This is a genomic window from Marinobacter segnicrescens, assembly GCF_900111555.1.
Lineage (GTDB): Bacteria > Pseudomonadota > Gammaproteobacteria > Pseudomonadales > Oleiphilaceae > Marinobacter > Marinobacter segnicrescens.
Genome location: NZ_FOHZ01000017.1, coordinates 1 through 57,671 on the forward strand (window position 1 = coordinate 1; position 57,671 = coordinate 57,671).

General features: G+C 58.7%; 48 protein-coding genes (1 of these 48 running past the window's edge). 22 read left to right on the top strand and 26 right to left on the bottom strand.

Going from position 1 to position 57,671, the window contains the following annotated elements:
* The 4 genes from BM036_RS19925 to BM036_RS14495 form a co-directional block, all read right to left on the bottom strand.
* On the bottom strand, window positions 1–121 hold a 121-nt coding region (locus tag BM036_RS19925), incomplete at its 3' end, for a transposase (RefSeq protein WP_425434101.1).
* A gap of 521 nt (window positions 122–642) precedes the next feature.
* A complete protein-coding gene (locus BM036_RS14480) occupies window positions 643–1,584 on the bottom strand; it encodes a hypothetical protein (protein WP_143066617.1) in 942 nt (313 codons plus the stop codon).
* 45 nt (window positions 1,585–1,629) lie between these two features.
* A complete protein-coding gene (locus BM036_RS19930; protein WP_143066618.1) occupies window positions 1,630–3,333 on the bottom strand; it encodes a hypothetical protein in 1,704 nt (567 codons plus the stop codon).
* A 497-nt stretch (window positions 3,334–3,830) separates the two neighbouring features.
* Window positions 3,831–5,546: a protein adenylyltransferase SelO gene (locus BM036_RS14495; RefSeq protein ID WP_091853637.1), complete on the bottom strand. Its 1,716-nt coding sequence runs from the start codon at window positions 5,544–5,546 to the stop codon at window positions 3,831–3,833.
* A 239-nt stretch (window positions 5,547–5,785) separates the two neighbouring features.
* Between BM036_RS14495 and BM036_RS14500 the strand changes: the two genes are divergently transcribed.
* Together BM036_RS14500 and BM036_RS14505 are read left to right on the top strand one after the other, a co-directional pair.
* Complete coding sequence (locus tag BM036_RS14500; RefSeq protein WP_177186069.1) at window positions 5,786–6,901, top strand: HlyD family secretion protein; 1,116 nt, start codon at window positions 5,786–5,788, stop codon at window positions 6,899–6,901.
* Window positions 6,885–8,453, top strand: a complete 1,569-nt coding sequence (locus BM036_RS14505; protein ID WP_091853641.1) for a DHA2 family efflux MFS transporter permease subunit — start codon at window positions 6,885–6,887, stop codon at window positions 8,451–8,453. The genes BM036_RS14500 and BM036_RS14505 overlap by 17 nt, the downstream gene beginning before the upstream one ends.
* A 91-nt stretch (window positions 8,454–8,544) precedes the next feature.
* Here BM036_RS14505 and BM036_RS14510 read toward each other — a convergent pair whose 3' ends face one another.
* Genes BM036_RS14510 through egtB form a run of 3 tightly spaced genes read right to left on the bottom strand, consistent with a single transcriptional unit; the run spans window position 8,545 to window position 12,347 of the window.
* Window positions 8,545–10,008 carry a malate:quinone oxidoreductase gene (locus BM036_RS14510; RefSeq protein WP_091853643.1) on the bottom strand — a complete coding sequence of 488 codons (1,464 nt, stop codon included), beginning with the start codon at window positions 10,006–10,008 and terminating at the stop codon, window positions 8,545–8,547.
* A gap of 42 nt (window positions 10,009–10,050) precedes the next feature.
* Complete coding sequence (gene egtD, locus BM036_RS14515) at window positions 10,051–10,968, bottom strand: L-histidine N(alpha)-methyltransferase (RefSeq protein ID WP_091853728.1); 918 nt, start codon at window positions 10,966–10,968, stop codon at window positions 10,051–10,053.
* 53 nt (window positions 10,969–11,021) lie between these two features.
* Window positions 11,022–12,347: an ergothioneine biosynthesis protein EgtB gene (gene egtB, locus BM036_RS14520; protein ID WP_091853645.1), complete on the bottom strand. Its 1,326-nt coding sequence runs from the start codon at window positions 12,345–12,347 to the stop codon at window positions 11,022–11,024.
* A gap of 329 nt (window positions 12,348–12,676) precedes the next feature.
* Here egtB and BM036_RS14525 point away from each other — a divergent pair, with 329 nt between their 5' ends.
* Window positions 12,677–13,645, top strand: a complete 969-nt coding sequence (locus BM036_RS14525; protein WP_091853647.1) for a beta-ketoacyl-ACP synthase III — start codon at window positions 12,677–12,679, stop codon at window positions 13,643–13,645.
* Window positions 13,646–13,681: 36 nt separating this feature from the next.
* On the opposite strand, the gene BM036_RS14530 is transcribed toward BM036_RS14525, so the two are convergent.
* Window positions 13,682–13,912: a DUF2789 domain-containing protein gene (locus BM036_RS14530; RefSeq protein ID WP_091853649.1), complete on the bottom strand. Its 231-nt coding sequence runs from the start codon at window positions 13,910–13,912 to the stop codon at window positions 13,682–13,684.
* Between the two features lie 138 nt (window positions 13,913–14,050).
* Here BM036_RS14530 and BM036_RS14535 point away from each other — a divergent pair, with 138 nt between their 5' ends.
* Complete coding sequence (locus tag BM036_RS14535; protein ID WP_091853651.1) at window positions 14,051–14,734, top strand: FadR/GntR family transcriptional regulator; 684 nt, start codon at window positions 14,051–14,053, stop codon at window positions 14,732–14,734.
* On the top strand, window positions 14,731–15,735 hold the full coding sequence (locus BM036_RS14540) for a bile acid:sodium symporter family protein (protein WP_091853653.1): 1,005 nt from the start codon (window positions 14,731–14,733) through the stop codon (window positions 15,733–15,735). The genes BM036_RS14535 and BM036_RS14540 overlap by 4 nt, the downstream gene beginning before the upstream one ends.
* Before the next feature lie 21 nt (window positions 15,736–15,756).
* On the opposite strand, the gene BM036_RS14545 is transcribed toward BM036_RS14540, so the two are convergent.
* Window positions 15,757–16,482 (bottom strand): hypothetical protein, encoded by a 726-nt coding sequence (locus BM036_RS14545; RefSeq protein ID WP_091853655.1) that lies wholly within the window; start codon window positions 16,480–16,482, stop codon window positions 15,757–15,759.
* Window positions 16,483–16,630: 148 nt separating this feature from the next.
* On the opposite strand from BM036_RS14545, the gene BM036_RS14550 reads away from it, so the two are divergent.
* From BM036_RS14550 to BM036_RS14560, 3 genes are all read left to right on the top strand, one after another.
* Window positions 16,631–18,736: a TonB-dependent receptor plug domain-containing protein gene (locus BM036_RS14550; RefSeq protein WP_091853657.1), complete on the top strand. Its 2,106-nt coding sequence runs from the start codon at window positions 16,631–16,633 to the stop codon at window positions 18,734–18,736.
* A gap of 70 nt (window positions 18,737–18,806) precedes the next feature.
* The gene (locus BM036_RS14555; protein ID WP_091853659.1) at window positions 18,807–19,751 is read left to right on the top strand and encodes a hypothetical protein; all 945 of its coding nucleotides are present in this window, start codon (window positions 18,807–18,809) and stop codon (window positions 19,749–19,751) included.
* On the top strand, window positions 19,748–21,721 hold the full coding sequence (locus BM036_RS14560; protein WP_091853661.1) for a hybrid sensor histidine kinase/response regulator: 1,974 nt from the start codon (window positions 19,748–19,750) through the stop codon (window positions 21,719–21,721). Before BM036_RS14555 ends, BM036_RS14560 begins: the two co-directional genes overlap by 4 nt.
* A gap of 36 nt (window positions 21,722–21,757) precedes the next feature.
* Here the strand turns inward: BM036_RS14560 and gorA are convergent, their stop codons facing one another.
* From gorA to gspE, 11 genes are all read right to left on the bottom strand, one after another.
* Window positions 21,758–23,119 (bottom strand): glutathione-disulfide reductase, encoded by a 1,362-nt coding sequence (gorA, locus tag BM036_RS14565; protein ID WP_091853663.1) that lies wholly within the window; start codon window positions 23,117–23,119, stop codon window positions 21,758–21,760.
* A 64-nt stretch (window positions 23,120–23,183) separates the two neighbouring features.
* On the bottom strand, window positions 23,184–23,870 hold the full coding sequence (locus BM036_RS14570; protein ID WP_091853666.1) for a GNAT family N-acetyltransferase: 687 nt from the start codon (window positions 23,868–23,870) through the stop codon (window positions 23,184–23,186).
* Window positions 23,871–23,943: 73 nt separating this feature from the next.
* Window positions 23,944–24,471: a type II secretion system protein GspM gene (gene gspM / locus BM036_RS14575; protein ID WP_091853668.1), complete on the bottom strand. Its 528-nt coding sequence runs from the start codon at window positions 24,469–24,471 to the stop codon at window positions 23,944–23,946.
* A gap of 2 nt (window positions 24,472–24,473) precedes the next feature.
* Window positions 24,474–25,772 (bottom strand): type II secretion system protein GspL, encoded by a 1,299-nt coding sequence (gspL, locus tag BM036_RS14580; protein ID WP_091853670.1) that lies wholly within the window; start codon window positions 25,770–25,772, stop codon window positions 24,474–24,476.
* Window positions 25,773–25,788: 16 nt separating this feature from the next.
* Window positions 25,789–26,817, bottom strand: a complete 1,029-nt coding sequence (gspK, locus tag BM036_RS14585; protein ID WP_177186070.1) for a type II secretion system minor pseudopilin GspK — start codon at window positions 26,815–26,817, stop codon at window positions 25,789–25,791.
* Window positions 26,814–27,632 (bottom strand): type II secretion system minor pseudopilin GspJ, encoded by an 819-nt coding sequence (gspJ, locus tag BM036_RS14590; protein ID WP_245742656.1) that lies wholly within the window; start codon window positions 27,630–27,632, stop codon window positions 26,814–26,816. The genes gspK and gspJ overlap by 4 nt, the downstream gene beginning before the upstream one ends.
* Window positions 27,629–28,009: a type II secretion system minor pseudopilin GspI gene (gene gspI / locus BM036_RS14595; RefSeq protein ID WP_245742657.1), complete on the bottom strand. Its 381-nt coding sequence runs from the start codon at window positions 28,007–28,009 to the stop codon at window positions 27,629–27,631. Before gspI ends, gspJ begins: the two co-directional genes overlap by 4 nt.
* A complete protein-coding gene (gene gspH, locus BM036_RS14600; RefSeq protein WP_245742659.1) occupies window positions 28,009–28,605 on the bottom strand; it encodes a type II secretion system minor pseudopilin GspH in 597 nt (198 codons plus the stop codon). Before gspH ends, gspI begins: the two co-directional genes overlap by 1 nt.
* Window positions 28,568–28,999 carry a type II secretion system major pseudopilin GspG gene (gspG, locus tag BM036_RS14605; RefSeq protein ID WP_281247030.1) on the bottom strand — a complete coding sequence of 144 codons (432 nt, stop codon included), beginning with the start codon at window positions 28,997–28,999 and terminating at the stop codon, window positions 28,568–28,570. The genes gspH and gspG overlap by 38 nt, the downstream gene beginning before the upstream one ends.
* Before the next feature lie 107 nt (window positions 29,000–29,106).
* Window positions 29,107–30,318 carry a type II secretion system inner membrane protein GspF gene (gene gspF, locus BM036_RS14610; protein ID WP_091853680.1) on the bottom strand — a complete coding sequence of 404 codons (1,212 nt, stop codon included), beginning with the start codon at window positions 30,316–30,318 and terminating at the stop codon, window positions 29,107–29,109.
* Window positions 30,318–31,826 (bottom strand): type II secretion system ATPase GspE, encoded by a 1,509-nt coding sequence (gspE, locus tag BM036_RS14615; RefSeq protein ID WP_091853683.1) that lies wholly within the window; start codon window positions 31,824–31,826, stop codon window positions 30,318–30,320. Before gspE ends, gspF begins: the two co-directional genes overlap by 1 nt.
* A 361-nt stretch (window positions 31,827–32,187) precedes the next feature.
* Here gspE and BM036_RS14620 point away from each other — a divergent pair, with 361 nt between their 5' ends.
* From BM036_RS14620 to sodC, 9 genes are all read left to right on the top strand, one after another.
* Entirely contained in the window at window positions 32,188–32,847 is a 660-nt protein-coding gene (locus tag BM036_RS14620; protein WP_091853685.1) for a type II secretion system protein N, read from the top strand.
* A 15-nt stretch (window positions 32,848–32,862) separates the two neighbouring features.
* The gene (locus BM036_RS14625) at window positions 32,863–33,513 is read left to right on the top strand and encodes a transglutaminase-like cysteine peptidase (RefSeq protein WP_091853687.1); all 651 of its coding nucleotides are present in this window, start codon (window positions 32,863–32,865) and stop codon (window positions 33,511–33,513) included.
* Window positions 33,514–33,593: 80 nt separating this feature from the next.
* Entirely contained in the window at window positions 33,594–33,974 is a 381-nt protein-coding gene (locus BM036_RS14630; protein WP_091853689.1) for a MerR family transcriptional regulator, read from the top strand.
* A gap of 40 nt (window positions 33,975–34,014) precedes the next feature.
* Window positions 34,015–35,181 carry an isovaleryl-CoA dehydrogenase gene (locus BM036_RS14635; RefSeq protein WP_091853691.1) on the top strand — a complete coding sequence of 389 codons (1,167 nt, stop codon included), beginning with the start codon at window positions 34,015–34,017 and terminating at the stop codon, window positions 35,179–35,181.
* A gap of 7 nt (window positions 35,182–35,188) precedes the next feature.
* The gene (locus tag BM036_RS14640; protein WP_091853693.1) at window positions 35,189–36,796 is read left to right on the top strand and encodes a carboxyl transferase domain-containing protein; all 1,608 of its coding nucleotides are present in this window, start codon (window positions 35,189–35,191) and stop codon (window positions 36,794–36,796) included.
* A gap of 11 nt (window positions 36,797–36,807) precedes the next feature.
* Window positions 36,808–37,602 (top strand): enoyl-CoA hydratase-related protein, encoded by a 795-nt coding sequence (locus BM036_RS14645; protein WP_091853695.1) that lies wholly within the window; start codon window positions 36,808–36,810, stop codon window positions 37,600–37,602.
* Window positions 37,599–39,605 (top strand): acetyl/propionyl/methylcrotonyl-CoA carboxylase subunit alpha, encoded by a 2,007-nt coding sequence (locus BM036_RS14650; RefSeq protein ID WP_091853697.1) that lies wholly within the window; start codon window positions 37,599–37,601, stop codon window positions 39,603–39,605. Before BM036_RS14645 ends, BM036_RS14650 begins: the two co-directional genes overlap by 4 nt.
* Window positions 39,606–39,607: 2 nt before the next feature.
* Window positions 39,608–40,501 (top strand): hydroxymethylglutaryl-CoA lyase, encoded by an 894-nt coding sequence (locus tag BM036_RS14655; protein ID WP_091853699.1) that lies wholly within the window; start codon window positions 39,608–39,610, stop codon window positions 40,499–40,501.
* Between the two features lie 240 nt (window positions 40,502–40,741).
* Window positions 40,742–41,293 (top strand): superoxide dismutase family protein, encoded by a 552-nt coding sequence (gene sodC, locus BM036_RS14660; RefSeq protein WP_091853701.1) that lies wholly within the window; start codon window positions 40,742–40,744, stop codon window positions 41,291–41,293.
* A 177-nt stretch (window positions 41,294–41,470) separates the two neighbouring features.
* On the opposite strand, the gene BM036_RS20345 is transcribed toward sodC, so the two are convergent.
* Window positions 41,471–41,815 carry a hypothetical protein gene (locus BM036_RS20345; protein ID WP_245742661.1) on the bottom strand — a complete coding sequence of 115 codons (345 nt, stop codon included), beginning with the start codon at window positions 41,813–41,815 and terminating at the stop codon, window positions 41,471–41,473.
* Window positions 41,816–42,022: 207 nt separating this feature from the next.
* A complete protein-coding gene (locus BM036_RS14670; protein WP_091853703.1) occupies window positions 42,023–42,436 on the bottom strand; it encodes a TA system antitoxin ParD family protein in 414 nt (137 codons plus the stop codon).
* Window positions 42,437–42,678: 242 nt separating this feature from the next.
* Between BM036_RS14670 and BM036_RS14675 the strand changes: the two genes are divergently transcribed.
* Window positions 42,679–43,533 (top strand): PA4780 family RIO1-like protein kinase, encoded by an 855-nt coding sequence (locus tag BM036_RS14675; protein WP_091853705.1) that lies wholly within the window; start codon window positions 42,679–42,681, stop codon window positions 43,531–43,533.
* A gap of 18 nt (window positions 43,534–43,551) precedes the next feature.
* Here BM036_RS14675 and BM036_RS14680 read toward each other — a convergent pair whose 3' ends face one another.
* Complete coding sequence (locus BM036_RS14680; protein ID WP_091853708.1) at window positions 43,552–44,226, bottom strand: spermidine synthase; 675 nt, start codon at window positions 44,224–44,226, stop codon at window positions 43,552–43,554.
* A gap of 198 nt (window positions 44,227–44,424) precedes the next feature.
* On the opposite strand from BM036_RS14680, the gene BM036_RS14685 reads away from it, so the two are divergent.
* The 4 genes from BM036_RS14685 to BM036_RS14700 all read left to right on the top strand — a co-directional run bounded on the left by BM036_RS14685 (window position 44,425) and on the right by BM036_RS14700 (window position 52,149).
* Window positions 44,425–46,059 carry an FAD-binding oxidoreductase gene (locus BM036_RS14685; RefSeq protein WP_091853710.1) on the top strand — a complete coding sequence of 545 codons (1,635 nt, stop codon included), beginning with the start codon at window positions 44,425–44,427 and terminating at the stop codon, window positions 46,057–46,059.
* Window positions 46,056–47,618 carry a glycerol-3-phosphate dehydrogenase/oxidase gene (locus tag BM036_RS14690; RefSeq protein WP_091853713.1) on the top strand — a complete coding sequence of 521 codons (1,563 nt, stop codon included), beginning with the start codon at window positions 46,056–46,058 and terminating at the stop codon, window positions 47,616–47,618. The genes BM036_RS14685 and BM036_RS14690 overlap by 4 nt, the downstream gene beginning before the upstream one ends.
* Window positions 47,615–49,186 (top strand): FGGY-family carbohydrate kinase, encoded by a 1,572-nt coding sequence (locus tag BM036_RS14695; RefSeq protein ID WP_091853715.1) that lies wholly within the window; start codon window positions 47,615–47,617, stop codon window positions 49,184–49,186. The genes BM036_RS14690 and BM036_RS14695 overlap by 4 nt, the downstream gene beginning before the upstream one ends.
* Before the next feature lie 92 nt (window positions 49,187–49,278).
* Window positions 49,279–52,149, top strand: a complete 2,871-nt coding sequence (locus BM036_RS14700; protein ID WP_091853717.1) for a bifunctional diguanylate cyclase/phosphodiesterase — start codon at window positions 49,279–49,281, stop codon at window positions 52,147–52,149.
* A 323-nt stretch (window positions 52,150–52,472) separates the two neighbouring features.
* Here the strand turns inward: BM036_RS14700 and BM036_RS14710 are convergent, their stop codons facing one another.
* The 3 genes from BM036_RS14710 to BM036_RS14720 form a co-directional block, all read right to left on the bottom strand.
* Window positions 52,473–54,245 carry a PAS domain-containing protein gene (locus tag BM036_RS14710; protein ID WP_091853718.1) on the bottom strand — a complete coding sequence of 591 codons (1,773 nt, stop codon included), beginning with the start codon at window positions 54,243–54,245 and terminating at the stop codon, window positions 52,473–52,475.
* A gap of 173 nt (window positions 54,246–54,418) precedes the next feature.
* Window positions 54,419–56,875 (bottom strand): YbcC family protein, encoded by a 2,457-nt coding sequence (locus BM036_RS14715; RefSeq protein WP_091853720.1) that lies wholly within the window; start codon window positions 56,873–56,875, stop codon window positions 54,419–54,421.
* Window positions 56,872–57,671, bottom strand: the 3' end of a protein-coding gene (locus tag BM036_RS14720) for an NADH-quinone oxidoreductase subunit L (RefSeq protein WP_091853722.1). Its footprint extends 814 nt past the window's final position; the window shows 800 of its 1,614 coding nt (coding positions 815–1,614); the start codon falls outside the window, past its right edge; it ends in the stop codon at window positions 56,872–56,874. Before BM036_RS14720 ends, BM036_RS14715 begins: the two co-directional genes overlap by 4 nt.

The window sequence follows — 57,671 nt, forward strand, 5'->3', positions numbered from 1 at the left end:
CGCTTACAACCTCATCACCGGATTCAATCGCGGACATGCCACCGTCTTTCATCAGCTTCTTCCAACGGAACAACAGACTTGCTGATATACCATGATCCTCGCACCGGTGAACCACATTAATTCGACAATCAGCCGGTGCTTGGGGTGCGACTCGCTTTCAAAAGACCTGGCACTTCGGGTTTGCGCAGATACTTGGGCACGGTGTCCAGGCTTTCGACCAGCATCTGGCGCTTGGAGATGAGCCGGTCCCAGTCGATCTCCACCCGCTGGATCGCGCTCTGTGAAATGACGATGCGCTGATGATAGATTTTGACATTTTCCGTCCATGGAACTGTCGATTAACAGATGGCCTTAAGGGCACGGCGAAGCGCCCTCTTCCGACCCTGTCAGTATGGCAAGTGTTTGGCAAACAGCAAGAAATGGCGCTTGGTTGACGAACTATGGGGAAGCGTCAAAGTAAATTCCTAAGGCAATTAGAAATCAAAGACAACCGAGATCATTGACGCTTGCGAGCTCGTGTCTGGGCTTGTCTGAAAGCGCATCTCAAAGAATGGACTTGTCTAGCAACCAACGGTTTCAAACACTGGCTCTCGTTCTCCAGCAGTTCCAAGCGGCGGAGAAGCAACTGCGGGCAGGTTAAGGTTAGTTGGTCAGTGCCTCATAGATTGCCTTGCTCGCCTCTCTGGCTTTGAGATGGGGTCGAACATCGTGTCTTTCGTCACCATCTTGGTATTCAACAGTGCTGTAGTTCGCAATACCTGAGAAACCGATAGTTCGTTCTGTTAACGAGTCACCCAATGTAACCACATCTTCAACGTCGTGTATGTTGATCCATCTTTCGACGGGGGGCTGAGTGAACTCGAGATTCTTCCGATCAAGGCTTTTTTGCATAAATTTCAGGCTCAGCGGAGAGCCTAACGTAATAAAGAGCGGAACCTTCGCGCTCTGCGCCGTAGGGTTCAAAAGCATACGATAGCCAATGACAGTTCCAAGGGAATGAGTAATTAATATAATCGGTTCATCACTGAGGTTTTCGATGGGCTCCATTGGGTCTGAAATACCACTGATCAACTCCATAATCTGTCGCTCGATCCCATTTCGCAAACCTCGATGATCGCAATAAACGGCGGCTTGCTCGAGGTATTTGCGAGTCAGATTTTTTGAAACCTCCGGCGGTAACATACGTTCCAGCATACCACCTAACTTTATCAAATTACGGCGGATTAGCCCCTGAACTAGAACCTCGTCGGGCGGGAGCGTGATTCCTTGGCCTGACGCATACTCTTGCAATAAGCCGATTCCATTACCAGAACTCTCCAATTCCCCATGCGCTAGCGTGACTAGATTGTCGAGATCGAATTTAGGCAGCTCTTGATTAAGAACTTCCTTAAGATAAGTAGTACCATAACATGCAGCGTAAAGCCTTTGTGCATAGTAGCCTACTGTTATTTTCGGTGGATTGGGTATTGCTCCAAAATTGTGTTGACGCCATCCCTCCACTAAAAAGCTCCACCAGCTCGCTTCAATATTACTTGGGAAATAATTGTGGTTATTTACCCCGTGAATGAATACGATATGCGCCATGACTATGCTCCACAGTTTAATCATTCGAGACTATATTTCTGTGCACTATTGCTGAGTTTTTGGGGCTTCCTCATATAACTCTGGAAAATTACCAAAATATTCTAACATCCACTTACTTATAATACGTATACCATATTCTTCCCTGAGAACAGTATGTGCGTCAGTTCCCGGTAAATACTTTATTTGTTGTAATGGCGAAAAAACTGGGTCAATCGGTTCGGTGAACAGAATTGACCAACCACGATTTAATATCGGAAGCTGTGTGGAAAGGGGAATATCGTGAGCCAAAAGCTTTTGGTTTTTGGCATCATACCTGATCGGAATCCGTGCCAAAAGAGCGAGGTCTATCGCTACCTTGTCAGTCCTAGCGGCGAGATCGAGGAAAAGTTCTTTAATTGTTCTTCTTTTACCACTTGCTTCGTAAAGATAGGCAAGCGACAAGGGAGCCAAAGGATCTTCATAAAGACGATCCCTGGCTTGCTCAACTAAAACTTTCAGTGTGTCGAAATCACTATTACCAGCGGTAAGCTCGTGGAGGAGCAAGCCCCCACTTTCCTGAATCCGTGTTATGTTTAAGTGATTTGAAGGGAGCAGCTTCAAGGAGAACTCACTATGAAAGTCGTCAATTCGGCCGGCGGAAACCATGGTTTCGAATCCCGAAAATTCGGGTACCAGAACAGCACCACTCTCATACTGGACAAATTTTATTCCTGGCCGATTGACATCGTGGAATACCTCGACTTGATAGCGAGTCTTGAAGGGGTTAGGGAGCCCGGAGGACACATTCTTGAGAATTGTCTCTAAGTCAGATGATATCTGATCGATGCTGCTATCTAGTAGCGAAAAATGCCCTACATCGCTTGTTTCTGGCGCTATAGGGCGAGATGGTTGCTCGGCTTTAGCAGTGGGACCGGGAGTTGTCTGGGAGCCAATTGGGGTTTTCTCTTTAGCCCTTGTCAAAGGATCAGTCTCTTGACGATAGATGCATCCTGGATGATCTACGTCAGGGATCATCCAGGGTACAGCATTCCCGTTTAATTTAGAGACTAAATTATCGAACCTAGGTTCAATATATGTTCTTAGAGATCGATTGGTAACGGTTGGCTGGCCTTCATAGATTGATACCATTTTATCCAATGCCTCCTGAGGGATTGGCGAATCCAGAATCGCCCTCCTGACGACCTGTGAGAAAACTGGGCCGTCACCATTGGCCAACGTGGTTGAACCTCTTGAAGATGCAAAAAACATATCGGTGCGGATGTTTCGAGGAGGTGTCGAATTCAATGGGTCAGGGAATACTGGGGAACTCCCACCTTGAATGTCCCTTGGTTCGGCACAAGCATCCCCAAACAACCTAATATGTTCAGGTTGATATTTTTCTACGATTTCTTTCATGGACATGACATCAAGTCGATCTTGCCATGTATTTTCGCCATTATTCAGTATCCAGAATTGCTCGTATCGTCCCCTGCTATATCCGTGGCCACAGAAATATATAAAAATACATCTTCGGTTATGTAGCCCATTACTTTCGTTGGGGAAGGTTTTATTCCTAAAATTCTTTTTCTCAATATATTTCGTGATTCCGGGGCCGCTTAAAGGCTTATTCTTGTCGGAAAAAAGCCATGTTTCAAAATTCTGGCGCCGTGCCCACACTACCAAGTCTTGCATGTACCGATAGGTTTTGTCCGGTAGTTCTGGAAGGTCTCTTGGCTTTGCTGCGACGATGCCGATAAAGAGATCTCGCATGATATGACCTCGAATTAAGAGGACAGATCTAAAGCTCAAAAATTCTCTGTCCCATGACCGATTTAGTCAAAGGTGAACTCGGCTTGTAATTAGGCGTTAGACGCCCCCTTACGAATTTTATATCAACGTGTTAGTTAAGCACGAACTAGGCCGAAAATAAATTATCCTTTTATTTCAGCTTTTTATCCTGTTGATCTAGATGGATCATGTTCTGTCTGTAAAATATACTGACAACCTTGAGCTTAATTCTTGACCCCTTGAGCACCCGAATGGACTTCGCCCGGTGTAGCCGACACGCCTAGCCTATGATTACAGCATAGGAGGAAGTGCCATGAGCAACCAACGCTACACCCCAGAATTCAAGGACGAAGCGGTCCGACAAGTGTAACTATCCCTGTTTCAGTTGCACCGTTAATTAGAGTTTTCTTGACCCTGAGCCCGTATTAGGTCCATCCAGAATTGGGAGAATTCGGCTGCTGCCCGGGTGCCGGTAATGGTCACGACGAGCAGCTATAGTGTGACGCCCCCCCAACGTCAAAGAGCTCCGGCGGCTTTAGCCTGTAGTACTTCTTCTCTACGTCCTCAGATTGCTCGGCGTATGGCTGCGTCATCACGTCCTGCAGTTCTCGCAGCAAAGCGTAGTTACCCGCTGCCGCTTGCTGATAAGCAGGCACCACGAACCAGTCCCTCAAGCTGTACTTCGGGTTGACGAGCTTCATCTGACTGGAAAGCTCCTCACGCGCGCCAGGTCGCGTGAGCGAATGCCAATGTGTGAGCCACGCTGACCAGCGCTTGTCCAGCCCTTCGGTGTCGGCAGCGTAGGTTGGGCCCTTGTAGAAACTCTTCTTGAGTGCCTCGATGTCCTCTGGCAAGTATGAGAGTTCCCGGAAGAACAGGGTGTAATCAACAGGCGTTTGCAGCATCAGCGTTGCCAGCTCGCGAAACAAATCCGCATCGAAAGCGTCGAGTCCTAGTTTGGCGGCCCACATTTTTTCCATTTGCGCCTGTATCACTTTCGGGAAATCACTTTGAATGTCCTCTAGTTGTCGAAGACAGTCCGCATGGCCTGCCACCAGTGGCCGCATCGCCGAACAAAATGAGTAGAAATTGCGTTCGGCCGCCGCTGGCTGGTTGAGAAACGCGAAGTGATGCCCACCACCCGTCCATGGTTGGTAATGCGGATCAAATACATCACAGAATCCGAATGGTCCATAATCCAGCGTGAAACCGCCCGCCGCGCAGTTGTCGCTGTTGAAGTTGCCCTGGCAGTAGCCAACTCGGATCCAGTTAGCAACAAGCGACGTCAGTCGGCTGCGGAACTCGTCTGCAAGCAACACCACTTTTTTGGCGGTGACCAGTGACTGGTCGATAACGTCGCTGTACTCACGATCGATCAGGTGCAAGACAATCTTCTCGAGCTCCTCCATCGCCTGTGGGTGTTCCTGCTTGCGGGCGCGACGACTAAAGAGCTCAAGCTGCCCCACCCGAATGAACGATGGCGCGACCCGCGTAGAGATTGCAACTGGCTCGGAGATAAGCACGTCAGGATCGATTGAACGTGAGCCCTCCGAATACCATGGGCGCCTGACTTTCTCGGTTTTCGACACGTACAGACTCAGAGACCTTGACGTGGGCACGCCGAGCGCATGCATGTGCTCCTGAGCCAGGAACTCCCGTACACTAGACCGTAAAACGGCCCGGCCGTCCGCGCCTCGGCAGTAGGGCGTGCGCCCTGCCCCTTTCAGCTGCATTTCCCAGCGCTGGCCGTTGATGACGGCCTCAAGCACTGAAATCGCGCGACCGTCGCCGTAGCCGTTGCCGGTATGAAACGGGCATTGCTGATAGAACTCAGTGCCGTATATGGAAAGTGCGTAGCCACAGGCCCACCCGACGTTGCGCAGAGGCGCCGGAACCCGGGATAGGTCGCCGGAGAACATGCGAACAAAGTCATCTGACCGGGCTATGGTGTCGGCGAAACCCAGTTCGTGAAACAGGGCTTTCCCATGCGCGACGTATTCGGGGTCTTCGATTGGTGTGGGTCTGACCGGAACATAGTGGCCGGAAAAGACTTGGCGTGGCGAATGGTCAACTCCGTCTGCTTTCGCCTCGGGATCGCAGTTGAGCGTATCCATGAGCGAATAGTCTGCCAACGCTGAGAGATCGTCGAGGGTGGCGACCGTTATGGGCGTGTCCTGGTGAGGTCGCTTATTCATAGGGGCTCCTCTTGCGTTGGTTGGATTATGGCCAACAGGACGAATTTAGCACTTTGCAGTAAGTTACTGATACATCCTCACCGAGGTTTAGTCCTTTCTGTGGTCGTCCACTGACATCCGGATCGCTCCAATAAAATCGTTGATTTTCAGCCCGGTTAATGGAAGCCTATCCATTAGCCTGCGTTTTATCCCTCTGCAGTGACTGCCTCAATAACAAAATTATAAGGTCAGTGATGTTTATGGCCACACTCGCCAACCCCTTGTCGGGGCGTGCGGGCGGCAAGATCGTCCGACTCGTCATTGTGCTTCTGCTAGTGGCTGCCACCCTCTTCTGGACCGGTCGCTGGGTGCATTATCGGCTCACACACGTACATGTCACCGACGCCCGCATCAAGACGGACATGGTCTCAGTGGCTGCCCGTCTGGCCGGGCGTGTTCTCGAGATGCCGGTTACCGAAGGGGATAGCCTCACCCAGGGTCAGTTGTTACTGGGACTGGACAGTGCCCAGGCAGAGCAGGATCTGCGGGTGATTGAAGCCAGCCAGGTGACGCTGCAGGCCGAGCGTGGCCGGTTGGAAGCGGAACTGGCGCTGGCCGAAGCGGTGGATGCGAGCCGCATCACGATCGCCCGCCGGGCCCTGCAGGCTGCGGAAGTGGAGTGGGAGAAGCGCCAGCTGGATCTGGACAAGGCCCGTGCCGACCTTGGCCGCCTGAAGGGCATGGCCAGCAATAACATGGTGTCTGCCCAGCAACTGGCGGATGCCCAGTACCTGGTCGACAGCGCAGAGACGGAACTACGCTCAGCAAGCGCCGGCCAGAGCTCTGCCGAGGCCGCTCTCGCGGAAGCTGAGGCCCAGGCCCTGAAACAGCAGGTTTTGAAGCAGGAACTGGCGTCCCTGAATGCACGGCTGAGTGAAGTAGCTGCCCGCCGCCAGCGGCTGGCGCTGGATGTGGCTGATCACCGTGTGAGCAGTCCCCTGACCGGCGTGGTGGCCCGGACCTTTGTAGAGCCGGGCGAGTATGTGCAGGCAGGCCAGAACCTGATGATGGTGTACAACCCGGACACGCTCTGGATCGAGACCAACGTCAAGGAAACCACCTTTGCCCGGGTACGAACAGGCCAGGCCGTGCGCATCCGGGTGGACGCCTTCTCAGGTGAGCGGTTCAGTGGCCGGGTCGAGCGCGTTGGCGCCGCAGCCACCAGCGAGTTCGCCCTGTTGCCAAGCCCCAACCCCAGCGGAAATTTCACCAAGACCACGCAAAGGATTCCGGTACGAATCCACTTTGACGAGCCGGATCCGCGCCTGCGCCCCGGCATGATGGTCGAGGTGGGTATCCATGTCGCAGACGACTGAGGACCTGTTTCACCGTTACGGTCCCGCCTATAAATGGCTGGGCACCGTCACGGTGATGCTCGGCACCCTCTCCATGACCCTGGCCACCACCATTGTCAACGTGGCCATTCCCGACATCATGGGCTATTTCGGCATTGCCCAGACGGAAGCACAGTGGCTATCCACCGGCTTTCTGGCCGCCATGGCGGCGTTCATGCTGGTCAGCGCATGGGCTCTGCAGGCGTTCGGCATGAAGGCGGCCTACATTGGTTGCCTGGTGGTGTTCATGCTGGCCTCAGTGCTGGGTGGCGTCGCCCCGAACGAGGACCTGGTGATTCTGTCCCGGGTGTTGCAGGGCGCCATGGCCGGAGTTATCCAGCCCCTGGCCATGACCATTATTTTCCAGGTATTCCCGGAGAAACAGCGGGGGCTGGGCATGGGGATCTACGGCCTGGGGGTAATTCTAGGCCCTGCCCTTGGTCCTGCTGTCGGTGGGGTACTGGTGGACTGGATCAGCTGGCGGGCCGTGTTCTTCATGCCTTTGCCCACCTGTTTGATGGCCATCGGTTTTGCCCTGTACTTTGCGCCGGACAAGACCGAGGGCAGCCCGTCGTCCCGTTTCGACTGGATCGGTTTCGGGTTTCTGTGCCTGTTTCTGGTCAGCCTGCTGTGGACCCTGTCCAATGGCCAGCGGGAAGACTGGCGGTCCCTGCTCATCGTGGGCACCGGCCTGTTTGCGCTGCTAATGGCAGTGGCGTTCATCGCCTGGGAGCTCCTGACCCCCAAACCCCTGCTGAACCTGCGGATCTTCGCCATTCCCGGGTTTGCCGCCGGTTGCGCCATCAGCTTCTGCTACGGGGCCGGCCTGTTCGGCTCCACCTACCTCATTCCGCTGTTTGTGCAGCAGATCCAGGGCTTTACCGCCACGGCGGCGGGCCTGTTGCTGATGCCGGCAGGACTGGCCATGGCGTTGATCTTCCCGGTGGCCGGTTATATGGCGGACCGTTACCCCGCGCCGGCGGTGATAACCCTGGGCACCGTGATGCTGGCGGGTTCCAGTTACATGATGGGCTTGATGGATGTGTATACCCTGCCGTGGCTGATCGTGCTCTCGGCAACCATCGGCCGCCTGGGGCTGGGCTTCGGCATGCCGGCCATCGGCACCGGCTCCCTGCGGGCACTGGATTACAGCCTGGTCAGCCAGGGCTCTGGTGCTGCTAACTTCTCCCGTCAGATCGGTGGTGCTATCGGCGTCAACCTGCTGTCGGTCACGCTCGACTGGCGCACCATGCAGCACGCCCGGGTGATCACCGATACCCAGACCGCCGCCAATGCGCTTACCGGGGAGCTACTGGCCCGGTTCCAGAGCATGGCCCCGGCTGCCGGGCTGACGCCGGATCAGCTGGGGCCAGCATCCCTTGGCTTTCTGCGCCAGGCCATCTATTTTCAGGCCTCGGTCAGGGGCTTTCAGGACAGCTTTCTGATCCTGACGGGGGTCTTTGTACTGACCCTGATCCCGGTCTGGGTTATGTGGCGGTACACAAGGGTGAGCAAGGCGGAACCGCAGGCTTGAAAAGGCTTAGTGGCGTGGTCGAAGCATCCCCAACGGTCTCGGAATGGTTAACGTAGTTCTCAGGTAATTTGCCAGGCGCAACCGTACGGCTTCAGTCACGTGGTGGCTGGGTTATTCCCAGACGTTTGTTGACGGTGTCCCGAATCTCCCGGTAGCGATCAGGATTGTTGGCCAGGTTCGCGAGATTATCCTCGGGGAAGATTTCCTTTTTCTTTTTCTCGGCCGTTTCATTGGAGAAAATGTCAGGCAGCATTTCCTCCAGGCAGCGCAGCATGACCTCGGGAGAAACCGATGCCCCGGGTGATGCCCCGAGGATCGTTCCGTAGGTCTTGTCGCTTGATACGAGTATTTCGGTGCCCATCTGCAAATCACCGTCCCTGATAATCTGCACCCGCTGGCCCGCTTCAACCGGCTTCCAGTTAAACTTTTTGCTCATGCCAGGGGCAAAGCTGTCCAGCTCCTCGAACATACTTTTTTCACCCTTGAAGGTCTCGGAGACCAGGTACTTGACCAGGGGGAAATGCTCCATGGCGACATTCAGCAGGCCCGGAACGTCGTGGAGCCGCATCGACCGGAGGTAATCCAGAAATCCACGGCCTTTCTCCAGGACCGGTTTGAACGATGCAAAAGGGCCAAAAAGCAGGTAGTACTGGCCATTTGCGACCCGTAAATCCAGGTGCGGCACCGACATGGGAGGTGCGCCGACCTTCGCTTTGCCATAGGTCTTGGCACGGTACTGGTCGGCCTGTTCCGGGCTGATAGGCGCCTGCAGGAAGCGCCCGCCCACAGGGAAGCCGGTGAACCGTTTCGCGAATGGCAAGTGGCTCTTTTTCAGGATCGGGAATGCGCCCCCGCCAGCACCTACAAACAGAACATCCGCCTTGTACTGCGTGGCAACGTCCCGGCTTTGTGTTTCCACAAGCCAGCTTCCCGAGGGGCTGCGGTGTACACGCTTGACATGGGTACCGTACTGGATCTTCACACCCAGGTTGTTCACCGCATGCTCGGCCATCTGCTCTGTCAGTGCGCCGAAGTTTACGTCTGTACCTGTATCGACGATGGTCGCCGCCATTTTCTCCTGGCGTGGCCGTTCGTCCATGGTGTATGGAATCCAGCTCTTTATCTCATCGAAATCTTCCGAGTACCGCATATGCTCGAAAAAGTGATGAGCGGCCATTTCCTTGAATCTCAGGCGCAGTTCTTCAATGGCTGACTCGGAAACAATGGTGCAGTGCCTGGTCTGATTGATGAAGGATCCAGGGTCCTTGATGGCGCCCTTCTCTACCAGGTAAGCCCAGAACTGTTTGGCCACATTGAACTGGGCATGGATCTTCAGGGCTTTTTCGACCGAGATAACCTCTTCATCGACCGGGGTATAATTCAGCTCACAATTCGCTTCATGACCTGTACCGGCGTTGTTGAATACCCAGGAGTTGCCCGCACCGGCACGGTCCAGTCTCTCCAGTATGGTGACATCCAGCTCTGGCGCCAGCTCTTTTGCCAGCGTGGCAAAGGTGGTCCCCATAATGCCCGCGCCGATGATGATCAGTTTCATATAGCCAGCTCTACCGTGTCGGTTATTTGATATCAGAGATTACTAGCTTGCCGGAGCGGCTACCAGGTAATGCACACTGAACAAACCTTTATCGTCCACCCAAACCCGTCGTCCCGTATAACCGGCGCGGGCTGCGAGTTGCTGGAAGCCTGGCACGGAGTACTTGTAGGAGTTCTCGGTGTGAATGGATTCGCCCTCGCGGAAACGGATGGTTTCGTGGTTGAACTTGAGTACCTGGGCTACCCGGCTTACCAGGTGCATCTCGATCCGTGATTGCCGTGGATCAAAAAACGCGTGGTGCCGGAACCGTTTGCGGTCAATCTCCAGTCCCAGCTCCCGCCGCAGCCGGTCCAGCAGGTTCAGGTTGAATTCTGCGGTCACCCCTGCGCGGTCGTTATAAGCTGCCTCCAGGATAGTCTGGTCCTTCACCAGGTCGACACCGATCAACAGGCCGCTGCCCGGTGGCAGGAGTCGGTGCAGTCCCCTTAAAAAGCGCTCAGCCTCCTGTGGTGTGAAATTGCCGATACTGGATCCCGGGAAAAAGCCCACCAGCCGACTCGGCTCAATGGACTCTGGCAGGTCCACCGGCTGTGTGAAGTCTGCGCAGGCGGCGTGCACTTCCAGCCAGGGATAGTCTGCCGCCAACCGCCGTGTACTATTGATCAGAAAATCCCGGGAAATGTCGATTCCCAGATAGCGGTCCACCGACAGGCATTCCAGCAATAACCGCACTTTCCGGCTGGCGCCGCTGCCAAACTCCACCAGGGTTGCGCCGGGGCCTGCCAGGTTGGCAATTTCCGGTACCACCCTGGCCAGGATCGCCTCCTCCGTCCGGGTCGGATAATATTCCGGTAGTTCACATATTTTCTCGAAAAGCTCTGAACCCTTATGATCATAAAGGAATTTTGGTGAGCAATACTTTGGCTGGAAAGTAAGCCCCGAAAGCACTTCCTGCGCCATGGTGGGTGCATGGTCTTCCGGTAGCTGATTGTGGAACTGAACGGTTGCGGTACTCACTGGCGTGCCTCCCTGGCGAGTCTGAATCCTGAAAAAGCCCAGCGGGCTGAAGGTGGAAAGAAATTCCGGTAGGTAGGACGAATATGGCTGGCCGGAGTCGCGCAACATCCGCCCCGCAACACCATCTGCCCGGACATGAACTTGCCGTTGTATTCCCCAAGGCTGCCGGACAGGGCCCGGAAGCCCGGATACGGCCGGTAGGCACTTCCCGTCCACTCCCACACGTCTCCGAGCAGTTGCCCCGGGCGTCGTTTGTCGAAGTCGTGGCGAACCCGTGTGCCGACGGGCTGCAGGTAACCGCTGTCCAGGAAGTTTCCGTGCCGGTTTGGGGTGTGGGTCGCTGCATGTTCCCATTCGGCCTCGGTTGGCAGCCGCTCCCCGGCCCAACGGGCAAAGGCATCGGCTTCGTAGAAGCTGACATGGCAGACTGGCGCGTCGGGATCAATCGGACACCAGCCCCGCAGGGTATAGTGCCACCATTGCGTCCCCTCCTGGCGCCAGTAAAGGGGTGCTTCCCAGCCCTCTTGCCTTGCGAGATTCCATCCGTCTGACAGCCAAAGGGCCGGATCCCGGTAACCGCCCTGCTCTATAAAATGCACAAACTCCTGGTTTGTCACCGGCCGAGTGGCGAGTTCAAATGGTTCAAGGTACTGCCTGTGGGCCGGCTGTTCGTTATCGAAGGAAAACTCCTCACCGTCAGGCTCGACGCCAACCGACACCACACCCCCTTCGTACGGGTACCAGCCCATCGCCACAGGGTGCCGGGGCGGCGGAGTCTGCAAACGGTTGGTATAGGCCGGGCGCAGCGGGTTTTGCGCAAGGATGTGCTTGATGTCCATAACCAGCAGCTCCTGGTGCTGCTGCTCATGGTGGATGCCCAGGCAGGCGCGCTCCGCAATCGTTCGGCTGTGTTCGGCTGGTGGATTGCTCAGCAAAAGTCCCATGGCCTCGTCGACGTAATGCCGGTAGCGATAGATCTCGGCCACCGTGGGCCGCGACAGAATCCCCCGCCGAGGCCTGGGGAACGGGTCGCCGTGGGTTTCATAGTAGGAATTGAAAAGATGGTCGTAAGCGTCGTTCAGGGGCACATACCCCCTCAGGTAGGGCTTGAGCAGGAATGTCTCGAAAAACCAGGTAACGTGTGCCAGGTGCCACTTGGGTGGGCTTACATCGTCCATGCTCTGGATGACATAGTCTTCGGTTTCCAGGGGGCTGCACAGTTGTTCCGTCACAGCCCGGACGTCCCTGAAAGGTTGAAGCCAGTCTTCTGGCGCGTTTGGTTCCTCGACCGGAACCGGGTATAACGGTTCTGCTTGTGCCATGGCATCGCTCTCGTTGGGGGGTTACTGTTGAGCGTTTCTTCGGGAATTACCCCGTAGCCATTGCCTGGCTAACCGCCGGAGCCCTGTTCATGCCCTTGAACCAGCCAGCGGAAGTGACCGGTTATGTGGGTCTTAATCAGTAAAGGACGCTGGTCAAGGGTTGGTCAAGTTGCCTCTCGTCCATGTTTCGGGTTGCTGCTTGCGACCGGAAAACGGGTTTCGGGGCATCTTTGACAAATCGCTAATAACCCCGAGCGCTTGATACAGTGTAGGATGCATTCATAAACTTCGACTTTGACATCATTTTGCAATCCCGGGAAACGTCACGCATGCCATACGCTCGAATTACCGGCACAGGGTCCTACCTGCCGGACAATGTCCTGACCAACAAAGACATGGAAAAAATGGTGGATACCACCGACCAGTGGATCAGGGAGCGTACCGGCATATCACAGCGCCATGTGGCTGAACCGGGGCAGACCACGGTTGACCTGGCCGAAGTCGCTGCCCGTCGGGCTGCAGAAGCCGCCGGTATCGAGCTGCAGGACATCGACCTGATCGTGTTTGCAACCTCTACCCCTGACAAGATTTTCCCCAGTTGTGCCTGCATTCTGCAGGCCCGGCTGGGTATTCAGGGGTGCCCGGCCTTTGATATCCAGGCTGTGTGCAGCGGGTTTGTCTACGCCCTGTCGGTGGCTGACAAATTCGTTCGCACCGGCAGCAGCCGCAAGGCGTTGGTGGTTGGCGCCGAGGTGTTTTCCCGCATTGTTAACTGGGAAGATCGCGGCACGTGCGTGCTTTTTGGTGACGGGGCCGGGGCGGTCATACTCGAAGCGGACGAGGAGACCGGTATTCTCTCAACCCATATCCACGCTGACGGCCAGTATGAAGAACTGCTGCACGTTCCCTGCGGGATTGCCTCGAACTACGATCAGGTAAAGGCAGGCCAGGCCTTTATTGAAATGAAGGGCAACGAAGTGTTCAAGGTTGCCGTAAACACGCTCGGCAAGATTGTTGACGAGACCCTGGCCGCCAACCAGATGCAAAAATCCGATATTGACTGGCTGGTGCCGCACCAGGCCAACCTCCGGATCATCGCGGCCACCGCGAAGAAGCTGAATATGTCGATGGACCAGGTCGTCGTCACGGTGGATCAGCACGGCAATACCTCGGCGGCATCTATTCCGCTGGCGCTGGACGTCGCTGTCCGTGATGGTCGTATCAAGCGTAATGAAGTGGTTCTGCTGGAAGCCTTCGGTGGTGGCTTTACCTGGGGATCAGCCCTGCTGCGGTACTGATCCCCCGACTCCACTCTTACACCTGGATAACCGGCGCTAACGTAGCCGGTTGTTCAGCGTATCGACCAGTTCAGCCCAGTCTGCATCCTCCTCCCACTCTTCCTTCAGGAAGTGGCGCTGGCTTTCATTCCAAAAAGACGCATCGGGCAGCCGCGTGCCTTCAGGCAGCGGCCGATGCTCTGCAATGAATGCTTCGATGGCGTCGCTGTCACTGGGCAATCCCAGTTGCTCGAACAGTTCTGACAGTGTGTGCACCGGTTTTTCCATGGGAACCTCGTCGCTATGAAAAAGAATGTGGCCTGTACCGAGGCAGTATAGACCGATTTTTCAGCTTGTTACCCGTGACCTTGTATTAATCAACCAATCATAGGATGATTGGTTATCTGATCAAAGGATAGGTTGTTTATGAAAAATCTCAGCCCCATTCGTCGCGGATCCCTGGTGGAAACAGCCATCGACAGCCTGCGCCAGGCGATACAGCAGGGCGAGTGGCAAATTGGCCAGCGCCTGCCAGTAGAGGCTGAGCTGGCAGAATCCCTCGGTGTCAGTCGCAATACCATACGTGAAGCGGTGCGGGTTCTGGCCCATGTGGGCATGCTGGAAACCCGGCAGGGAGACGGCACCTACGTCCGTTCAACCCGAGATCCTGGCGAGTCACTGCGACGAATTGGCCGCTCCCGTCTCCGTGATCAGCTGGAAGTGCGAATCATGCTCGAAGCCGAGGCTGCGGGTCTGGCTGCCAGGCGCCGGACGGCCAGCGACATCGAACGGATGACAGAGGCATTGGACCAGCGGGCCCGGGCCGGCGATAACCTGGAACAGCGAATCGCCCACGATGAGGCGTTTCACCACACCCTGGTGGAAGCTGCCCACAACCCTGCCCTGCTGGAGCTGTACCGGTATTTTGCCCAGTCGGTAGCGGAAACCATTCAACGGACTGAGCAGGAAGCCGACCTGCCGGAACCTTCCCAGGAAGATCATGAGCTGCTGCTCGCCGCTATCCGGCAACAGAATCCTGACAAGGCCGCCGTCCTGGCCCGTGCGCTTCTCAAGCCCAGCCTTGCTGCCCTGGAGGAGCCGCAATCATGAAATTCCGCCTGGATACCTTCACGATGCTGCTGTTGGGTGCCATCGTACTGGCCACCTTCCTGCCGGTCAGGGGGAGCGCTGCTGAGACGCTGTCCGTAGCGGGTACCATCGCGGTTGCCCTGCTGTTTTTCCTTCACGGGGCTGCCCTGTCACGGCAGCAGATCATTGATGGTGCCACCCACTGGCGGCTGCACATCGTAATCACCGCCCTCACCTTTGTGTTCTTTCCCCTGGTGGTGCTTCCCATCAACGGCCTGAGCGGGATCGCCCCCCAATGGATGCCCGAAGATCTGGGGCTGGGTTTTCTCTATCTCGGGGTCCTGCCCTCGGCGGTATCGTCGTCCATCGCCTACACGGCCATGGCGCGGGGCAACGTACCCGCAGCCATATGCAGTGCAGCGGCGTCGAATGTGTTCGGCATGATGCTAACGCCGTTTTTGCTGATCCTGCTGGTCAGTACGTCGGGGGGTGGCAGCTTCTCGGTACTGCAAGCGTTGCGGGATATCGTTATTCAGTTGCTGCTGCCGTTTGCTGTCGGCCATGCCATGCGGCCCTGGCTGGGGGGATTCCTGGCGCGGCACGAAAACCTGGCGTCCCGCTACGACCAGTGTGTGATCTGGCTGATTGTGTACTCAGCCTTTTCCCACTCCGTGGTCAGCGGGCTCTGGGAAAACCTGCCGGTAACGGCCATCGGACTGACCATCGTGCTGTGCTTTGCCTTGCTGGCTTTCTTTATGTTGGTCGCGCACTTGCTCGTGCGGCGGTTCGGATTCAGCCTGGAGGATGAGGCAGCGGTGGTATTCTGCGGATCGAAGAAAAGCCTGGCTTCCGGGCTGCCCATGGCGAAGGTGCTGTTCTCCGGTCATCCGGGCTTCGGCATGATCGTGCTGCCCATCATGTGCTACAACCAGATCCAGGTGATTGTCGGCGCGATGCTGGCGCAGCGGTACCGGCGGCTTATTGACGCTGCCGGTGAACAAAGAGGGACTGCAACGCCCTGAGCCATTGGCGGGAGGGGCTCTTCAGCCCCCTCCCCCGGTCAAGGCCCCGAACAGGCTGGTCAGGATGATGATACCGACGATCCAGCCAATTACTGCGGGCCAGAAATTGGTCATCTGGGGACGCTCGGGCTGTGGATTGTCGCCCTCTTCGGATGATGGATAGCTGATTCCCTGGTAGCGCCCCGCGTCATCAAGGTTGGCATCGCCTCCCAGCTCCTGCCGGTCCAGGGCATCGGTCATGCCGTACCAGCCGAACCAGTCCCCCAGGAAGCGGGCCACTGGTGCGGGCAGGCGTGACTCTTCGGCCAGTGGTCGCAAGCTGGACTCAAGCTCTTCACCAATGGCAGCCCGCACATGCTCCTGGTCCGCTGGTGGTTCGGTCAGGATTGCTCGCCAGATAGCCACATCCTGTAGCCGGACATGGTCATTCAACATGGCGTTCACCTGTATCACGACCTCTCGTACCACCTGCTGTTCACTGGAGGACAGGGGAGCTCTGTGCGCTTCGGACTGCCAGCGCGAGGCATTGGCACCGGAGGGTTGGGACTCGCTGGCCGGGGCTGAAACCACCTCTGGCGCTGCAGCAGAAGGCACGTCATGACCAACCTCCGCCATGGCGTCGCGGAAAGCCGCCTCAAGGCGCCGGGCTTCCTCTCCCTCCGCAAACTTGCTTTGCTGCTCGAAGGCGTTGCGAATCCGCGCCGTGTCTCGGGTTGGCTCGATCCCCAGTGTTTCCCAACAGTTCATCTAATAAGGTGCTCCAGGTTGCAGGCGGCTGACTTTCCGATATGATGCCAATTCCTGAGCTAATCTTAAAATAATATTCATCTGGCTCATTCCCGGTAAGGCCACGGACAGAATGATCTACATACTCGGCAAAGCAGTACCTCCAGTAATGCCCGCTAGTATGAGCCTGGCACTGGTGGCTACCCTGTTGACCAGTCCGGCGGCCGGTGCGGATGGCACAGAGGTCCCCCCATGGCTTGCACTCGGTGAGTCAGGGACCGCAGAGGACATCTACAGCGCGGTTCCCGAGGTGTTGACCACCACCCGCCTGCGCCAGCCCAAGGCCCGGGTACCAGGTACGACGACGGTTATCTCCGGCGAAACCATCCGTGATCTCGGTATGGTCGCACTGGCTGACGTTTTCCGACTGGTTCCCGGCATGACGGTCGCTGCCGTGGGGACAAACCAGCCGACTGTCAGTTACCACGGCACCGTAGCCTATGAGCAGCGGCGCCTGCAGGTACTAATCGATGGCCGTACCGGTTACCTGCCAAGCCTGGCGGACGTGGACTGGAATGCGATGCCGGTTCCCATTGAACTGATTGACCGGATTGAAGTCAGCCGTGGGCCGAACTCGGCAGCCTATGGCAACAACGCCTTTCTGGCCTCCATCAACATCATAACCCTGTCACCGGAAAACACGGCCGGCACCGGCCTGCACGCCCAGGGCGGCGGGCCAAGCATCCGCAATTACACAGCCTATCATGGCCATGCCCGGGATAAATACAGCTGGCGGGTGGCATGGCACCGGCGGGAGTCGGACGGTTATGATTTCCAATACGACAGCGACGATGCATTTCGCAAGGTGCCCATCCGGGATGGCTTCGAGTTCAATCAGTTCTATTATGATGGTGTTCTACAGCCATCACCCTACCACTCTTTCGAATTCCGGGCCGGGGTGACAGACGGAATCGATGAGGATGATCCCCTCAAGATGGGGGGTGCCGATCTTGGCATCCAGGGCGAGCCGGACGATGAGGTGCGGGATCATTACCTGCAAGCCAGGTACGGCTATTCAGGGCTGGACAAGCACCTGATCGAATTCCAGACCAGTTACCAGAGGTACAATCGCGACAAGGACTGGACCAGCTGTATCCAGCTGGATGGCGTCCCCTTGCCCCTGTGTACGAGTCTCAATGAGGACCTCCAGCAACAACGCCTGGAGTTTGAGTTGCAGGACACCTGGGAGTTGAATCCGGACCTGCGACTGGTGAGTGGCCTGGGGTACCGGGAGGATGGCTACGAGTCCGAAACCTTCTTCGGTGGCAGCGGCGAGATCTATCAGTCCCGCCTGTTTGCCAACCTCGAATACACCCCTGTGTACTGGCTCACGTTTAATGCCGGAGCGAACTACGAGCACACTTCCCTGCTGGACGACAACTTCCTGTCACCCCGCCTGGCCGCAAACCTTCACCTGACCGAGAACCAGACACTCCGTTTTGTTTATTCACGGGCCGTTCGCACACCCGACGCACTGGAACAGCGCGCCAACTGGGCCTATACACCGGAAAACGTCTCACCATCTGTTTACCAGGACCTGGAAGGTCAGAGAATTGATGCCGAATACGACGCATCCAGCCCCGTGGACTTTTCCGGATACTATGCCGAGGCAACCGGCGACCTGGACGAGGAGAGGATCACCAGCCGGGAAATCAGCTACTATGGCCAGTTCCGGCTGGGACATGGCGTTCTTTCCACTGAAGTGCGTTACTTCTATGACGAGCTTCGCGACCTGGTTGCCGGGATCATCAATGTGGAAGACTTTGACCTGGGTAACCGTGTTGCCATTGACCAGCAAGGCATCGAGCTGGAAACCGCCCTTGACCTGGGTGATACAAGGCTCCGCCTGGCCTACGGTTACATGGACCAGGAAGGCCGTTACACGGCCAACGATGGCTTGTCGGTTGAAGAACAGCAGGAAACCCTGGCCCGAGAAGCCCGACTCTCCGTTCGCCATACAGGCAGTGTGTCCTGGATACAGCGCTACCCGGAGGACTGGAGTTCAGCGCTTGCCTGGTACGTCGCCGACGAGTTCCGCAGCGGGCCTTATCAGAGGGCGGACCTGCGGGTTGCAAAATCAGTCCACGGACCCCGAGTGAGCTACGATATAGCGGTGATCGTCCAGCATTACCTCAATGACAACCCGTTGTTAAGCCGCGACAACAATTACACGGACCGAAACCAGTTTTTCCTTGAGGCAGGCGTCAGGTTCTGACGCACCCGGTCGCCGGAAACTGACAACCACCAGGATGGGTATGGGCAGCTGTTTTTCCCCTAAAGCCAGAATGAACATAACCAATCACGTGCGGGCCCCTCGCCTGCGCCTGCTTGCTTCACTTGTCATCCTGGTTGCCATGGCGGCACTTGCCCAACCGCTCAGCGCCGATGTGGTCTATCTTCAGGGATCAGCCAACCCAACGTTTAACCTCCGATTCACCGAACTCCTGGAAGCAGAGCTGGGGCCTGACACTGAGGTTCGGGCCTTCGCTTCCCTGCGCACCTTCGATGGCCCAGCCGGACCGGTCATCACCCTGGGCCAGGAGGCGTTGGCCCGGGTACTTGAAACCGGGACCCAGCGCCAGATCCTCGCCCTGCTGGTCAGCCCGGAGACGATCGCAGGGGCGGCCGAGAACGCCGGGGGCCGAATGTCCACGGTCTACTATGATCCACCGCTGCTACGACAGGCCCTGATTGGCCGGGTCATCCTGCCCCAGGCCAGCCGAATGGCCCTGCTGGCCCGCCCTGAACAGATCGGGGACTACGAATCGCTGACCGAAGAGCTTGCCGACTATGGCATTGAGGCCCGGGTTTTTGTGGTAACCGGAGACGAGGCCCTGATTCCGACCCTTTCGCGCGCGTTAAGTTACGGTGATTTCCTGCTGGCAACGCCGGACAATGTGATCTACAACCCCCGCACGATCAAGCACATACTGCTGACGACCTACCGGCGTAACCGGCTTGTCATCGGTCCCAGCCATGCTTTTGTGAAGGCCGGGGTGCTGGCTTCCTCCTATGTGCCCCTGCCTGACTACGCCGCAGAGGCAGCGCGTTTTATTCGGGAATGGCAACGTACCGGTGTGCTCCCTGAGCCGACTTACCCGGAGACCTTCAGCATCGAAATTAACCATCAGGTCGCCCGCTCACTGAATCTCCCGCTCCCGGACCGGGATGAAATCAGGGCTGAGGTCAGGCGCCTGCTCCACCAGTCTGACGGGGAGGCAACGCCATGAGGCATAGCAACCCCAAACGGAGCCTGGCAAATCAGCTGCTGCTGCTTGGCGCACTCCCTGCCGTACTGATGTTCGTGGGCCTGATGCTGTTTTTTACCAATGCCCGCCTGTCCGATGCCCGACAGGAACTGTTTGACTCAACCCAGACGCTGGCGGACAACCTGGCCCCGGCCATGGAATATGCGGTGGTATCCGGTAACCGAAAGGTGCTTGATGACATTCTCCAGCAAGCCAGCAATCAAACCGACCTGGCCTGGATAAGGGTTACCGATGTGGTCGGAAACCAGGTGGCGTTCGCCGGCAGTGACGGTATCAGCCAGTGGCCGGGTGAGAAGGTGCAGGACAAGAACATTCACCGGTTCACTTCAGACATCCTGCAGCTGCCCGTTGCCCTGGGCGGAGAAACCGACGACTGGTTCGAACCGGACTACCGGATCTCCGGTGGCGCCCTGAAGGTCGGAACGGTCGAGGTCGCCGTCAGTGAGCAACGGCTGACTGAGCGCCGTACCGATATCCTGCTAACGTCTGGTGTTGTGGGTGTTTCCCTGTTGGTGTTTGCCCTGATGCTGGTTAACCGACTGACCGCCACACTTCTGGATCCCATGCAGACGCTTGCCGAGCGGGTACTGGCAATGACCCGGAGGGATTACCGGGAAGCTGACCCGGTTGGTACCCGGGTAGCGGAAATCGCCCAGCTTGAGGACAACCTCAACCAGCTTGCCCGTAACCTCCGTCAGCTCCAGGAATCCCGGGACCAGACGCTGGCCCTGTCTGAAAGTGCACGCGAGAAGGCCGAACAGGCCAACCACGCCAAGACAGAATTCCTTGCGGTGATGAGTCATGAGCTGCGCACGCCCCTCAATGGCATGCTTGCCATGGTTGACCTGGTATCCGAAGAGCCTCTCACTGATCGTCAGGGAGATTACCTGGACACAGCCCGGCGCTCTACTGAAGACCTGCTGACGCTGATCAACGATATTCTGGATGTCTCCCGCCTTGACCAGGGCACCCTTTTGCTTGAAAACCGGCCTTTCAATCCTGTGGTACTCGCGGAGAACTGCATGGCCAGTTTCCGGCATGCCAGCGAAGCCAGGGGCCTGGCCCTGGAACTGCAGTTCACCGGAAACTGGCCGGATCAGCCAGAAGTCGCGGGGGATGCTGTCAGATACCGCCAGGTCCTGGCCAGTCTGCTGGATAATGCTATCAAGTTCTCGGACCATGGCACCGTCAAGGTGACACTGGACTGGCACCAGGAGGCCGGGGATTGCGTATTCATCACCTGCGAGGTCCGGGATAATGGTCACGGTATTCCGCCAGAACAGCTGGAGCAGGTGTTCAACAGTTTTGAGCGACTCGACTCGTCGCTGTCTCGCGGTTCAGAAGGCACCGGCATCGGACTCACACTGGTCCAGAAACTGGTGGAACTGATGGGCGGTCACATTGATCTTTCCAGTGATGCGGACCAGGGTTCGAGCTTCCGTTTCGAGGTGCCTTTCGAGTTGACCGACTCTAACCTTGCACCGGCGGGGGCGTCGGACTTGCCGCGTCCGGATAACCAACAGGACCTGTCACCCCAAGAACGAAAGCAGCCGCCCCGGGCGCTCATCGTGGAGGATAACCCGGTCAACCAGCGCGTGGCCCGCAACCTTCTCGATCGGCTCGGATTCGAGACCGAAGTGGTAGCCAACGGACGCGAAGCCATTCGCTCCGTTACGGGCAGCAATACCCCGTTCACCGTAATCCTGATGGATTGTCACATGCCGGTGATGGATGGTTTCACAGCCGCCCAGGCCATTCGCGACTGGGAGCACAGGGAGGTGCACCGCGAAACGCCTATCATCGCCCTGACTGCGGATGTACTCCCAGGGACCGAAAGAACCTGTCTTGAGGCGGGAATGAATGATTACCTGGCAAAGCCGGTACGCAAGCACCAGCTCAGGAATGTACTGAGTCGCTGGGTGCCCTTGTAGGGCACCCGAGATCATTCAGAAAGGCAAAGACAGCGGTCAGGCCACCGGCGTGCGCATGGTGACGAATTCTTCGGCCGAGGTGGGGTGAATGCCGATGGTACTGTCGAAATCTGCCTTGGTGGCGCCGCATTTGAGCGCGACCCCGATACCCTGGATAATCTCCCCGGCATCTGGCCCGACCATGTGAGCGCCCAATACCCGGTCGTCCTCTGCATCCACCACCAGCTTCATCATACTGCGTTCGTCCCGTCCACTGAGCGTATGCTTCATGGGGCGGAACTCGGAGCGATAGATAACGACCCTATGCCCTGCCTCCTTCGCCTCTGCCTCAGTCAGGCCTACCGTCCCGATATTTGGCTGACAGAACACTGCGGTCGGGATGTTTCGGTAGTCCATCTCCCCTTCGCCATCGCCAAACAGCCGGCGGGATAACACCATGGCCTGGGCCAGGGCGACGGGGGTGAGTTGCGGGGTACCAATGACGTCGCCGAGGGCGGTAATAGACGGGACTGCCGTCTGGAAAAACTCGTCCACCTGGACGTGGCCCGAAGTGGTGAACTCGACTCCCAAAGCTTCCAGGCCCAGCCCATCGGTCAGTGCCCGACGCCCGGTAGCTGCCATCACCAGGCCTGTCTCCATGATGCTGCCATCGGACAGAGAAACGGCAAAACCGTTGCCGGACTCTTCCACCGAGGTGATATTGGTATTGAAACGCAGGCGGATGCCCTTCTTTTCCAGTTCAGTAACCAGGAAGCGACGAACATCATCGTCAAAGCCACGGAGGAACAGCTCCCCGCGGTATATCAGGGTCGTGTCCACGCCGAGACCGGCGAGAATGCCGGCAAACTCCACTGCGATGTAACCCCCGCCCCAGATGACGGCCTCCCGGGGGAGCTGTGGCAGGTAGAACATTTCGTTGGATGACAGAATCAGGTCACGGCCCGGGACATCGGGCGTGGAAGGCCAGCTGCCCGTCGCAACGGTAATGCGATCGGTGGTCAATTCCCGTTCACCCACTACGACCGTATTGGGATCACGTATAGAGGCGGTACCCTGGATAACGGTTACGCCTGCACCATCGAGCAGCTGACCGTAAATGCCATTAAGGCGCTCGATCTCGGCATTCTTGTTGGCGACGAGGGTTGGCCAGTCGAAACGGACATCCGAGCGGGGAACCTGCCAGCCATAACCGGCAGCGTCCTCCAGGTCCTCCCCGACATAGGCACCGTACACGAACAACTTCTTGGGAACGCAACCCACATTGACGCAGGTACCTCCCAGGTAGCGAGACTCCACCACGGCCACCCGTGCGCCCCGCTGGGCGGACATGCGGGCAAGGCGAACGCCGCCGGAACCGGCGCCAATAACGATAAGATCATAATCCCGGGATTCTGACACGTGGACTCCTGTTCAACTTGAGTAAAAACAGACCGCTTGCCCACCCTTTGCCCCGGTCAGGGGTTCAGGACGCCTGGGAACCGGCCCTGGTCGATGAAACGTCCGCATCCCTGAACAGTACAAAATCCTCATAGTCCCCCAGACGGATAGTGCCCAGGCTCCGGAAGCCTTCGGACTCATAGAACGGCAGGTAGCGACTGTTACCGGTATCAAGTACCAGTCCGTTCGCTCGGGGGTTTTCTGAACACAGCGACTCTACCGCCGCCAGCAATCGACGACCAAAGCCGCGGTTCTGGTATTTTGGGTGAACACCCATCAGTGGCAACTGGTGAGTTCCCTCACCCGGCAGCATGCTGCGGATTTTCTCATGATAGTCAAGGTAGCGTCGGGTCGAGGCAAAGCCGGCTGTTAGCACCATTCGCAGACGCCAACTGAGTTGCTCGGCCAGGTTCAGGCGCAGTTCCGGATCACCGATAAACGCCACCGCCACCAGCGTGTCATCCGCCATGACACCGATTGCGTCCTGGTTGAGTTCGAAGTAGAGGTTGAGCAATTCACGGATGGTTGCACGAACCCGCTTATCATACCCGGGCTTACGATGATCGAACAGGTACTGGAAGGTGGGTTCGTGCCGGTACGCCTGGTAGAGAATCGACTTGGCCTCGTTAAAGGCGGTGTCATCCAGGCGGACGATGGAAGGTTCCCGGGCGATCTTGTTTTCGTTGTCTGCCGTTGCAATGCCTTCTGCCATCGAAAGGCTCCCCTTCTGTTAGCGTTATGCCGCCAATAGCGGCGCACTTTCCTTTACTTTCCCTTATAAAGCCTCAGATTGCCAGCGTCAGACGTACTGATACCACACCCGGGGTGTCACGCCGGTCCATGGCCGCCTGGTCAATCAGGATACCGTGGTTGGTGCTCAGGCCTTCCAGCCATTGCGCCACCTGGCCAAACGGTACGTCCTCAAGCCACACCCGCATGGCATTGTCACCACTGGGTTCAAAGCGTTGCAGGTCGAGCCCGGCCTCCCTCGCGGTGGAGGTAACCGTCGCCATCAATTGTCTTCCGTTCTCAGGCTTGTTGGCTGACGCGGTGGCCGCCGCGCTGCCACCGCCCAGTTGGCGGATCGCCTCACGGTTCTGCTGCATCCAGGCCAGCAACTCGCTGGCATTCTCGCGGCCGGTCACAGACTGTTCATGGTAGCTGGACACTGGGCGCCAGACTGCAAAGTAGACCAGCGCCAGAAGCAGCGCCACAACCATCAGCTTCAGAGCCTGCTGATCCCTTCGTGGCAGGTGATCGTAGCGGGCTACCAGGCGGGTGATGGACGGGTTTTCCTTGAGTTTGCTAACCACGGTCAACCTCCTGATACCGTCAGACGGGCACGGGTACCGTCAGAATCGTTGACCACGGAACCGATACTGGCATCGAGCCCCTGATCGTTGATGCCTGAACGCAGCGCGTTAAGCCGTTCATAGCTGTCCGCACGTATATCCACTACCAACTCACCCCGGGAACGGGTGTAGTTTACCGAGTTGAACAGAACCGACTGATTCCCGGGCAACTGGCTATACTGCTGCCCGGTATGCTTCATCAAGGGCAGGAAACCTGCGTCACCACCCTGCTGACCTGCAGTCCTGAGCTGACCTTCCAGGACTCGACGAACGTTCTGCGGGGTGGCGCGGCGATCGTTCGGGAATGCCTGGTGATAGATTGCCATGACCTGCTCCTCCAGGGCCCTGGCCTGCTGTTGATGATAGTACCCCATGCCCAGCTGGGCCCCGATGACCAGCAGGAACCAGGCGGCTGCGATGGCAATGGCGGGCCGCCAGGCCCTGAGCGCACCACCCTCACGCTGGCTTGGAGCATAACTACCCTGGCAAAGATTGATGGGTTCTGCCGCATGGTGGTAATGCGCGCTCGCGAGCAGCTCAACAATGGAGCCCTCCATCGGCTCCCGGTGCACGCTCAGCCTCGGGGTATCAACCAGCGCAGATAATGCCTGCTCGTTGGCAGCCATGGCGGCTTCGGTACCGTAAACCACCACCTGAACCTCGGCAGCCACTTCATCTTCCGTAGGCATGGCCAGGGTCTGGGCAAAAACCGACAGGTTCTCTGTCCTCATGGTCATCCATTCGCCGCGGCGAGAGGCCAGCAACGCCATGTCATCGCCCAGGCATATGGCCCAATCATGGCCCCTTAACGGAACCAGGGCTGCGTCGGGATAGATGGCCTCGAGGTCTGCAGCTTCCCACTCCAGGAAGGTCTCCCGCCAAAGGGCCATCCGCTTATGATCAATGGCGGCAACACGGTAGCCATCCTCAGTTGCTCCGCCAAGGGCGAGGTGGACCGTTTCGACGTCCTGGGCCAATTGTTCCTCGACAGCAAACGGTAAGGCCTGACGGATAAAACGGACTTGCTTTGCCGGAATATCAGCAAAGCAAAACAGGGCCTCATCGCCGGGAATGAGGCCAATCAGACGCACGCCTTCAAGGGAATTCCGGCTGAGTGCATCTTCGATATTGTCCCTGGTCTCACCCTGGCCACTGGCCTGCAGTTCACCGCTGGCGTCAAGCAGCACCCAGTCCATGCGAAACTGGCCATCTGCCGGGTCTGCGCTGGTGCTTACCGGCCTTGCGTAAAGGTGGTATGACATAGTCTGCGTCCTTGGTCTATTCCCCGGACACCCCGAAGGGCTCCTTGGTTATTCTGTGCTTCTGCCCGGTGTCGCGGCGAACCACCGATAAATCGCCTTCGCTGTCACGGTACACCGTGCTCACCAGGTTGGTTACCCGGTTATCCCAGGTAATACGGGAAACCACTTCGAAAAACTCTGACCGTACCTTCAGCCCCTGGGGCCGCAGTCCAAGTCCTGCGAACTCGGGCAACGCCGTAAAATCGCCAGTGGTCAGAAAGCGCTCCTCTTTCCGGCGCTCAACGACGGTGTTGGCCTGGGCATCGGTGATTTGCTGGTGGAGCGAGCGAATCACCGGTATTGAAGCCATGTTAACATTGATACCGGTTCCAGAAACCGGAAGCGCCGCAACGTGTGGACGCAGCAATTGGTAGGCTTCCTCGGTCATACCCTCGATCAGTCGCAATTCGGTCACGCTGGCAAAGGGTTGGTTGCCTGCCCGGTATGGAGGGTCTTTCATAAGATACTGACCATCTTCGGCACCATAGGCGGACACCGGCTCTTCATCGGGGTCTACCCAGTCCACCAGGGCATCGACGTGAACATCGGTAATCCCGAGTACCATCAGCAACCGCATCAATCGGTCCCTGGTTGCCTGGTCGATAGCGCCAGCGGGGTTCACCAGGTCATTGAGATTAATGCGGCCGGACAGGTCATCCACCTGGATCTCTGCAACACCACCATCATCCAGTGGCAGAACTGCCGCGTAGCGCCACCAGACTTCGTCCGGGCTATCCACCAGCTCGTTGTTCTCACGATCGGTTTTCAGGTCCTGGAACAGAACCTGTTTTGCAAAGTCCTCTGCTCCCAGCGCCACGTTGTAGCCCTGGGTCTGGGCCAGGAAGTGCCCTGCCCGAAAAACCCGCACCCCCTGTTGTTTGACCATGCCGGCAGCCATCATGACTACCAGGGCCATGGATAGCAGCACCATGATCAACGCCATACCTCGCTGGTAACGGTCGAAGCCGGATACTCCGCACCCCCCGCTGGCAGGGCGAAAAGTCATGTGCCGTCCCCCTGGGTCTGAGGTGCCTGATCCTGGTCACTGGCCTGACTACTGGTTTCGCCGGTTTCGCCAGTATCGTCGTCTTCCCCTTCCTCAGCTTCGTCCTCCCCCTGGTTCCCCTGGGAGATCGATGTCTGTACGGCCGTCACGTTGAAATCAGGCATCAGAAAGAGGCGTGTCAACTCTCCGTAACGCTCATGCTCCAAGGTCACTTCCACGGCCAGCGGCAAGCGAATGACCGGGGCGCCAGGCCCACTGGGGATTCCCTGGTTGGGCGGTGGCCAGTCTTCCTGCCAGGTGCGTTCTTCATCGAGGAAGCGCATGGAAAAAGCGGTCACCCCATCGAGCATGAGCTGGTCGTGGCTTTCTTCTTCCTGAGCCTGGTCCAGCATCACCCAGTACCGGCGCCGGACTTCATCGCCGGTAAACTCCCAGGCACTTCGCTGCAATTCGCTGCGCTGTTTACCCAGCGGGTTACGCCAGCCCTGCCGCGTTACCTGCAACAGAAAGGCTTCTCCTGCCGAGGTCAGCGCGGGTTCATAGTCGCCATAGATATTCCGGACAGGCCGGCTGGTCACCTGGCGCAAATCCCGCTCCAGCAGAAGAAACGTCTTCTGAAGGTTTTCGAATTCCGCCGATACTTCATCCACCCGGTCCCGGGCGGTCACCACACTGGATAGCACCTGCCAGATACCCAGGCCAATGACCGCAGTGATGGAGACAGCGATGAGCACTTCCATCAGGGTAAACCCGGACTGGCGAGCGCTGACACTCCAAGGGCGACCGCGGCCACAGGAAGCCAACGCAACGCTCACAGGCTCTGCTCCGGATCACGGAGAAAACCGGACAGGCTCTGTAACTGCGCAGGCTCGCCTGAACCACCATAGGCCTCGACGCGGACATCAATCCGACGCATGCTTTCTTCGTCCGTACCGGAAATCTCAGTCACCACCCGCCAGCGACGACCGGCATATTCAAGCTCTTTACTGCTCTCGGAAATGGAAGGAAATTCCTCCTGAAGCCGAACCTCGTTCATCCGGTTGCCGGCAATCCAGGACGCCATGGTCAGATCCCTCACCCGCTCGAAGCTGCCCAGGTACTGGCTACCCACCTGGGACGCTGCTGTTGCGATCAGGCCAAAGACCATCAGGGCCACAAGCACTTCGATAAGTGTAAACCCGTGTTGTCGCATCAGAAATCGTCCGTGTCCGATGGAGTGTGCATCTTGATGTCATCCAGTCCGTCGGCTTCCAGGCGAAAGCGGTAATCCGGAGAGGTAGTTGCCAGGAACTCCAGCTCAAACGGCGTGGTTTCAGCACTTGAATAAAACACAATATCGGGGCGCAGGCTGCCCTCTTCGTCTTCTTCGTCATTTCCCCGGGCGAGGCGCGGGATATCATCTTCGCTGAACAGGGTGACGCTCATCCACTCCGGAAAGTTGCGGCCCTGGAACAGTCGTTCACTCTCACTGCGCCACGTCTGTTCCAGTTCGTCATATACCAGGAAACGATAACCCTGTTCGTCAACCACCAGGCCCAGTTCCTCATTATTGAGGATGGCCTGCTCCGCGGCGGTCTGCATGAGGACATACAGTTCACGAACCTTACTGTTCAGTTCCCGCTGCTCGCCACCCCCAAGATTGACGATGGCCAGTGAAGCCAGCAGCCCCAGCAGTACCAGCACAACCAGGATTTCGATCATGGTGAAGCCGGCCTGACGGAGCCACCGGGGTGCGGGCATCGCCACAGGGTCAGTTGAGGTCGTGGATGCTGATATCAGCTTCGTCACCGTCACCGCCTTGCTGGCCGTCGGATCCGAACGAATAAAGGTCGTAGGCACCCTCTGCACCCGGACTCTGATACTCGTAACGATTTCCCCACGGGTCTTCCGGAACACTCTTCAGATAGCCTTCCGGGTTCCAGTTCCTGGGCTCAGGAGAGCCGGAGGGGCGGCTGACCAGTGCCTCCAGGCCCTGCTGGGTGCTGGGGTAATGGCTATTATCCAGCCGATACATGTCCAGGGCATTGGCAATATTGTTCATCTGGGTCTTTGCGATGGTGACCTTGGCCTGGTCACTGCGGCCCATGATATTGGGGGCGACCACCGCCACCAGCAGGCCAAGAATGACCATGACCACCATGATTTCGATGAGGGTAAACCCTCGCTGGTTGCGTTGTTTCATCGTTGTACTCTCTTCCATTTGTGGTTTCAGATTGCTTTGCAGTGAACTTCCAGGTCTGGACGGATCGTCTTGCTTGTCTGGTTCTGGCAGGTGAACGGTTTTTTGGTTCACCCCACCAGGTTACTCATATTCAGGATCGGCAACATGATAGCCAGTACGATAATAAGCACCACGACGCCCATGACCAGCAGCATCATGGGTTCGAACAGGCCGACCATGGCGGCGATCTTCGACTGCAGGGTGTTTTCCTGCATTCGGGCAGTGCGCTCCAGCATGCTGTCCAGCTCACCACTGGCCTCACCGGAGGCAATCATATGCAGCATCATGGGCGGGAAATAACCGGTCTGCTCAAGGGCCTTGTTAAGGCTGCCACCTTCCGAGACGGTCTGGGCCGCATCCCGCAGCCTTGCCCGAAGATGGTCGTTACCCAATACCTCACCGGCAATGCGCATAGCTTCCACCAACGGCACACCGCTGGTTGTGAGGATACTGAGTGTGCTGGCATAGCGGGCGGTATTAACGCCGCGAACCATGCCCTTGAGAAGCGGGATGTCCAGCAGCGCCTTGTGGAAACGACGACGGTTACCCTCTGCTCGCAATGAAAAGCTGAAGGCGATGCCCCCGAGGACCAGCACCAGCAAGAGCCAGATGCCATAACTGGAGAGAAAGTCGGAGGCCGACAGCATGGCCCGGGTCAGTGCGGGTAATTCCTGCCCCTGTTTGACAAAGACCTCGATAATGTCCGGCACGACATACGTCAGCAGGAAGACCACAATGGCAATGGCAACGACAGTCAGGATAATCGGATAGATGGCAGCCAGCTGGATTTTCTGCCGTGCCTCCTGGCGCGCCTCGGTATAGTCAGCCAGCCGGTTGAGTACCAGGTCAAGGTGGCCCGCGTGTTCGCCTGCTGCAACCGTGGACCGGTAAAGGCGGGGGAATGCCCTGGGGTATTCACCCAGGCTGTCGGCCAGGGTATAGCCCTCCATGACCTTGGCCCGGATGGCGATCAGCATGCTCTTCATGGCAGGTTTTTCGGACTGCTGGGCGGCTGCCGACAAGGCCTGCTCAATCGGGATGCCCGACTGGATCAAGGTGGATAGTTGGCGGGTAACGAGGGCCAGGTCGGAAGCACTCAGGCTGCCCCGCCGACTGAAAGACGCACCCTTGCTCTGCCTCTCGGTAGCCGGCTCCACCGCCAGGGGGGCCATTCCCTTGTCGCGAAGTTGCTGGCGAACGGCCCTGGCGCTGTCAGCTTCGATAACCCCACTGGTCTGCTTGCCGCGCCGGTCAAGCGCCTTGTAGTCGAAAGCAGGCATCAGCGGCTCCGGTGGGTCACACGGAGGACCTCTTCCACCGTGGTAACGCCGTCGAGGATCTTGTTCACGCCATCGGCATGGATACTCGGCCCGGCCTCCCTCGCCACTTTTTCGAGATCAAGCTCACCAGCGCGTTTATGGATCATTGAGCTCATGGCGTCGGTAATCTCAACCACTTCATAGATACCAATACGCCCGCGGTAACCAAGGTTATTGCAGTGCTCACAACCCCTTGCCTTATAGATGGTGGGCGGCCTGGAAGGATCTGCCTGGATAAACTCGCACTGTTCAGCCGAAGGCTCATAGGGTTCGCGGCATTCCTGGCAAAGCACACGGACCAGTCGCTGGGCGACCAGCCCGACCAGGCTGGAGGAAATCAGGAAAGGCTCAATACCCATGTCCATCAACCGGGTAATGGCTCCCACCGCTGTATTGGTATGCAGTGTGGAAAGCACCAGGTGACCTGTGAGACTCGCCTGTATGGCAATCTCGGCCGTTTCCAGGTCCCGGATCTCACCGATCATGACCACATCCGGATCCTGGCGCAGGATGGCCCTGAGTCCCCGGGCGAATGTCATGTCCACCTTGGTGTTTACCTGGGTCTGCCCGATACCCGGCAGGTTGTATTCGATGGGGTCTTCAACGGTCAGGATGTTGCGACTGCGATCGTTGATTTCCTGCAGGCCGGCATAGAGGGTCGTGGACTTACCGGAACCAGTCGGTCCAGTGACCAGCAGAATGCCATACGGCCGCTTGACCATCTTTCGCAGCAGGTCCAGGTCACGCCCTTTCATGCCCAGGGATTCCAGCCGGATATTACCAGCCTGCTTGTCCAGCAGACGGAGTACCACGCGCTCGCCACTGGCCGAGGGCATGGTGGATACCCGGATGTCTACCTCACGGCCCGCCACCCGCAGTGCAATACGACCATCCTGGGGAACGCGCTTCTCGGCGATATCCAGCTTCGCCATAACCTTGATCCGCGAGACCAGCAGCGGCGCAAGGGCGCGTTTCGGTTGAACGACCTCCCGCAAGACACCATCCACCCGGAAGCGAACCACCAGACGCTTTTCATAGGTTTCAATATGCACGTCCGAAGCTCCGGTTTTCACGGCTTCGGTGAGAATGGCGTTAATCAGGCGAATAATGGGTGCATCGTCTTCCTGTTCAAGCAGGTCCTCTGTCTCTGGAACCGACTCTGCCAGTGACGCCAGGTCCATATCGTCACCAATGCCCTCCACCATCTGCATGGCTTCGGCAGAATCGTTCTGGTACGCATTGTTCAGTGCTTCATCAAAGTCGCCAGGTTCGATAGGTTCGAACGTGGCGCGGCCTCCGCTGATACGGTTGGCTTCAGCCAGGGCGCTGTGTGGTGCACCGGGACGGACCAGTATCACAGGTTCACCCGACACGTTGCGGGTCAGAATCACCCCGTTGCGCTTGGCGAACGTGAAAGGAAGGCGTCCCAGCGGAGCATCCTGCGGCTGGATGTGCGTTTCAGTAGTCAAGGCTGTCCCCGTGTCTTGTTCAGAACTGACGTCAGAGGCTTTTTATCTGTCTCCCTGACAACCGTTCCGCTTATTATTCCCTGTAGGTGTGAAGGCTACCACAGGTTTTGGCGCCCTCTGAATAACTCAATACACTATAATCGGCAACAGGATGTTACATTGTGATGAGCGTTCAGGACCTCGAAAGTTGTCACCGGAAGCCTCTGCCCTACCGGGAATGCATGACGGGCAAACGGCACCATGCCGGAGGTTTTAAGGAAGAAACATCGCACGACCAGTGTCCGGGCAGCGTCTGGCGCCAGACTGGTCAGGGTTCTCAAGCCCTTGCGATACGGCCAAGCATGTTGAAAAAAGGATAGCCATGTCTGCTCTAACTGCCAGACTTCCCATGATCACTGCATTGTTGTTCGCCGTTGCCATGGTGGCCAGCCTGGCCTGGCAGGGCTACCGGTTCTGGGAACAGGAACAAACACTGCACGACCAGGCAACCACTACCCAGCCTGTGCGGCCCAGCCCCCAGCAGCGGCAGCAACCTCAGGTGGCGCTCGATAGTATCGATCTGTTCGGACGCGCCGACCCCGAGGCCCTCGCTGCCGGGCAGGACACGGAAAACCTGCCGGAGACCAACCTGCGGCTCTTCCTGCGGGGAGTGCTGGCCGGCACCGAAGAGCAGCCTGGCAGCGCCCTCGTCGAGGATGACAGAGGCCGCACTGAGGTCTATATCATTGGTGATGAGCTCCCGGGGAATGCAAGGCTTCGTTCCGTGCATGCAAATCGGATCATTATTGAGCGCAGCGGCAAGCTGGAGAACCTGTACTTTCCCGAGATGGACGACTCCCGGGGTATGGAGCTGGCGGCCATTGATAACCGGGGCCAGCCCAATGACCAGGCCGATGCTGGCGGCGCGAACACGGCTAGCGGCCAGTCCCGGGCCATGGCAACACCCCAGGCCACCGACGAACGTCGCCAACAGATCCGCCAGCGGCTCGAGGAGCTTCGTCAACGGCTCAAGGACCAATAACGATGAGGTAACTCCATGGCATACACGCGGCAGGCGGCCAGAAGCAGTTCCCTGCTCCTGGTCATCGTGTTTGCCGCTATTGCCACTGCTTTCGAGCTGGGCTCAGGCCTGCTGCAATACATCCAGGAAGAGTATGGCCTGGAAGCCAGGGCCAGGCTGGAAAACTGGGAACGCCTGCACAGCCTGGCTGAACCAGCCCCGATCCGGCGCCAGATACAGCTGGTCAACTCCTTCTTCAACCGAACCCCCTTTGTCAGCGACCTGCAACACTGGGACCAGGAGGACTACTGGGCCACCCCGGTGGAAATGCTGGCAACCAACGGTGCCGACTGCGAAGACTTCTCCATCGCCAAATACCTCACCCTGCGCTCCCTCGGAGTGCCGGACGACCAGCTTCGTATCGTCTACGTCAAAGCCCTGGAACTCAACCAGGCCCACATGGTCGTCGCCTGGTACCCCACCCCCGACGCCGATCCGCTTATCCTTGATAACCTTGTTAACCAGATTCGTCCGGCTTCGGAACGTGACGACCTGGAGCCGGTATACAGCTTCAACGGCGAAGGCCTTTGGCGCATACGCGGCAACCGAAGCAAGCGTTCTGGCGACGCCGAACAATTACGCCACTGGCGATCGCTGCAGGAACGCCTCATCGACGTCCTCAAATAACCCCTTCACTCCAGTGATGTACCTCTTGCGCAGGAACCGGAGTTGATTTACGTTAACGTAAACTGCATAAGAACAAGACTATGGCTTCACCAAGGCAATACACCATCAGCGACCTGGCGCGGGAATTCGACATTACCACCCGGACCATCCGCTATTACGAAGAATCCGGCATGCTCAGCCCCACCCGAGACGGCCAGACCCGGCTCTACAACGACGCTGACCGGGTCAAACTCAAGCTCATCCTCCGGGGGAAGCGCCTGGGCTTCAGCCTTTCAGAATCCCGGGAACTCATCGAAATGTACGACCCGGACTCTGATAACCGTCATCAAATCAATGCGTTGTTGAGCAAAATTCAGAAACGACGTGAACAGCTAGAGGCCCAGCTCCACGATATCCGCCTGATGCAGGAAGAACTGGACGAGGCCGAAACCAAGTGCCGGGAGGCACTTGGTGAAACCTGAATAATCCACAAACTCCCAACTGACCAGAGGCACAATAACAATGAGCCAATACACCACCCTCAACTTCAATCATGGCGAGACCCTGGACACGCTTCGTGACCAGGTGCAGCGCTTCGCACAGAACGAAATCGCCCCGGTCGCCGACAAGACCGACAAGGACAACCAGTTTCCCAACGACCTCTGGCCCAAGCTGGGTAACATGGGCCTGCTGGGTATGACTGTCAGCGAAGAGTACGGCGGCAGTGACATGGGTTACCTGGCCCATGTTATCGCGATGGAAGAAATCAGCCGGGCCAGCGCCAGTATCGGTCTCAGCTACGGGGCCCACTCCAATCTCTGCGTTAACCAGATCCACCGCAACGGAACCGAAGCCCAGAAGCAGAAATACCTGCCCAAACTGGTCAGTGGCGAACATATTGGTGCGCTGGCCATGAGTGAACCCAACGCCGGTTCCGACGTTGTCAGCATGAAACTGAGAGCAGACAAAAAAGGCGACCGTTACATCCTCAACGGCAGCAAGATGTGGATCACCAACGGCCCGGATGCCGACACCTACGTCATCTATGCCAAGACCGACCCCCAGGGCGGCCCCAGGGGTATTACGGCCTTCCTGGTGGAGCGCGACTGGAAAGGCTTCTCCCGCGGCCCCAAGCTGGACAAGCTGGGTATGCGCGGATCCAACACCTGCGAACTGATCTTTGAAGACGTGGAAGTGCCGGAGGAGAACATCCTCGGCAACGAAAACGCAGGGGTGAAAGTTCTGATGTCCGGCCTGGACTACGAACGCGTGGTGCTTTCCGGCGGCCCCACCGGCATCATGCAGGCCTGCCTTGATGTGGTCGTGCCCTACGTCCATGAGCGCAAACAGTTTGATCAGCCCATCGGCGAGTTCCAGCTCATCCAGGGCAAGCTGGCAGACATGTACACCGAACTGGCAGCCAGCCGCGCCTACCTGTATGCCGTGGCGCAGGCCTGTGACCGGGGCGAAACGACTCGCAAGGACGCCGCCGGCGCCATCCTGTATACCTCCGAGCGTGCCACCAAAATGGCCCTCGAAGCCATCCAGATTCTTGGCGGCAACGGCTACATCAACGACTACCCTACCGGTCGCCTGTTGAGAGACGCGAAACTCTACGAGATTGGCGCCGGCACCCAGGAAGTCCGCCGTATGCTGATCGGCCGCGAACTGTTCAAGGAATCCAACTGAGGTTGCCATGGCCATTATCCACAGCACCATCAATGCCCAATCGGATGAATTCCGGCAAAGAAAGGAAGCCATGGAGGCACTGGTCGACGACCTGGCCCGGCGCCTGGAACGGGTGGCCCAGGGTGGCGGCAAGGAAGTCCAGGAACGCCACCGAAGCCGCAACAAACTGTTACCCCGCGAGCGGGTCAACCGCCTGCTCGATCCGGGTTCGCCTTTCCTCGAAATCGCCCCGCTTGCTGCGGACGGCGTCTATGATGACGACGTTCCCGCTGCCGGTATTATTGCCGGTATCGGCCGGGTTCAGGGTGTGGAGTGCCTGATCGTCGCCAACGATTCCACGGTAAAGGGCGGTACCTATTACCCCCTGACGGTAAAAAAACATATCCGCGCCCTCACCGTCGCCGAGGAGAACCACCTGCCCTGTATCTACCTTGTTGATTCCGGCGGCGCAAACCTGCCACAGCAAGACGAGGTCTTTCCGGATGCCGAGCATTTCGGCCACATTTTCTATCGCCAGGCCAACATGTCCGCCAAGGGCATCCCCCAGATTGCGGTGGTGCTGGGGCTGTGCACGGCCGGCGGTGCCTATGTGCCGGCGATGGCTGATGAAAGCATCATGGTGAAGGGGCAAAGCTCGATCTTCCTTGCCGGACCGCCGCTGGTGAAAGCCGCTACTGGTGAGAACGTATCCGCCGAAGAACTGGGTGGTGCTGACGTACATTGCAATATTTCAGGGGTAGCGGACCACCTGGCCCATACCGAGGAAGAGGCCCTGGAACGCGCCCGTCGCTGTATCGCCAACCTCAACCACAAAAAGCAGAACCAGCTGACCACGAAGCCGGCCGAAGACCCACTCTACGACCCCGGCGAACTCCATGGAGTGGTGCCTGCTGACCTTCGCACACCCTACGATGTTCGCGAGGTCATCGCGCGCCTGGTAGATGGCTCGGAATTCGACGAATTCAAGGCCGGTTATGGCACCACCCTGGTATGTGGCTTTGCCCACCTGTATGGCCATCCGGTGGGTATCGTGGCGAACAATGGCATCCTCTTTTCGGAGTCCGCCCTCAAGGGAGCGCACTTCATAGAACTCTGCAGTCAAAGGGGTATCCCCCTGATATTCCTGCAGAACATTACCGGCTTTATGGTCGGTAAACAGGCTGAGCACGGCGGCATCGCCAAGAATGGCGCCAAGATGGTTACCGCGGTCGCCTGCGCCCGGGTCCCAAAATTCACCGTAATCATTGGTGGCAGTTTTGGTGCCGGTAACTACGGTATGTGTGGCCGGGCCTACAACCCCCGCTTCCTGTGGATGTGGCCCAACGCCCGTATTGCCGTTATGGGCGGTGAGCAAGCGGCTGGCGTACTGGCAGACGTAAAGCGTGCAGGGCTGGAGCGCAAGGGTAAGAGCTGGAGTGATGACGAAGAGCAGGCGTTCAAGCAGCCGATCATCGATCAGTTTGAACACCAGTCTAACCCCTACTTTGCCTCGGCCCGCTTGTGGGACGACGGGGTGATTGACCCTGCCGACACCCGCGATGTGCTGGGCCTGGCCCTGACCGCCTCCCTCAACGCCCCGGCCGAAGACACACGCTTCGGTGTCTTCCGGATGTAAGGAGATCAGCCATGAACCAATCTGCCGTTATCAGTACCACTGACAGCCGTGGTGTTACCCGCATTACCCTTAACCGGCCGGACAAGCGCAACGCCTTTGACGACCGCATCATTACGGAACTTACCAGCGCCATCCTGGCAGCCGGGACCAACCCTGACTGCCGCGTTGTGGTGCTTGCCGGGGAAGGCAAGCATTTCTCCGCCGGCGCCGACCTCAACTATATGAAACGCACCGCAGAACTCAGCCAGCGGGAGAACGTGGAAGACGCGCAACGCCTGGCGGGACTGATGCAGGCACTGGACCGGCTTGACCGGCCCACTCTCTGCCTGGTGCAGGGAGCTGCCTATGGTGGCGCCCTGGGCCTGATCTGCGCCGCTGATATTGCCATCGGGACCGAGAACAGCCAGTTCTGTCTCAGCGAAGCAAGGCTCGGCATCACGCCTGCTGCCATCGGACCCTATGTGGTCCGTACCCTGGGTCAGCGGCACGCCCGCCGCTATTTCCAGACCGCTGAGGTGATTCGGAGCGAGCGGGCCCACGAGTTGGGGCTAATCCACGAGTGCGTCCCGGAGGATCAACTTGCCAGCAAGGCCGAAGAACTCATCACGGCCCTGCTCCGAAATGGCCCGGTAGCGATGGCCGCCGGCAAGGAACTGGTATCTGCTGTCTCTGGCGGAGCCGTTTCCGATGAGATTATCCAGTACACCGCTGAAGTGATTGCCCGGTTGCGCACCGGGGATGAAGGGCAGGAAGGCCTGGCAGCCTTTTTTGAAAAACGGACTCCAGATTGGGCGGTAACCTCATGAGCAACGCTATCACTTCCATACTGGTCGCCAACCGGGGTGAAATTGCCCTGAGGATCTTCAAAACCGCAGAAGCCATGGGCCTCAGCACCGTCGCCGTGTACTCAGACGCCGACGCAAATGCCCCCTTTGCGCTCGAAGCAGATACTGCCCTGAACATCGGGCCGGCGGAAGCGGCAAAAAGCTACCTGGACATTGAAAAAATAATCACGGCAGCCCGCACCAGTGGGGCCGACGCCATTCACCCGGGTTACGGTTTCCTCTCCGAGAACACCGAGCTGGCCGCCGCCTGTGAAAAGGCCAGCCTGCGTTTTATCGGCCCCCCTGCCAGCGCCATTGCCGCCATGGGCTCCAAGAGTGCGGCCAAGGTCCTGATGGAGGGTGCCGGTGTACCCCTCGTTCCCGGTTACCACGGTGATTCACAGGACCCGGATGTCTTTCGGCGGGAAGCCGAACGCATCGGCTACCCGCTACTGATCAAGGCCAGCGCCGGTGGCGGCGGCAAGGGTATGCGTGTGGTCCGGCATGCCTCCGAACTGCAATCGGAGATCGAGGCCGCCCAAAGGGAAGCACAGTCTTCATTCGGTGACCCCAAACTGCTGCTTGAACGCTACCTGGAAACGCCCCGCCACGTTGAGGTCCAGGTGCTGTTCGACCAACACGGCAAGGGTGTCTACCTGTTCGACCGGGACTGCTCGGTTCAGCGCCGCCACCAGAAAATCATCGAAGAGGCGCCGGCACCCGGCATCCCGGATGACGTGCGCAAGGCGATGGGTGAGGCCGCCGTACGCTGTGGTGAAGCCATCGACTACGTTGGCGCAGGCACAGTGGAATTCCTTTACGAACCGGAAAGCCACGAATTCTTCTTCATGGAAATGAACACCCGCCTGCAGGTGGAACACCCGGTCACCGAGATGGTCACGGGGCTTGACCTGGTCGAATGGCAGATCCGCGTTGCCAACGGCGAGCGTCTGCCCTGGCGTCAGGAGGACCTGCGCTGTCAGGGGCACGCCATGGAAGCCAGGGTCTACGCGGAAGATCCGGACAACGGCTTTCTTCCCCAGACGGGGCGCCTGCATACGCTTCAGGAGCCGGCAGCAAACGACACCGTTCGCGTCGATTCCGGTGTCCGGCAGGGATTGGAAATCACCCCCTGGTACGACCCCATGCTTGCCAAGGTGATCACGTTCGGCGAAGACCGGGACGAGGCCAGGATCAACCTGATCGAAGCCCTTAATCGCTATCACACCGATGGCGTGGTACTGAATACGGATTACGTGAGCCGGGTATTGCGGCATGAAGACTTTGCCGCAGCGAGGCTAACCACCCGTTTCGTGGAGATCCATGAGGAAGCGCTTGCCAAACCCCTGTTTTCGCCCTGGGCACGCAAGCGCCTCAGCCTGGTGGCCTGGCTCAGCGATGTGGGCGCCCTTTCCCACCGGGATAGCCGGGATGTCTGGGGGCGGCTGAGTGGATTCCGCACGGGGGACAGCCATTGGCAGCCCTTTGAACTGGACCTGGATGGCGATCGTCACCACGGCCACTACCAGGTTCTGCGGGTGGGAAACGTCTATGGACGCCTTACCGTATTGATGGACGATGAAGAGACCCGCATCCGCTGGGGCCGAATGGAAGACGGTGCCCTTGAGGTACGCCTGTCCGGGCGTCGGATCCGTCTTGATGGCGCTTCGAGGGGTGACGAGCTTGCGGTATTTGCCGATGCTGCGACCTGGAAGGTCAGGGTCAATCATCCGGAAGTGGCCCAGGGAGCTGCGGCCGATGAAACCGAGCTCACGGCCCCCATGCACGGCCGGGTGACCGCGATACTCTGCAAGCCTGGCGAATCGGTCAAGGCCGGCCAGGCTCTGCTGACCATGGAGGCCATGAAAATGGAGCACACCCTGAAAGCCGGCTTTGATGGCACTGTCGAGGCGGTTCACTGTCAAACAGACAGTAACGTGGAAGCAGCCCAGGTACTCATTACCCTGGAAAAGCCGGAGGACTGACCATGGCGGACAATACCGTAACCCTGGTGGAAGTGGGACTGCGGGACGGGCTCCAGAACGAGAAAACACCGGTCTCCCCCGGGCAGCGGGCGGAATGGTTCAATGCCCTGGTGGCCGCTGGTCACCGCCGCATTGAGGCCGGCAGCTTTGTCTCGCCCAAATGGGTGCCGCAGATGGCCGGCACCGACGAGGTGATGTCCCTTATCCGCAAACCCGCCCAGGTTACCGCAGAGGTGCTGGTGCCTAACCAGAAGGGGCTTGAGGCGGCGTTGCAGACTTCCGCCGAGGTCATGGCCGTGTTTACCGCGGCCTCCGAGAGCTTCAACCGCAAGAATATCAACTGCTCCATCGAGGAAAGCATTGAGCGGTTCCGGCCCGTGGTAGAAGGCGCCAGGGCGGCCGGCCGGAGGGTCCGGGGCTATGTCTCCTGTGTGGTGGGCTGCCCCTACGAGGGTCGTATCCAGCCCTCACAGGTCGCCCACGTCACCCAGCGACTGCTGGACCTTGGCGTGGATGAGATCTCCCTGGGCGACACCATTGGTGTCGCCCGCCCGCGGGAAATTCACGCCCTGCTGGACGCCATCATTCCGGATACCGGCACCGACATCCTCGCCCTGCACTGCCATGACACCTACGGCCAGGCCATCGCCAATATCACCGCCGGGCTGGAGCGTGGCATCCGCATATTCGACTCTGCCGTTGCCGGACTGGGCGGCTGCCCCTATGCCAGGGGGGCCACCGGCAACGTGGCCACCGAAGATGTGCTGTACCTCCTGGAAGGCGAAGGATTCGAGACAGGTGTCAACCTGCAACACGTCGCGGAGCTTGGCGCGTCTATCTGTAACGTCCTTGCCAGGGATAATCCCTCCCGTACCGGAAAGGCATTGACGGCCTGAGAGAACGTCGCAGTTTTCCGGGGGTAATACCTGGCATTTCCCTGTGCCCAGCAAACCCTCGGAAACCCTTGTTGCCCGAATATTAATTTTTATTAGGTTCCTGCCACTGGTTACGTTCAGTCTGTTTTCTTTACTAGGCTTGGTAACGGGAAGTACACGTCGATTGAGGTCTTTTGTACCAACGTAAATGGCGTTACGACATAACCTGTGAACATCCCTTGCCCTTCCAAGGAGAAAGACATGAGGAACCCGACCAGATCCACCGTACCGGCCCTTCTAGTTTCGGCGACCCTGATTTCTTCGTCCCTTGCCTATGCCAATGACTCCATTGATGTCGACATCTACCAGGCCACCACAGAGGGACGTGGTGATGCCCTGGGAGCCGTCACCCTTGAGGAGAATGAGCACGGCGTACTGATAACGACCGCGCTGAACGGACTGGGGCCCGGACCCCACGGCTTCCACCTGCACGAGAACCCGGATTGCGGCCCTGCCACCAAGGACGGCGAGACCACGCCTGCCGGCGCCGCCGGCGGGCACTACGATCCCGACAACACCGGTTCCCATAAAGGCCCTTTCAGTACTGAAGGGCATCTTGGTGACCTGCCCCGCATTCACGTTGGCCAGGAAGGCAAGTCGGAGCAGACCTATCTCGTTCCAAGATTACGGATGGATGATTTCCGGGGTCGCGCTCTGGTGATCCATCAGGGTGGCGATAACTATGCTGATGAGCCCCAGCCCCTCGGGGGTGGTGGAGCCCGTGTTGCGTGCGGCGTGGTTCCGGGCCAGTAGTGGTCGTTACTGCCCCTTGGGGGAGCACGGAGCTGGATAAAGCCCGCTCTTACAAGGATGTCCAAGAGCAGTGACTGCCCCATCTTGTCTACAGGCCGCTGTCCCTGCTGAGGTATCCGGAGGGGCTTAGGGGGCGTCTGGCAAGGTTTTGGCTTCGCCCCTTTCGGGAAGGACAATTCAGCCCATGATCCGGGCTGCCCACTCCGGCACCTCCTTTACAAAGATTTCCCAGGTACCGTCCTTCCAGGAGGCGATTCTGACGTAGGGTTTGGCGGTACTGGAGTTATCCACCAGATGAAGTTCATCCGCCAACCCAACGGAATCGCGGATATTGGCAAAGGTTCTTGGTACGCGGCTGTTCACCTTGGACTCCGGGACATTGTGGCCGCCGGCCTGGACCCGTGACGCGACCCTGGCGTTGTGCAGCCCGGTGTCCCCGAGGTGGAAATAGAAGATGTGAATGCGGAAACCCGCTGCCTTGGCGGTGGCGATAAAGTCCAGCTTGGACGGATGCGAATACACCGTCTCGAAGCAGAAAGTCTGCCCTTCCTCAACCAGCCGGAACCGTTCCTTCTCTGCGATCAGCGCAGCTTCGTAGCTATGGGCCTCCGGTTCAGCCGGCCACAGGGTGCGGGCGATATTATCCGCATTGATGAGAGGGATGTTTTTTGGCTTTAAAAAGCGATCGTAGAATTACCAGCACCATTACCTCCAGCCAGCAGCCACAGTTCAGGCTGCATGGTCCTGTCCGCTCAGTGGCTCGAAACGGCCATTGCGGAACTGCCCGGTAATTCTCTGGCCATCCGGGTAAATCGCTTCAAGGTAACCGGGGCGTCGCTCGGAAGCCTGGTAGACAATACGACCACTGGCAATGTGGCGGGACAACGAGCCTGACTCACGGTCAGCCTCAACTTCCGCCCAGATATCGTCACCTGTTACCGGGTCAGGCAATACCGGTTCCACTCGTATTCTGCGTATGCCCTGACTGATGGCAATCAGGTCTTCAGCGCTTACCTCGCCGGCAACCGCACGGCCAATCTCGGCCCAGAACTCAATCTGTTTCGGCGTGGAGCGCCGCTGAACCTGGGCCTCGGCGGCAGCATGGCGTACCAGGGTGTCTTCTAGCCGGACGGGAGTCGTCATGGAACCTCCTGACGTTTTGGATCACGTGAATCAGATTACCACAGCTGTTGCGTTTTGCAACAGGCGGTCAAAGGGCTTCGCGGTGCCGCCGTGTGCGCTATCACTGCCTTTTTATTATTCAGCGCTCTATACTGCCCCCACAACCATTCCTGGGAACACCCGGGGGGTCCTTGCTGGTCCCGGAAACCAGCATGCCTCTCCGGACCAGGCCAGAACGAGCACAAATACCACCAAAAGGTTCTATGAAGGTTCCAAAGCGATTACAACCACTGGTAGATGACGGTCTGGTAGATGAGGTTCTCTACCAGTTGATGAGTGGCAAGGAGGCACAGGTCTACGTGGTGCGTTGTGCCAACCAGCTCCGCTGCGCCAAGGTCTTCAAGGAGGCACAGAAACGCAGCTTCAAACAGGCGGTCGAGTACCAGGAAGGTCGCAAGGTACGTAACAGCCGGCGCGCCCGGGCCATGAGCCGGAAAACGAAGTATGGCCAGAAGGAACAGGAAGACGCCTGGCTGAACGCCGAAGTTGACGCCCTTTACCGCCTGGCTGCAGCCGGCGTACGGGTGCCGGAACCCTTCGGCTTTGTGGACGGTGTCCTGCTGATGGAACTGGTGGCCGACAGCAACGGCGAGGCTGCCCCCCGACTTGATGACGTCACCCTTACCCCGGAGCAGGCCCGCGACTATCACGGCAAGGTCATCGCTGATGTTGTCCGCATGCTCTGCGCAGGACTGGTTCATGGCGACCTGTCGGAATTCAACGTGCTGGTTGACCCAGAAGGCCCGGTCATTATCGACCTGCCCCAGGCCGTGAACGCTGCTGGTAATAACAATGCCGAACGCATGTTCCAGCGGGACGTGGACAACATGCGCCGTTACTTTGGCCGCTTTGCCCCGGATCTGCTGGAGACTGACTATGCTGGTGAGATCTGGGCGCTGTACGAATCGGGCAGGCTACACCCCGACAGCAAACTGACCGGTCACTTCGTTCGCGACGAGGGTATTGCCGATGTCAATGAAGTCATGGAAGTCATTGCTGCTGCCACGGAGGAAGAACGGGAGCGCCTCGAACGGCAACAGGATGCGGAAGAGGATTAATACCGTCTTGTTGTCAGCTCACCAGGCCAGCCAGATCACATGGCGGGCGCCCTTGCCGGGCCGGAGCGCACGCACAGTAACCGGCTCCACGGATAGCCCGGCCCGTTTGAGACGCTCTGTGAAAGCGGGGTCCTGGCCGGCAGACCAGTAGGCCAGGATTCCCTCCGGGGTCAGCGCTGCCTGTGCGGCAGCAATGCCCGGGGTGGTATAGAGCCAGTCGTTCTCCTTCCGGGTCAGGCCTTCCGGACCGTTGTCGATATCCAGCAAGATGGCGTCCCAGGCCCCCGGCGACGTCCGGATCAGCTCAACCACATCACCGATATGTACCCGGGCCCTCGGATCGTTCAGCGGGTACCCTGCCGCGCTGCCTAAAGGCCCGCGATTCCAGGTTTCCACTTCCGGCACCAGTTCAGCTACGGTAACCTCAGCTTCCGACCCCAACGCGCCGAGCGCTGCGGCCAGGGTAAACCCCATCCCCAGCCCTCCGATGAGAACCTTCGGTGCAGGGTTATCAACCAGGCGTTCACACGCCAGGGTGGCCAGTGCATCTTCCGACCCATGCAGACGACTGTTCATCAACTCACCCGGACTACCCGCAATCCTGATGGAAAACTCATCATTTCGCTGCAGCAAACGCAGCTGTGTCCCCTTGCCGGGAATAATGGCGGTGCCAAGCTGCTCAAAACGGGCCATGGGTTACCTCGGTCAAAGTCAGTGGGGAATAAATAGGAGGGCAGATTACACGTCTTCCCGCGATAAAACCTCATCCTGTGTCGCCGGATGGCTTATAGAATGGAATGGGAAGATCCGGCGGCACTTTATTAAGCGCTGATTTACTGACAAGATCAGTAGGATTTCAGGCAGCCAGAAAACACCAGCAAGGGAATCCTCATGCGCAGATGGAACGGCTGGGGTGATGACAGTATCCGGCCAGAACTCCCGGCCAGCGGCGTCACCCACCTCAGAGAAAGAACCGGCACCGCCCAACCACTCCCGGACGCCACCCTGGAAGACGTTCTCCGGCAGGTGCCCGGGTCTCGCCTCCCTGACCATCCGCTGATCAACAAGGACCCCGAGATCCGGGTCCGCCACGCCCGCGGCCAGAGCCTGCCGGACTGGCTAGCCATGCGCAGCGGGGAATTTGAGGTGTTTCCGGACGGGGTTGCCGAACCCGAAGCCGGGGAGCAGGTCCGTGAGCTACTGGAACTCGCCGTCAAAGAACGCTTTGCGGTCATTCCTTACGGCGGCGGAACCAGCGTGGCAGGTCACATCAACCCCGTAGTCGGCAACAAGCCCGTACTGACCCTCAGCCTGGCTCGCATGAACCGCTTGCTGGACCTGGACCCTGAAAGCCAGATCGCCACTTTTGGAGCGGGCACACCTGGCCCGCTGGTAGAGTCCCAGTTGCGGGCAAGGGGCTATACCCTCGGGCATTTTCCGCAATCCTTTGAGTTATCTACCCTGGGTGGCTGGGTGGCGAGCCGGTCGAGCGGTCAGCAATCCCTTCGCTATGGTCGTATCGAGCAACTCTTTGCCGGGGGCACCGTTGAGACCCTGCAGGGCACATTGACCATACCCACCCTGCCCGCTTCCTCGGCAGGCCCGGATGTCCGGGAGATGGTGCTGGGTTCCGAAGGGCGCCTGGGAATCATCACTGAAGCCAGGGTTCGGGTTACCCAGCTGCCTGAACGGGAATCGTTCCACGTACTCTTTTTCCCGAACTGGCACACGGCACGGGAAGCCGCCAGGCACATGGTTCAGGGCAGGATGCCCTTGTCGATGGTGCGATTGAGCAATCCCACTGAAACGGAAACCCAGTTAGCCCTGGCCGGGCACCCCGGGAAAATCCGTATGCTGGAGCGTTATCTGAGCCTGCGGGGGGCCGGCACCGGCAAGTGCATGATGACCATTGGCGTTACTGGCTCGAAGCGTCAGTGTCGTTTTGCGCTGAACGAAGCCCGGCGCTGCTGCAAAGCGTTCCAGGGTGTTTACCTCGGTTCGGGTATGGGACGCAAATGGGCTGAGAATCGCTTTGCCATGCCCTACCTGAGAGAGAGCTTGTGGCAGCAGGGTTATGCGGTGGACACCCTGGAAACCGCCACGGACTGGGACAACGTCGATCACTTGATGGGTAAAATCGAGGAAAGCCTCCGTCATGGCCTGGCGGACGAGAACCAGCCGGTACATGTATTCAGCCATCTGTCCCACGTCTATCCCCAGGGCAGCAGTATCTATACCACCTACGTCTTCCCGGTGGCTGAAAGCTACGAAAAGACGCTGGCGCGATGGCAGCAGCTAAAGCACACCACATCAGCCGTCATTGTGGAAAACCGGGGCACGATCTCCCACCAGCATGGGGTCGGCAAGGACCACGCACCCTGGCTGCATGTGGAAAAGGGCGAAACCGGCATGCTGGCCCTTCGGGGCCTGATGACAACGTTCGACCCCCAGGGTTGCCTCAATCCGGGCACCCTGTTGCGGGAGCGTCGGGTCCGCCCCGGGGCCGGCAAGGATAATGGCGGATGACTATGGAGGATCTGGACCCCCATTACGATCTCATCGTCATCGGTGGTGGCATAACTGGCGCCGGGATTGCGCTGGAGGCGGCCTCGGCAGGACTGAACATCCTGCTGGTCGAACAGAGCGACTACGCCTGGGGCACATCGAGCCGGTCGTCGAAGATGGTCCATGGTGGCCTGCGGTACCTGGCCAGTGGTCATTTCAGGTTGACCCGGGATGCGGTAAGGGAGCGCCAGCGCATGCTGGACGAGTTGCCCGGGCTGGTGGATCCCATGCGCTATGTGATGCCCCATTATCACAGGGGCTTCCCGGGCCCCTGGCTGTTCGACAAGGTACTGTGGCTGTACGACCGGTTTGCCGGCAGGCGCTACCGGCACCGTATTGACCATTCCGAGCTCCTGCAATGGCTGCCTGGCATATCAACCGAGGGGCTCAAGGCAGCAACGGGGTATACTGACGCCGTCACGGAGGATGCCCGGCTGGTACTGCGGCTGCTGGCCGAGGCTCAACGCCAAGGCGCTGTTACCCGCAACTACACCCGTGTTACGGCTCTTGGGCGTCCGCCCCACGAACCCTGGCAGGTCACCCTTGAGGATCACCACACCGTGCCCGGCGCAAACCGGACGCTGACCGCAAACGCTGTTATTAACGCCACCGGCGCCTGGGCCGACCGCCTGTGGCAGACGCCCCATCCGGACGAACGCATCCGCCCTTTGAGGGGCAGTCACCTTATCGTGCCCTTTCGCCGGCTACCGGTATCAGTATCCCTTACTCTCCAACACCCGGAGGATCGCCGCCCGGTTTTTATTTTCCCCTGGCTGGGGCAGACCGTGGTAGGCACCACCGACCTGGACCATACCGATGACCTTGACCAGGAGCCAGGGATCAGTCAGCAGGAAGTGGAGTACCTGCTGCAGGCGATCCATTCGGTCTGTCCTGGAGCGAAGGTCAGTCGGCAGGATGTTCTTTCCACCTGGGCAGGTGTTCGGCCTGTGGTTACAGAAGGTCGCGACAAGGCACCGTCCGGCGAGAGCCGGGAGCATGTGATCTGGGCTGAGGACGGCCTGATCTCCGTGGCCGGGGGCAAGTTGACTACCTGGCGGGTTATCGCCCGGCAAGTCCTGCTCACCGCCAGCCCCTGGCTGGACGACCTGCAACTCACTGACGAGCGGCAGCGAACCTTTCCTCCGAATCCAACACTGTTCCGTCCACGGGAGATCAGCCACCTCACCTGGCAACGCCTGCAGGGTTATTACGGCGAACTGGTGTCCGAGGTTCTGGCGGCGGGCCCCCTGGAACCGATTGCCGGCACTCCGTACCTGTGGGCCGAGCTGCATTGGGCGGCAAGGGCTGAGAGCGTGGAGCATCTTGATGACTTACTGATACGCCGCACCCGTCTGGGGCTACTGACTCCGGATGGAGGCGATTACCTGCTGGAAGAGCTCCGGAACCGCCTGCAGCCGGAACTCAACTGGTCGGATGAACGCTGGCAAGATGAGACAAACCGCTACCGTGCCCTGTGGCGCGAGGCATTCGCCCTGCCTGCGGAGCGTGCCTCTCCATGACCTCTTCGGACATTAACCGCCCACTGATCATGGCGATTGATCAGGGAACCCAGAGTGTCAGGGCGCTTCTGTTCGACGCCAAAGGCCGCCTGGTGGGCCGGGGACACCAGCCCATCGAACCCTATTTTTCAGACCAGCCCGGATGGGCGGAACAACACCCCGAGTATTTCTGGCAGCAAATGGGCGAGGCCTGCAAGCTGTTATGGCGCAGTACTGACGCCAGCCCCGGGCAAGTCAAGGGAGTAACCCTCACCACACAGCGGGGCACGGTTGTTTCACTGGATGGTGCCGGCAAACCCCTTCGCCCGGCAATACTCTGGCTCGACCAACGCCATGCCGACATTGATGGCCCCTTGCCAGGCCTCTGGGGATGGCTGTTCCGTGGGCTCGGCCTGGGGGAAACCATTGACCAGTTCCGCCGCAACGCCCAGGCAAACTGGCTGGCCCGCAACCAGCCGGATCTGTGGTGCGCTACCGAGAAATACCTGTTGCTGTCCGGGTATCTCACCTGGCGGCTGACCGGCAACTACCGGGACTCCACCGGCAGTCAGGTGGGGTACCTTCCCTTCGACTATAAGCGCCACCGCTGGGCCCGCCCGGGCGATTTCAAATGGAAGCTGATGCCAGTACGCCTCAGCCAGCTTCCTGAGTTGGTCGCCCCGGGTGAATCATTGGGATCACTCACCCCGGAGGCAGCCGCCCACCTGGGAGTGGCGACCGGCCTGCCGCTCGTTGCCAGCGCTTCAGACAAGGCCTGTGAAGTCCTCGGCAGCGGTGGTACCGGGCCGGAGATCGCCTGCCTGAGCTATGGCACCACAGCCACCGTCAACGTGACCAATCGGCGCTATATCGAAGCCATCAGACTTATGCCTCCCTATCCCTCTGCCCTGCCCGGTCACTACTCATCGGAGGTGATGATCTACCGTGGCTACTGGATGGTGAGCTGGTTCAAGCGGGAGTTTGGCCTGCGTGAGCAACGGATGGCAGAGAAGCGGGGGATTGCGCCCGAAGTTCTGTTCGATGAACTGGTCAATGCGGTGCCAGCGGGCTCCATGGGCCTGATGCTGCAGCCCTACTGGTCACCCGGAGTACGGCACCCCGGGCCGGAAGCCAAGGGGGCCATGATTGGTTTTGGCGATGTGCATACGCGGGCGCATATCTACCGTGCCATGCTGGAAGGGCTGGCCTATGCACTCCGGGAAGGCAAGGAGCGCATCGAAAAGCGCAGTGGTCGTCCGGTTACAACACTACGCGTTGCCGGCGGCGGCTCCCGCAGCAACGCCGCCATGCAGCTGACCGCAGATATTTTTGGTATGCCGGCGGGCCGTCCCGGCACACCGGAGGCGTCCGGCCTGGGGGCGGCCATGGTTGCAGCCGCCGGGCTGGGGCTTTATCCCTCCGTGGCTGCAGCGGCCGAAGGGATGGCGGCAGCACCCGAGGTTTTTCAGCCGGAACGGGAAGCCAGCGCGCTCTACAATGAGCTTTACCAGGACGTCTATCGCCCCATGTACCGGCGCCTTGCTCCCCTTTACCGAAATATACGAAGGATCACGGGTTACCCCGGGTAACTGAGCCAGGTCAAACCCTGATCAAATTGATATCGCCTGTCTCTACGGCTGTTGTACACTCGGGAAACTTTTTTCAACAACTCAAAGAGCCCATGGCCGGACCGAAACCGTCTGCGGATAAAGCCAACTCCCTGCTTGCAGCACCCCAGCTTGCCGGTGTGCTGGCAATTGTCATGGTGCTGCACCTGGTTGCCAGGGAACACTTCCTGCTGTTTCACACCCTCGTCGAGCTGCTCCGGATCATCGTTCTGTGTGGGCTGTTTGCCCTGGCCTGGCACACCCGTCAATGGTCGGATAACCACTTCCTCCGGATCGTCGGCATAGCGGCTATCTTTATTGCAGGCATTGAGGTCTTCCATACCCTGGCCTACCGGGGCATCGGACTGTTCGGCCCGGATGATGGTAACCTGCCTACCCAGCTGTGGGTGGCGTTCCGGTCGCTGGAGGCCTTCGCGTTCCTGCTGGCCGCCCTGCTGGCGGCCCGAGCTGTTCGACCTGGCTGGCTATTGGCCGGCTATGCAGCCGCTACAGCATTTTTTACCGGGCTTATTGTTACCGGGCTCTTTCCCGATGCCTACCTTGAGCCAGCCGGCCTGACTCCGTTCAAGATTAACGCCGAATACGTCATCGCGTTCACGTTCGGGCTCGCCATGCTATTGCTGTTTGCCCGGCGAGGCCTTTTTGAGCCCGGGGTTCACTGGCTTATCCAGGCGTCACTGGTATTCAACATCCTGGCCACATTAGCCTTTACCCGCTATGTCAGCGTCTACGGATTGGCCAACGAAATCGGGCACTATTTCCTGTTTATCTCGACCTACCTGATATATCGCGGAATTCTTGTTACCGGGTTGACTACGCCCTATCAGCTCATGTTCCGCGACCTCAAATGCCACCAGGAACACCTCGAAGAGCTGGTAGAGGAGCGGACTGCCAGGCTCCGGCAAAGCGAGCAGCTCAACAACTCTTTCGTCACCAACTCTCCCGCCATCCTGATAATCACTGACCGGGACGGTCGAATCAGCCTTGCAAACCCGGCTTTTGAGACCCTGGCAGGCAGGCCAGCGAGTGAAATGACGGGAAAGCCACCGCACGAAATAATCGACGCGCAGATTGCCGACGCCATCGAGCGTAACAACCAGACCGCTATCCGTGCCGGCAAGGCCGTGGCTTCCACAGAGGCAGTAACCGTAGAAGGCCAGCAAAGGCTGTTTGAGGCCGTGCACTTCCCGCTGTTTGACGAGGCCGGCCAGATAAGCGGTACCGGTGCCATCGCTACCGAAGTGACCGAACACCGACGCCTGCAAACCAACTACGAACTGATGCTGCAGGCCTCCATGGACGCCCTGCTGCTGGCGGATGAACAAGGCAACTTTGTCCAGGTGAACCAGGCTGCAGTGGTCCTGACAGGTTATACCGAGCCAGAACTCCTTGCCATGAACCTCCGGGACATTGATGTCAGCGAACGGAACGACGCCATCGGCTTCCGCCTCGAACGGGTCTCCCACGACCGGTCAGGTCGATTCGAATCCCGCTGGCGGAGCAAGGATGGCGAGGTTCGGGACGTGGAGCTGAGCATCCAGCTCTTTGACGGGGTGGTCAATAACGGCTTCTGCGCCTTCGTGCGGGATATCAGTCAGCAACGGGCGGACCTGCGCCGCATCGAATTCCTCGCCCGGTACGATGCCCTCACCAAGCTACCCAACCGTGCCCGATTCGAGGAACTTGCCCAGCAGCGGCTCAAGCAGGCAGCCCGGAACGGACTGGAAGGAATGCTGGTGTATATTGACCTGGACAACTTCAAGGACATTAACGACTCCCTCGGTCACTACATGGGCGATGCCTTACTGCGGGAACTTGGTCAGCGACTGCAAGCACTCGCGGATCCGAAACGATTGTTTGCACGATCCTCCGGCGATGAATTCATTGCCCTGCTGGAAGTGGAGTCAGGCGAAGCCTCGGTAGCCACGGAATTGGCCCGCATACAGCAGGCGGTCCTGGCCCCGGTAACGGTAAACGGGCATCAACTGGTGACCACCGTATCGGTCGGTGTATCGCTATACCCCGAGGATGGCCAGGATTTCACCACCCTCTATCGTAATGCGGACACTGCCATGTATGCCGCCAAGACCGACGGTCGAAACACCTGGCGGCGATTTGACAGAGCCATGCAGGAAAAAGCGTCCGAGCGCCAGCAACTATTGGCAGAACTACGCGGGGCACTGTCCCGGGACGAGTTTTCCTTGCACTACCAGCCCCAGGTCAGCCTCATTGATCGTGAGCTGATCGGCGCCGAGGCGCTGCTACGCTGGCACCACCCCGTTCTCGGACAGGTGTCCCCGGCACGTTTCGTTCCCATCGCTGAGGAAAGCGGCCTGATCGTGGAAATCGGTGAGTGGGTGCTGCGCCAGGTCTGCCGCCAGGGCCGGGCCTGGCACGAAGCGGGGCTGCCACCAATCACCCTTGCCGTAAACCTGTCGGCCATCCAGTTCCAGCATCATGACCTTCCCTCAACGGTAGCCCGCATTCTCGACGAAACCGGGTTCGATGGACGTCACCTGGAACTGGAACTGACTGAATCCGTGCTTGCGGGTGACGAGGCAAGGGTTGCCCAGACCATAGCGCTGCTGAAACACCATCACATCCGGGTCGCTATCGATGACTTCGGTACTGGTTACTCGAGCATGGCCTACCTTAACCGGTTTGCGGTGGACAAACTCAAGATTGACCAGTCCTTTGTCCGCGAGATGGATACAGACAGGAACAGTGCGTCCGTGGTTACCGCCATCATCCGGCTTGCACACAGCCTCGACCTGAACGTCATCGCGGAAGGCGTGGAAACTGAACGACAGGCACAGCATCTCGCCCAATTGGACTGTGATGAGGCTCAGGGCTACCACTTCGGCCGGCCAGTTCCACCAAAGGCATTCACCGCGTTGCTTCAGACCCTGCCGGAACAGTGCTAGAACAGGTCTCCTGACATAACCTCTTCTTTACTGAGGTTTTCTCCTTGCCGTAACATTAAGCTGCTATTGCTTTACGGAATGAGCAAATAAGCAACCCAACGACCGCAAGCCCGAACTGCTCGTGCCAGGCCATCCAGTCGCCACCAACCTTGATCGTGGCATGTGGCAATGACCAGGAGCCAGTGAAACAGTCGCAGGGGCAAGTCCCAGAGCCGGATCGTGGTCATGGCAGGTCCTCTTGGTCACGGCAGGTTGACTGGAAGAAACCCGTAAGCTTACTAAGTTACAGGGTGCCAGTCATTCCCGACCTGTCTGAGCCACGCTCAGGCCACCTGCTCCCTTGCCAGTCCGAACACGCCTTCAATGTCGCCCCTGACCATGACAGGGATAAACAGCAGACTGAAACGTCTAGGATCTTTACCAAAGTTCTGGAAGGTCATCGTAATACCGGACGGTGCCAGCCCGTTCAGGGCCTGGCTAAAGGCGTTCTCCAGGTTTGCCAGGTCTTCTGCGGGCACAGTGGTTTCGTTGATCAGCTCACGGAAATCCATGCCCGTCAGCCGGTTCCTGCTCATCCCCAGTATTTCTGCTGTCGCCGGGTTGAGACGTGTGAAACGCCCCTCCCGATCGATCACGAAAACCGGGTCCGGGTTCCGGTCCATCAGTGATCGTAGCCGTTGGATTTCCAGCGCCCCTTCCTTTGCCTCGCTGGCCTTGTCCTCCATCCAGGCCCGGGAAGCCATGGCTATATAAGCCAGGACCGAGCCAAAGAGCAGGATCGCGGCAGGCAGTATTCCCATCCTGCCTGGCTGTCCGGTCGCCGCCAGGGTGAGTGTGGCGGAGTTATTGCCGAGATCAAACGAACGGGTTGCCATGATGGCCCTGCCCCCGGAGGTTGACTGATTGAACACGTCCATCTCCCCTTGCGGCCCGATAAGGCGCAAACCCAGTTCATCATGGTCCGGCAACAACTCGCGATCTACCAGTACGCCCAGGTCCAGCAACGCTACGAGGTAGTACTGGGTGCTGTCTGCCGGGCGGGTAATCACCAGCAGCCGCTCCGGGGAGTCCGTGTCGGGGACCAGCCACGAGCGAATCTCACTGCGTTCAGGGAATAGCCTGACCCAGCGCAGCCCGGCGTCAGTCAGCAATTGATTTTCCAGCCACAGGGTCAGGTCCGGGTCATCCGAAAAACGCCAGTTTTCCCTCGCCCGTTTATTGATCTTCAGTAACGCGCGGAAATCCGGGTGATCGGAGAACAGGATTCGGGCATCCCTGACCAGGTCCTCGTTACCGAGGCGAATATCGAGCCTTGCCCAGCTGTCTACCAATCGCTCCAGCATCTGGGCCCGGTTAGTGAGCGCACCTTGCAGGGCGCGGGAATAGTCATTGAGCCACTGATCGGCAAGCGCACGACGGGTGGTTTCCTGGTCGTGGGTGGCCTGGTAGGCAAGGGACATGGTCACGATAAGCGCGCCCAGGCCTAGCATCATCACGGTTTGGGAGAGCCTGAGCTTGTCCATGCCCCCGCTACCCGTACCCACCAGCAGGAAGGCCGAGCCCAGGGCGATGGCCGAAATGGCGCCCAGCGGGGTGGCCTGCTCCCCTACCTTTTCCAGCGCGCCGCCTGCACCGAGGTCTGTTGAACCCACAACCGCCGCAAGTCCGAAAGCGATACCCAGCAATCCCCCCACTCGCCAGAGAAAACGGCCTGGCCGACGCCTGTTGCCGTACCAGCAACAAAACGCCATCAGTACCAGGATCAGGCTGGGCGCCACCGGCATCAGGAAGGGTTCAGCAGGTAACGTCTGCCCCCAGGCCGGGGATACCAGCTGATAGAGCGCGCTGCCCAGACCGTACAGGCTCAGTAATATCGGCAGGATCAGCCGCCCCAGACGATCCCCCAGTAACACTGCGCCGAGCGTCGAACTGGCCAGCGCAACACCGATGGCTCCACCGGGGGAAAGTTTCCAGACCAGGGAAACCGGATAGTTCGGCAATAGCATCAGCAGTAAGGTCAGCACGGACACGGACAGGCAGCCAGTGACAAGAAGGAATAATGCCACCTGTCGTGAGAGGTTACTGGTTATTGTCATGGGTCCGCTTCCGGATTATGGCTTACGGGCGCTCGTCCAGCCTGGCGCCTCTTCGTTATACCCATGACAAGTTACTGAAAAAATGGACCTATGTCTTTACATAACACACCGAGGCGGCCACCACTTTGTCAGTTTCTGTGAAATCGCGTCGGGTGACGGGGTGGGTACCCCCGTCACGTAGATTCCACCACGTTCCATTGACCGGACTCATAACGCTCGACACCCCCGTCGCAGAGACGATACAGCAGTACCCAGTGGTTGTTGACCAACGCTGCTGCGTCCGACTGGCGCTGCAGGGCGGTTGTTATCCTTGCCCGGGGAGCATCCACCAACACAGTGAGCCTGAGCGGCTCATGCCGCCAACAGGTGCCATCATGGACTGACTGCAGAGGCAGGCCGATCCTGAGATCAGCGCCCGTTCCCTCAACGACGCCCAGATTCCCTCCCACCACCGAATGCAACAGTTTGTTACCGGAGCCATACACCTCCGGCACAGTGACCGAGGCCATGTACTGCAGGTTGATCCAGTTGGCCACCACCATCGGTGCCGCCAGCAGGGCCTCGAGAATCACTCCGTCCTCGTCCTGTTCCGGGTCATAGTCGTGGAGGAAAACCCGCCCCCCGAGATCCCTGCCACGGGTTCTGGCCCGGGGTGCAAACAGGATAGCGGCGTTGTTGGCAAGGCCCCATTCAGGTCGAACTTCAGACCAGTCCCTGGTCCTGGTTTTCAGGGCTTCTTTCAGCGGCTGGTCCGCCATGCCATTCAGTTTCAGGACAGTGGCGCGTTCCGCACGGGCCCCGCAGGCAGCGCGCTCAAAGCCTGCCTGGAGCTGACGTAAACGATCGGCGTGAGTATCCGGCACATGGTGGGCATCGAGTACGGTCACCTCATCGGTCACCGTGCAATGCTCAGCGGCGACAGCCCATGTCTGCTCGGGAATAACGATCTGTTCTTCTTCCAGCGCTCGCCGGACACCCGGGTCGTTGAACAGTTCAGCGGCCAGGCGGGCACTGACCGCACCGCTGCGGCCCCCGCAAGCCCCACAATTAAGGCCTGCTGCATTGGGGTTGTTGTCGGTATGGCTGCCATGGCCCACAAAAGCCACCAGTGGTGCAAAGTCCCTGGTTAATGACATACCCCGAAGCATGCCAGCCACCAGCGCGGCTTTTTCCTGATCGGATAGCGCTTTGCCATTATGCCGGTGGACCAGTTGCCCTGCTGTCATTCGTACCGTTGCTGGCTCGTCTGTTGTGGAATGGCCCTGTTTCAGGCTGTCCCGCACCAGCTTCCAGGCCCAGGCCAGTCCGGTGGTTTCCACCAGGGTGAAGGTGGATAGGCTCCCATACTTGGCCTTCCTTACCGACGACCGGGTTACCTCCCGCTGGTCCAGCCGGCGACTTTCTGCGGCGTCATCGCCCAGGCTGCCAAGGGTATCAACAAGTTCCATAGAGGCGGGAAGCAGGCCCGGAAGGTGACGTGACGGCTGCAACGGTCCCAATGCCCGGTAAGTCAGCGGCAAGCCAAAAAACCCGGCAAACCCGAGGGTCCGGACTGACGGATAGACCTCTTCAAGGTGACGACGCAGAACCTCCGAGCGCACGTCGATACAGAAGACTGCCTGTACGTCCGTCTCACTTGCGGCGCCCTCGCTCCCAGGGACCGGTGAAGCGGTCAGCACCCTCCAAAGACGACGCTGGTAGCCGGCCTCATAGGCACGGTGCCAGACCCACAAGCCATCAGGGTGACTATCATCTAAGGGCTGCCGTGCCCTGCTGCGGGCCTTGTGCCACAACGCCCGTTGCTCCGGCGTGCTGCACCCCAGGCCCACCAGTTCCCAAACCAGCAGAACAGCCAGCAATTCGCCGCAACGGTCGGATGCACGGTTTTCCAGGCCCTCTCGCCAATCCACACCCCGACACCAGGACGCCCAGCCGTTGATCCGCAGCAGCAAGCTGTGGGCGACAGACTCAAGTTCCCTCTCAGTCAGGCCGAGGGCTGATACGACAATGGGGAGGGCCTCCGAGAGGTTTTGCGGAACATCAAGCAACCGTTTCCTTGCACCCCGGATGCCCGTGCGACCGTCCAGGGCCCGATCTTCCCTGGATGACCGCAACCAGTAGCTGAACAGATCACCGCCATCAGCAGACGTCATCCATTGTGACTGGCGAGCGTCGAAAAACCGGGCGCAAACCGCAGCGACCTGATCCCTCACCGCGTCCGCCACGGGTATTACGGCACTCCGCTCCGGCTCAAGCACATCCAGGATGGAGACCCTGGCGTTGTCTGCCCCGGTCGTCCGACGTGATAACCACTGTTCGTAAAACCCGATGTCGCCTCCGGCATCCAGCTCATCAATACTGGCCTGCAAATCAGCGTCGCCTATCCGGCCACCTGCCCTGGCTTCCCGGTAGAATTCTGCGGGCATGAGCATCGAAAAGCCTCCCCGCGCTGCCAACAGTTCGTCAGCACGATGGATCGGTGTATGCCTCATTCCCCAGAAGGGATTAACCGCGATCCACTCATCCAAGGGCCACACCGGAGCTACTAGTTCACAAGCCTTCTGCAGGACACCCTGCCAGTTATCCTGTTGTACCAGGGGAGACTTCAGCATCGCATTCATATTACTCATGACCTTTCCTCCCGGGTAAACGGACGGTGGGGCTGCCTGTAAAACATGGCTGGCGCCCGAAGGGCTTCCGAGGCAAGTTTGCGTGTCAGGCGATCAAAGGGCTGTTCCAGGTAGCAGCCATGACTGAAGTGCACTCTCAGACTGCGGGTTAACGGGTGCTTCGGTGCCAGTGTCACCAGAAGCGAGCCAGTGACCAGGGCCGCCAGAATCAGCCCACCGGCGACTTCTGCTATTGCGGTCAAGGCAAACCCGCTGTGATCCGGCACCGCGGGCCCGATCAAAAGGTGGCAAAGCACATAGATTGGCACCAGCATCAGCGCCATCCCGGCCAGCCGCAGCCGCGCCATGTGAGTGGTGGCTGCAGGTATTCCCAGTGTCGCGGCCGCAACGGCAAAGACCAGCAATGCCCCCAGCAGAATGTTGTGCTCAACGATGCGGGGTTCGATCGCCAGCAGCATCGCTGCCATGGTACCGGCCCCCACCGCCCACAGTATGCGGGTTGTGTTAGACGCGTCCGGGAAAGGCCGTTTAGCCGTGACGACCACAGTTCGGCCCGAGGCAAGGAACGAATGAGCCTTGTACAACGAGTGGGCCAACAGGTGAAGGAAGGCCAGTGTGTAGGCGCCCATACCGATCTCGAACAGCATGAAGCCCATCTGGGCACAGGTTGACCAGGCCAGCGCGTGCTTCACCGAGTACTGGGTCATCATGGTCATCACAGCGACCACTGCGGTAACGCCCCCCACCACCAGAAGGATCATATGACCGGCGGTGAATCCATCAAACAGGGGAAACA

What these genes read in the sequence shown, in the direction of transcription:
- BM036_RS14685 (WP_091853710.1), top strand. Translation starts at nt 44,425, where the DNA reads ATGCGCAGATGGAACGGCTGGGGTGATGACAGTATCCGGCCAGAACTC.
- BM036_RS14495 (WP_091853637.1), bottom strand. Translation starts at nt 5,546, where the DNA reads ATGAATAAGCGACCTCACCAGGACACGCCCATAACGGTCGCCACCCTC.
- BM036_RS14480 (WP_143066617.1), bottom strand. Translation starts at nt 1,584, where the DNA reads ATGGCGCATATCGTATTCATTCACGGGGTAAATAACCACAATTATTTC.
- BM036_RS14645 (WP_091853695.1), top strand. Translation starts at nt 36,808, where the DNA reads ATGAACCAATCTGCCGTTATCAGTACCACTGACAGCCGTGGTGTTACC.
- gspF (WP_091853680.1), bottom strand. Translation starts at nt 30,318, where the DNA reads ATGCCTGCTTTCGACTACAAGGCGCTTGACCGGCGCGGCAAGCAGACC.
- gspL (WP_091853670.1), bottom strand. Translation starts at nt 25,772, where the DNA reads ATGTCATACCACCTTTACGCAAGGCCGGTAAGCACCAGCGCAGACCCG.
- BM036_RS14635 (WP_091853691.1), top strand. Translation starts at nt 34,015, where the DNA reads ATGAGCCAATACACCACCCTCAACTTCAATCATGGCGAGACCCTGGAC.
- BM036_RS14670 (WP_091853703.1), bottom strand. Translation starts at nt 42,436, where the DNA reads ATGACGACTCCCGTCCGGCTAGAAGACACCCTGGTACGCCATGCTGCC.
- BM036_RS14655 (WP_091853699.1), top strand. Translation starts at nt 39,608, where the DNA reads ATGGCGGACAATACCGTAACCCTGGTGGAAGTGGGACTGCGGGACGGG.
- BM036_RS14700 (WP_091853717.1), top strand. Translation starts at nt 49,279, where the DNA reads ATGGCCGGACCGAAACCGTCTGCGGATAAAGCCAACTCCCTGCTTGCA.
- gspK (WP_177186070.1), bottom strand. Translation starts at nt 26,817, where the DNA reads ATGACTTTTCGCCCTGCCAGCGGGGGGTGCGGAGTATCCGGCTTCGAC.
- BM036_RS14630 (WP_091853689.1), top strand. Translation starts at nt 33,594, where the DNA reads ATGGCTTCACCAAGGCAATACACCATCAGCGACCTGGCGCGGGAATTC.
- BM036_RS14555 (WP_091853659.1), top strand. Translation starts at nt 18,807, where the DNA reads ATGAACATAACCAATCACGTGCGGGCCCCTCGCCTGCGCCTGCTTGCT.
- sodC (WP_091853701.1), top strand. Translation starts at nt 40,742, where the DNA reads ATGAGGAACCCGACCAGATCCACCGTACCGGCCCTTCTAGTTTCGGCG.
- BM036_RS14525 (WP_091853647.1), top strand. Translation starts at nt 12,677, where the DNA reads ATGCCATACGCTCGAATTACCGGCACAGGGTCCTACCTGCCGGACAAT.
- BM036_RS14535 (WP_091853651.1), top strand. Translation starts at nt 14,051, where the DNA reads ATGAAAAATCTCAGCCCCATTCGTCGCGGATCCCTGGTGGAAACAGCC.
- egtB (WP_091853645.1), bottom strand. Translation starts at nt 12,347, where the DNA reads ATGGCACAAGCAGAACCGTTATACCCGGTTCCGGTCGAGGAACCAAAC.
- BM036_RS14710 (WP_091853718.1), bottom strand. Translation starts at nt 54,245, where the DNA reads ATGACAATAACCAGTAACCTCTCACGACAGGTGGCATTATTCCTTCTT.
- BM036_RS14715 (WP_091853720.1), bottom strand. Translation starts at nt 56,875, where the DNA reads ATGAGTAATATGAATGCGATGCTGAAGTCTCCCCTGGTACAACAGGAT.
- BM036_RS14680 (WP_091853708.1), bottom strand. Translation starts at nt 44,226, where the DNA reads ATGGCCCGTTTTGAGCAGCTTGGCACCGCCATTATTCCCGGCAAGGGG.
- BM036_RS14675 (WP_091853705.1), top strand. Translation starts at nt 42,679, where the DNA reads ATGAAGGTTCCAAAGCGATTACAACCACTGGTAGATGACGGTCTGGTA.
- BM036_RS14570 (WP_091853666.1), bottom strand. Translation starts at nt 23,870, where the DNA reads ATGGCAGAAGGCATTGCAACGGCAGACAACGAAAACAAGATCGCCCGG.
- egtD (WP_091853728.1), bottom strand. Translation starts at nt 10,968, where the DNA reads ATGGCGCAGGAAGTGCTTTCGGGGCTTACTTTCCAGCCAAAGTATTGC.
- gspI (WP_245742657.1), bottom strand. Translation starts at nt 28,009, where the DNA reads ATGCGACAACACGGGTTTACACTTATCGAAGTGCTTGTGGCCCTGATG.
- BM036_RS14530 (WP_091853649.1), bottom strand. Translation starts at nt 13,912, where the DNA reads ATGGAAAAACCGGTGCACACACTGTCAGAACTGTTCGAGCAACTGGGA.
- BM036_RS14690 (WP_091853713.1), top strand. Translation starts at nt 46,056, where the DNA reads ATGACTATGGAGGATCTGGACCCCCATTACGATCTCATCGTCATCGGT.
- BM036_RS14640 (WP_091853693.1), top strand. Translation starts at nt 35,189, where the DNA reads ATGGCCATTATCCACAGCACCATCAATGCCCAATCGGATGAATTCCGG.
- BM036_RS14560 (WP_091853661.1), top strand. Translation starts at nt 19,748, where the DNA reads ATGAGGCATAGCAACCCCAAACGGAGCCTGGCAAATCAGCTGCTGCTG.
- BM036_RS14545 (WP_091853655.1), bottom strand. Translation starts at nt 16,482, where the DNA reads ATGAACTGTTGGGAAACACTGGGGATCGAGCCAACCCGAGACACGGCG.
- BM036_RS14540 (WP_091853653.1), top strand. Translation starts at nt 14,731, where the DNA reads ATGAAATTCCGCCTGGATACCTTCACGATGCTGCTGTTGGGTGCCATC.
- BM036_RS14510 (WP_091853643.1), bottom strand. Translation starts at nt 10,008, where the DNA reads ATGAAACTGATCATCATCGGCGCGGGCATTATGGGGACCACCTTTGCC.
- BM036_RS14625 (WP_091853687.1), top strand. Translation starts at nt 32,863, where the DNA reads ATGGCATACACGCGGCAGGCGGCCAGAAGCAGTTCCCTGCTCCTGGTC.
- BM036_RS19930 (WP_143066618.1), bottom strand. Translation starts at nt 3,333, where the DNA reads ATGCGAGATCTCTTTATCGGCATCGTCGCAGCAAAGCCAAGAGACCTT.
- BM036_RS14550 (WP_091853657.1), top strand. Translation starts at nt 16,631, where the DNA reads ATGCCCGCTAGTATGAGCCTGGCACTGGTGGCTACCCTGTTGACCAGT.
- BM036_RS14620 (WP_091853685.1), top strand. Translation starts at nt 32,188, where the DNA reads ATGTCTGCTCTAACTGCCAGACTTCCCATGATCACTGCATTGTTGTTC.
- BM036_RS14500 (WP_177186069.1), top strand. Translation starts at nt 5,786, where the DNA reads ATGGCCACACTCGCCAACCCCTTGTCGGGGCGTGCGGGCGGCAAGATC.
- BM036_RS14650 (WP_091853697.1), top strand. Translation starts at nt 37,599, where the DNA reads ATGAGCAACGCTATCACTTCCATACTGGTCGCCAACCGGGGTGAAATT.
- BM036_RS14505 (WP_091853641.1), top strand. Translation starts at nt 6,885, where the DNA reads ATGTCGCAGACGACTGAGGACCTGTTTCACCGTTACGGTCCCGCCTAT.
- gspG (WP_281247030.1), bottom strand. Translation starts at nt 28,999, where the DNA reads ATGAAACAACGCAACCAGCGAGGGTTTACCCTCATCGAAATCATGGTG.
- BM036_RS14695 (WP_091853715.1), top strand. Translation starts at nt 47,615, where the DNA reads ATGACCTCTTCGGACATTAACCGCCCACTGATCATGGCGATTGATCAG.